This window comes from Vibrio sp. Vb1755, assembly GCF_033338635.1.
Lineage (GTDB): Bacteria > Pseudomonadota > Gammaproteobacteria > Enterobacterales > Vibrionaceae > Vibrio > Vibrio alginolyticus.
In genome coordinates, this window is record NZ_JAWOTA010000001.1 from 229,261 (window position 1) to 286,931 (window position 57,671).

49 protein-coding genes, 5 pseudogenes and 1 riboswitch (2 of these 55 only partly in view) are annotated in these 57,671 nt (G+C 45.0%); of the genes and pseudogenes, 27 read left to right on the top strand and 27 right to left on the bottom strand.

The window, feature by feature from the left end; all coding sequences use genetic code 11:
• The 6 genes from R7E00_RS01080 to doeA form a co-directional block, all read right to left on the bottom strand.
• A protein-coding gene (locus R7E00_RS01080) for a DUF2058 domain-containing protein (RefSeq protein ID WP_033906326.1) crosses the window boundary here: on the bottom strand, positions 1 to 311 show its 5' portion. The gene continues 211 nt to the left of window position 1, outside the view; 311 of the gene's 522 nt are visible here — the first part of the coding sequence; the start codon lies at positions 309 to 311; the stop codon falls past the left edge of the window.
• Between the two features lie 172 nt (positions 312 to 483).
• The gene (locus tag R7E00_RS01085; protein WP_017633577.1) at positions 484 to 1,887 is read right to left on the bottom strand and encodes an aspartate aminotransferase family protein; all 1,404 of its coding nucleotides are present in this window, start codon (positions 1,885 to 1,887) and stop codon (positions 484 to 486) included.
• Between the two features lie 41 nt (positions 1,888 to 1,928).
• Positions 1,929 to 3,449, bottom strand: a complete 1,521-nt coding sequence (locus R7E00_RS01090; protein WP_213915982.1) for an NAD-dependent succinate-semialdehyde dehydrogenase — start codon at positions 3,447 to 3,449, stop codon at positions 1,929 to 1,931.
• A 155-nt stretch (positions 3,450 to 3,604) separates the two neighbouring features.
• Positions 3,605 to 4,084, bottom strand: a complete 480-nt coding sequence (locus tag R7E00_RS01095) for an Lrp/AsnC family transcriptional regulator (protein ID WP_186585489.1) — start codon at positions 4,082 to 4,084, stop codon at positions 3,605 to 3,607.
• Positions 4,085 to 4,207: 123 nt separating this feature from the next.
• Positions 4,208 to 5,215 (bottom strand): N(2)-acetyl-L-2,4-diaminobutanoate deacetylase DoeB, encoded by a 1,008-nt coding sequence (gene doeB, locus R7E00_RS01100; RefSeq protein ID WP_186585487.1) that lies wholly within the window; start codon positions 5,213 to 5,215, stop codon positions 4,208 to 4,210.
• 54 nt (positions 5,216 to 5,269) lie between these two features.
• Complete coding sequence (doeA, locus tag R7E00_RS01105) at positions 5,270 to 6,457, bottom strand: ectoine hydrolase DoeA (protein ID WP_005373780.1); 1,188 nt, start codon at positions 6,455 to 6,457, stop codon at positions 5,270 to 5,272.
• A 271-nt stretch (positions 6,458 to 6,728) separates the two neighbouring features.
• Between doeA and R7E00_RS01110 the strand changes: the two genes are divergently transcribed.
• The gene (locus tag R7E00_RS01110) at positions 6,729 to 8,162 is read left to right on the top strand and encodes a PLP-dependent aminotransferase family protein (RefSeq protein WP_005387040.1); all 1,434 of its coding nucleotides are present in this window, start codon (positions 6,729 to 6,731) and stop codon (positions 8,160 to 8,162) included.
• Between the two features lie 20 nt (positions 8,163 to 8,182).
• On the opposite strand, the gene R7E00_RS01115 is transcribed toward R7E00_RS01110, so the two are convergent.
• Positions 8,183 to 9,205 carry a helix-turn-helix domain-containing protein gene (locus tag R7E00_RS01115; RefSeq protein ID WP_262606158.1) on the bottom strand — a complete coding sequence of 341 codons (1,023 nt, stop codon included), beginning with the start codon at positions 9,203 to 9,205 and terminating at the stop codon, positions 8,183 to 8,185.
• 131 nt (positions 9,206 to 9,336) lie between these two features.
• Between R7E00_RS01115 and R7E00_RS01120 the strand changes: the two genes are divergently transcribed.
• Genes R7E00_RS01120 through R7E00_RS01130 form a run of 3 tightly spaced genes read left to right on the top strand, consistent with a single transcriptional unit; the run spans position 9,337 to position 11,714 of the window.
• Positions 9,337 to 10,098, top strand: coding sequence for an SDR family NAD(P)-dependent oxidoreductase (locus R7E00_RS01120; protein ID WP_053349310.1), 762 nt, complete (start codon positions 9,337 to 9,339; stop codon positions 10,096 to 10,098).
• Between the two features lie 40 nt (positions 10,099 to 10,138).
• Complete coding sequence (locus R7E00_RS01125; RefSeq protein WP_053349309.1) at positions 10,139 to 10,651, top strand: 2,4'-dihydroxyacetophenone dioxygenase family protein; 513 nt, start codon at positions 10,139 to 10,141, stop codon at positions 10,649 to 10,651.
• Positions 10,652 to 10,655: 4 nt separating this feature from the next.
• On the top strand, positions 10,656 to 11,714 hold the full coding sequence (locus R7E00_RS01130) for a zinc-binding dehydrogenase (RefSeq protein ID WP_161441365.1): 1,059 nt from the start codon (positions 10,656 to 10,658) through the stop codon (positions 11,712 to 11,714).
• 83 nt (positions 11,715 to 11,797) lie between these two features.
• Here the strand turns inward: R7E00_RS01130 and R7E00_RS01135 are convergent.
• Positions 11,798 to 12,923 (bottom strand): annotated as a pseudogene (locus R7E00_RS01135) (alkene reductase).
• A gap of 10 nt (positions 12,924 to 12,933) precedes the next feature.
• Entirely contained in the window at positions 12,934 to 13,563 is a 630-nt protein-coding gene (gene grxB / locus R7E00_RS01140; RefSeq protein ID WP_238854828.1) for a glutaredoxin 2, read from the bottom strand.
• Positions 13,564 to 13,761: 198 nt separating this feature from the next.
• On the opposite strand from grxB, the gene R7E00_RS01145 reads away from it, so the two are divergent.
• Positions 13,762 to 14,697 carry a LysR family transcriptional regulator gene (locus R7E00_RS01145; protein WP_042523243.1) on the top strand — a complete coding sequence of 312 codons (936 nt, stop codon included), beginning with the start codon at positions 13,762 to 13,764 and terminating at the stop codon, positions 14,695 to 14,697.
• On the opposite strand, the gene R7E00_RS01150 is transcribed toward R7E00_RS01145, so the two are convergent.
• Entirely contained in the window at positions 14,650 to 15,561 is a 912-nt protein-coding gene (locus tag R7E00_RS01150) for a LysR family transcriptional regulator (RefSeq protein ID WP_025506531.1), read from the bottom strand. The genes R7E00_RS01145 and R7E00_RS01150 overlap by 48 nt on opposite strands.
• Positions 15,562 to 15,781: 220 nt before the next feature.
• Between R7E00_RS01150 and R7E00_RS01155 the strand changes: the two genes are divergently transcribed.
• Entirely contained in the window at positions 15,782 to 18,661 is a 2,880-nt protein-coding gene (locus R7E00_RS01155; RefSeq protein WP_238854829.1) for an amylo-alpha-1,6-glucosidase, read from the top strand.
• 105 nt (positions 18,662 to 18,766) lie between these two features.
• Here R7E00_RS01155 and R7E00_RS01160 read toward each other — a convergent pair whose 3' ends face one another.
• On the bottom strand, positions 18,767 to 20,335 hold the full coding sequence (locus R7E00_RS01160) for a DEAD/DEAH box helicase (protein ID WP_140340344.1): 1,569 nt from the start codon (positions 20,333 to 20,335) through the stop codon (positions 18,767 to 18,769).
• Positions 20,336 to 20,483: 148 nt separating this feature from the next.
• Here R7E00_RS01160 and R7E00_RS01165 point away from each other — a divergent pair.
• Positions 20,484 to 20,561: pseudogene (locus R7E00_RS01165) on the top strand (VOC family protein); the annotation flags it as partial.
• 59 nt (positions 20,562 to 20,620) lie between these two features.
• On the opposite strand, the gene R7E00_RS01170 reads toward R7E00_RS01165, so the two are convergent.
• On the bottom strand, positions 20,621 to 21,331 hold the full coding sequence (locus R7E00_RS01170; RefSeq protein WP_062731061.1) for a biotin/lipoate A/B protein ligase family protein: 711 nt from the start codon (positions 21,329 to 21,331) through the stop codon (positions 20,621 to 20,623).
• 224 nt (positions 21,332 to 21,555) lie between these two features.
• Here R7E00_RS01170 and R7E00_RS01175 point away from each other — a divergent pair, with 224 nt between their 5' ends.
• A complete protein-coding gene (locus R7E00_RS01175; RefSeq protein WP_053304580.1) occupies positions 21,556 to 21,882 on the top strand; it encodes a DUF4156 domain-containing protein in 327 nt (108 codons plus the stop codon).
• Between the two features lie 79 nt (positions 21,883 to 21,961).
• On the opposite strand, the gene R7E00_RS01180 is transcribed toward R7E00_RS01175, so the two are convergent.
• Positions 21,962 to 22,990 carry a hypothetical protein gene (locus R7E00_RS01180; protein WP_158159472.1) on the bottom strand — a complete coding sequence of 343 codons (1,029 nt, stop codon included), beginning with the start codon at positions 22,988 to 22,990 and terminating at the stop codon, positions 21,962 to 21,964.
• Between the two features lie 411 nt (positions 22,991 to 23,401).
• Positions 23,402 to 24,550: a PLP-dependent aminotransferase family protein gene (locus tag R7E00_RS01185; protein WP_158159473.1), complete on the bottom strand. Its 1,149-nt coding sequence runs from the start codon at positions 24,548 to 24,550 to the stop codon at positions 23,402 to 23,404.
• A gap of 125 nt (positions 24,551 to 24,675) precedes the next feature.
• Between R7E00_RS01185 and R7E00_RS01190 the strand changes: the two genes are divergently transcribed.
• Complete coding sequence (locus R7E00_RS01190; protein WP_005387011.1) at positions 24,676 to 25,545, top strand: AraC family transcriptional regulator; 870 nt, start codon at positions 24,676 to 24,678, stop codon at positions 25,543 to 25,545.
• Positions 25,546 to 25,625: 80 nt separating this feature from the next.
• Positions 25,626 to 26,528 (top strand): LysR family transcriptional regulator, encoded by a 903-nt coding sequence (locus tag R7E00_RS01195; protein WP_005373741.1) that lies wholly within the window; start codon positions 25,626 to 25,628, stop codon positions 26,526 to 26,528.
• A 78-nt stretch (positions 26,529 to 26,606) separates the two neighbouring features.
• On the opposite strand, the gene R7E00_RS01200 is transcribed toward R7E00_RS01195, so the two are convergent.
• The gene (locus tag R7E00_RS01200) at positions 26,607 to 27,410 is read right to left on the bottom strand and encodes an SDR family NAD(P)-dependent oxidoreductase (protein ID WP_191115795.1); all 804 of its coding nucleotides are present in this window, start codon (positions 27,408 to 27,410) and stop codon (positions 26,607 to 26,609) included.
• Between the two features lie 228 nt (positions 27,411 to 27,638).
• Between R7E00_RS01200 and R7E00_RS01205 the strand changes: the two genes are divergently transcribed.
• Complete coding sequence (locus R7E00_RS01205) at positions 27,639 to 27,878, top strand: YdcH family protein (RefSeq protein WP_005373737.1); 240 nt, start codon at positions 27,639 to 27,641, stop codon at positions 27,876 to 27,878.
• Between the two features lie 73 nt (positions 27,879 to 27,951).
• On the opposite strand, the gene R7E00_RS01210 is transcribed toward R7E00_RS01205, so the two are convergent.
• Entirely contained in the window at positions 27,952 to 28,623 is a 672-nt protein-coding gene (locus R7E00_RS01210) for a cupin domain-containing protein (protein ID WP_258481914.1), read from the bottom strand.
• 208 nt (positions 28,624 to 28,831) lie between these two features.
• Here R7E00_RS01210 and R7E00_RS01215 point away from each other — a divergent pair, with 208 nt between their 5' ends.
• The 4 genes from R7E00_RS01215 (at position 28,832) to fabG (ending at position 32,707) form a co-directional block, all read left to right on the top strand.
• Positions 28,832 to 29,974 (top strand): hypothetical protein, encoded by a 1,143-nt coding sequence (locus tag R7E00_RS01215; RefSeq protein ID WP_171345897.1) that lies wholly within the window; start codon positions 28,832 to 28,834, stop codon positions 29,972 to 29,974.
• Positions 29,964 to 30,890: a metal ABC transporter solute-binding protein, Zn/Mn family gene (locus R7E00_RS01220; RefSeq protein WP_171342629.1), complete on the top strand. Its 927-nt coding sequence runs from the start codon at positions 29,964 to 29,966 to the stop codon at positions 30,888 to 30,890. The genes R7E00_RS01215 and R7E00_RS01220 overlap by 11 nt, the downstream gene beginning before the upstream one ends.
• A 3-nt stretch (positions 30,891 to 30,893) precedes the next feature.
• On the top strand, positions 30,894 to 31,688 hold the full coding sequence (locus R7E00_RS01225) for a metal ABC transporter permease (RefSeq protein ID WP_005373725.1): 795 nt from the start codon (positions 30,894 to 30,896) through the stop codon (positions 31,686 to 31,688).
• Positions 31,689 to 31,987: 299 nt separating this feature from the next.
• Positions 31,988 to 32,707 (top strand): 3-oxoacyl-ACP reductase FabG, encoded by a 720-nt coding sequence (fabG, locus tag R7E00_RS01230; protein ID WP_017633598.1) that lies wholly within the window; start codon positions 31,988 to 31,990, stop codon positions 32,705 to 32,707.
• Between the two features lie 261 nt (positions 32,708 to 32,968).
• Here fabG and R7E00_RS01235 read toward each other — a convergent pair whose 3' ends face one another.
• Positions 32,969 to 34,573 (bottom strand): S8 family peptidase, encoded by a 1,605-nt coding sequence (locus R7E00_RS01235; protein ID WP_171342628.1) that lies wholly within the window; start codon positions 34,571 to 34,573, stop codon positions 32,969 to 32,971.
• 394 nt (positions 34,574 to 34,967) lie between these two features.
• Here R7E00_RS01235 and R7E00_RS01240 point away from each other — a divergent pair.
• The 5 genes and pseudogenes from R7E00_RS01240 to R7E00_RS01260 all read left to right on the top strand — a co-directional run.
• Positions 34,968 to 35,291: pseudogene (locus tag R7E00_RS01240) on the top strand (IS1-like element transposase); the annotation flags it as partial.
• A gap of 211 nt (positions 35,292 to 35,502) precedes the next feature.
• A pseudogene (locus R7E00_RS01245) lies at positions 35,503 to 36,439 on the top strand (LysR family transcriptional regulator).
• Positions 36,440 to 36,590: 151 nt separating this feature from the next.
• Positions 36,591 to 38,534, top strand: a complete 1,944-nt coding sequence (locus R7E00_RS01250) for a TonB-dependent receptor domain-containing protein (RefSeq protein WP_213907763.1) — start codon at positions 36,591 to 36,593, stop codon at positions 38,532 to 38,534.
• A gap of 32 nt (positions 38,535 to 38,566) precedes the next feature.
• Entirely contained in the window at positions 38,567 to 39,445 is an 879-nt protein-coding gene (locus tag R7E00_RS01255) for an alpha/beta hydrolase (protein ID WP_017819845.1), read from the top strand.
• A 730-nt stretch (positions 39,446 to 40,175) separates the two neighbouring features.
• The gene (locus tag R7E00_RS01260) at positions 40,176 to 41,549 is read left to right on the top strand and encodes a carbohydrate porin (RefSeq protein WP_017633790.1); all 1,374 of its coding nucleotides are present in this window, start codon (positions 40,176 to 40,178) and stop codon (positions 41,547 to 41,549) included.
• Between the two features lie 63 nt (positions 41,550 to 41,612).
• Here R7E00_RS01260 and R7E00_RS01265 read toward each other — a convergent pair whose 3' ends face one another.
• A complete protein-coding gene (locus R7E00_RS01265; protein WP_017633789.1) occupies positions 41,613 to 42,599 on the bottom strand; it encodes a LacI family DNA-binding transcriptional regulator in 987 nt (328 codons plus the stop codon).
• Positions 42,600 to 42,834: 235 nt separating this feature from the next.
• On the opposite strand from R7E00_RS01265, the gene R7E00_RS01270 reads away from it, so the two are divergent.
• The 3 genes from R7E00_RS01270 (at position 42,835) to R7E00_RS01280 (ending at position 46,849) form a co-directional block, all read left to right on the top strand.
• Entirely contained in the window at positions 42,835 to 44,274 is a 1,440-nt protein-coding gene (locus tag R7E00_RS01270; protein ID WP_213906689.1) for a sucrose-specific PTS transporter subunit IIBC, read from the top strand.
• Positions 44,275 to 44,439: 165 nt separating this feature from the next.
• Positions 44,440 to 45,363, top strand: coding sequence for an aminoimidazole riboside kinase (locus R7E00_RS01275; protein WP_053349293.1), 924 nt, complete (start codon positions 44,440 to 44,442; stop codon positions 45,361 to 45,363).
• A 31-nt stretch (positions 45,364 to 45,394) separates the two neighbouring features.
• Entirely contained in the window at positions 45,395 to 46,849 is a 1,455-nt protein-coding gene (locus tag R7E00_RS01280) for a sucrose-6-phosphate hydrolase (RefSeq protein ID WP_042523221.1), read from the top strand.
• Positions 46,850 to 46,913: 64 nt separating this feature from the next.
• On the opposite strand, the pseudogene R7E00_RS01285 reads toward R7E00_RS01280, so the two are convergent.
• A pseudogene (locus R7E00_RS01285) lies at positions 46,914 to 47,033 on the bottom strand (dihydrofolate reductase); the annotation flags it as partial.
• A 253-nt stretch (positions 47,034 to 47,286) separates the two neighbouring features.
• Here R7E00_RS01285 and yghU point away from each other — a divergent pair.
• The 3 genes from yghU to R7E00_RS01300 all read left to right on the top strand — a co-directional run bounded on the left by yghU (position 47,287) and on the right by R7E00_RS01300 (position 51,116).
• The gene (yghU, locus tag R7E00_RS01290) at positions 47,287 to 48,144 is read left to right on the top strand and encodes a glutathione-dependent disulfide-bond oxidoreductase (RefSeq protein WP_262606157.1); all 858 of its coding nucleotides are present in this window, start codon (positions 47,287 to 47,289) and stop codon (positions 48,142 to 48,144) included.
• Between the two features lie 1,183 nt (positions 48,145 to 49,327).
• Positions 49,328 to 50,497 (top strand): D-alanyl-D-alanine carboxypeptidase family protein, encoded by a 1,170-nt coding sequence (locus tag R7E00_RS01295; RefSeq protein ID WP_171342685.1) that lies wholly within the window; start codon positions 49,328 to 49,330, stop codon positions 50,495 to 50,497.
• A 211-nt stretch (positions 50,498 to 50,708) separates the two neighbouring features.
• Complete coding sequence (locus R7E00_RS01300) at positions 50,709 to 51,116, top strand: SPOR domain-containing protein (RefSeq protein ID WP_005373701.1); 408 nt, start codon at positions 50,709 to 50,711, stop codon at positions 51,114 to 51,116.
• A 50-nt stretch (positions 51,117 to 51,166) separates the two neighbouring features.
• Here the strand turns inward: R7E00_RS01300 and R7E00_RS01305 are convergent, their stop codons facing one another.
• From R7E00_RS01305 to R7E00_RS01325, 5 genes are all read right to left on the bottom strand, one after another.
• Entirely contained in the window at positions 51,167 to 51,640 is a 474-nt protein-coding gene (locus R7E00_RS01305; RefSeq protein WP_005373699.1) for a peroxiredoxin, read from the bottom strand.
• Positions 51,641 to 51,765: 125 nt separating this feature from the next.
• Positions 51,766 to 52,782: an adenosine deaminase gene (locus tag R7E00_RS01310; RefSeq protein WP_017819853.1), complete on the bottom strand. Its 1,017-nt coding sequence runs from the start codon at positions 52,780 to 52,782 to the stop codon at positions 51,766 to 51,768.
• Between the two features lie 89 nt (positions 52,783 to 52,871).
• Positions 52,872 to 52,971: riboswitch (purine riboswitch) on the bottom strand.
• Between the two features lie 237 nt (positions 52,972 to 53,208).
• Positions 53,209 to 53,349 carry a PA3496 family putative envelope integrity protein gene (locus R7E00_RS01315; protein ID WP_017633782.1) on the bottom strand — a complete coding sequence of 47 codons (141 nt, stop codon included), beginning with the start codon at positions 53,347 to 53,349 and terminating at the stop codon, positions 53,209 to 53,211.
• A 50-nt stretch (positions 53,350 to 53,399) separates the two neighbouring features.
• Entirely contained in the window at positions 53,400 to 53,609 is a 210-nt protein-coding gene (locus R7E00_RS01320) for a hypothetical protein (protein WP_005373692.1), read from the bottom strand.
• A gap of 240 nt (positions 53,610 to 53,849) precedes the next feature.
• Positions 53,850 to 54,059 carry a cold-shock protein gene (locus R7E00_RS01325; protein WP_171344217.1) on the bottom strand — a complete coding sequence of 70 codons (210 nt, stop codon included), beginning with the start codon at positions 54,057 to 54,059 and terminating at the stop codon, positions 53,850 to 53,852.
• Positions 54,060 to 54,460: 401 nt separating this feature from the next.
• Between R7E00_RS01325 and R7E00_RS01330 the strand changes: the two genes are divergently transcribed.
• Positions 54,461 to 55,309 carry a pirin family protein gene (locus R7E00_RS01330; RefSeq protein ID WP_138940070.1) on the top strand — a complete coding sequence of 283 codons (849 nt, stop codon included), beginning with the start codon at positions 54,461 to 54,463 and terminating at the stop codon, positions 55,307 to 55,309.
• Between the two features lie 142 nt (positions 55,310 to 55,451).
• On the opposite strand, the gene R7E00_RS01335 is transcribed toward R7E00_RS01330, so the two are convergent.
• From R7E00_RS01335 to R7E00_RS01345, 3 genes are all read right to left on the bottom strand, one after another.
• Positions 55,452 to 56,300 (bottom strand): patatin family protein, encoded by an 849-nt coding sequence (locus R7E00_RS01335; RefSeq protein ID WP_171344216.1) that lies wholly within the window; start codon positions 56,298 to 56,300, stop codon positions 55,452 to 55,454.
• Between the two features lie 257 nt (positions 56,301 to 56,557).
• Positions 56,558 to 56,896 carry a hypothetical protein gene (locus R7E00_RS01340; protein ID WP_171344215.1) on the bottom strand — a complete coding sequence of 113 codons (339 nt, stop codon included), beginning with the start codon at positions 56,894 to 56,896 and terminating at the stop codon, positions 56,558 to 56,560.
• Positions 56,897 to 57,587: 691 nt separating this feature from the next.
• Positions 57,588 to 57,671: the end of a YccF domain-containing protein gene (locus R7E00_RS01345; protein WP_005373685.1), read on the bottom strand. The gene runs 348 nt beyond the window's last position; the window shows 84 of its 432 coding nt (coding positions 349-432); the start codon falls outside the window, past its right edge; it ends in the stop codon at positions 57,588 to 57,590.

Consider the following 57,671-nt stretch of genomic DNA (forward strand, 5'->3'; position numbering starts at 1 on the left):
ACATAAAGTGATTTCACTAGCGTACCGTGAGTGAAGTTGTATTTGATGTCGCCATCTTTTAAGTCGATCTTGTTCATCTCAATCAATTGATTGATCTGCGCTTTGATCTCTTTGTTTAATCGCTCAGCATTTTGCTGCTCGCTCAATTGTTTATCACGCTCTAACTGTTGGCGTTTATTCTCTTCAACCGCCGCTTTTACTTCGCGTGCTTGAACGCGTGATTTTTTTGAGCCTTTCTTCGCTTTCTTTAGTTTCTTTTCATTAACTAAGCCAGCTTTCAGCATTTGTTCTTGAAGGGTAAGTTTTGCCATGTTTCATCCAGTTAGTGCGCAATTTTGGGCATTTTACCCACTATTGCCACTTGTAGTAAATAATAGTGCTTTCTATGGGTCTAAAATGTTTGGTTGGCTTGTTGTCTCTTTAATGGAAAGTGCAAAGCGGGCCTTCTCCAAAGCCCGCGAGCATTACTGAAATCTAGGTGGGTTATGGCTGCCACTGTTTAGATGTGACGAGGTTATCCATCACTTTGTTTACCGCTTGATGCGCTTTGTCGACAATGGTGTCTATATCGTTACGATTCGCGATAAGCGGTGGAGCAAAACCGAGGATGTCACCATGTGGCATAGCGCGAGCGATTAAGCCTTGCTCTAAACAGGCCGCCGCGATTTGCGGGCCTACTTTCAAGTTTGGATCAAAGTGTGCACGGCGGAGCTTGTCTGAAGAAAACTCCAACGCATGCAACAAGCCAACGCCACGAGTATCACCGACCAATGGATGATCGCTAAACGTCTCCGCCATGCGTTGCTGCAAGTAAGCGCCGACTTCGGCCGCGTTTTTTACCAAGCCTTCACGTTCAATGATATCGAGGTTGCAGTTCGCGGCTGCCGCTCCCATTGGGTGACCAGAGTAGGTATAACCGTGTCCGATAGCGCCCCATTGGTCGGTGCCGTTTTCTAGCACACTCCAAACTCGTTCACCGACGATCACGCCAGACAGCGGTTGATACGCTGAGGTTAACCCTTTCGCTACCGTGATGAGATCTGGTTTCATGTCGTAGTGCAGTGAGCCAAAATCGGAGCCGAGGCGACCAAAGCCACACACCACTTCATCCGCAATCAAGAGTACATCGTATTTGTCGAGCACTTTGCGAATCGCCTGCCAGTACCCTGCTGGTGGTGGCACAATACCGCCAGTACCGAGCACTGGTTCTGCAATCATTGCTGCTACCGTTTCTGGGCCTTCTTCCAAGATCATCGCTTCGAGTTGATCTGCGCAATATTGAGAGAATTCGAGCTCAGACATACTCTCGTCTTCACGGCGATAATAATATGGCGCGATGGTGTGTTTGATACGCTCAAGTGGTAAATCAAAATGGGCGTGGAACAGCGGCAAACCTGTCATTGAACCGGACGCGATACTTGAACCATGGTAGCCGCGGTCACGCGAAATGATTTTTTTCTTCTCTGGTAGACCACGAGCATTGTTGTAATACCATACCAACTTAAGTTGAGTTTCGTTCGCGTCGCTGCCTGACATGCCGTAGTAAACTTTGCTCATGCCTTCAGGCGCCATTTTGATGATGCGATCTGACAGTGTCACGAGCGCTTCGTTCGTATGACCGACGTACGTGTGGTAGTACGCCAGTTCTTTGGCTTGCTCATAAATCGCATCGGCCATTTCGGTCCTGCCATAGCCAATGTTTACACAATACAACCCGGCAAAGCCGTCTATCAGCTCGATGCCTTCTGAATCGGTGATGCGTATTCCGCTTCCGCTCGAGATAATTCTTCCCGGAAGCTCCCCGGCCGCATACTGCTTCAGGTGGGTTGAGGCATGAAATACTCTCTGACGATCGATCTCTAAAAGTTGTTGGGTTTTGTTACTCATGATCCTTCTCCTCGAATAATTGGATATCCATATTTCGTGTCTCAACTGCCACTGACGGTTGGTAAAGCGCCTAAGCAGCAGTATTTGATTTCGCTGTATTCTTCAAATCCGTGACGGCTTCCTTCTCGTCCAAGACCAGACTGTTTCACGCCGCCGAATGGGATAGGGTGCCCTGTCATTTTGACGGAGTTCACGCTCACCATGCCAAACTCCAAACCGCGCATGCAGTGCCAAATTTGGTGAATATCGTGACCATAAACATAGGCAGCTAAGCCGTACTCAGTGTCGTTGCTCATTTCAATCACGGTATCTAAGTCTTGGTAAGGCAATACGCCTGCCACAGGACAAAAATTCTCTTCGCGATACACCGCCATTTCAGGGGTTACATCGGCTAGCAATGTCGGCGCGAAGAAGTTTTCGCCTGGTACGGGCTGGTGGTATCCCGCTACCAATCGCGCGCCTTTGTCGAGCGCGTCACGCACCAAATCATGCGCTTTATCCACCGCAGTGCGATTAATAAGTGGTCCCATGGTGGTTTTTTCGTCTAAGCCATTGCCCAAAACGATGTGGCTCATTTCTTTGGCAAACGCTTCCAAAAACGCTTCGTACTTATCGTCAGGGACGAAAATACGGTTTGCGGCCAAGCAGTCTTGTCCTGCGGTTTGAAACTTCGCATCCACGGCGGCTTTGGCTGCTTGCTCGACATCCATATCTGGCAGCACGATGAAAGGGGCGTTACCACCGAGTTCCATACTGCACTTCTTCACGGTTTGTGCCGCGTCGCGTAGCAATAGTTTGCCTACTCGAGTTGAGCCTGTGAACGAGAGCGCTTTGACTTTATCGGAGTGACACAAGGTTTGTGACACCATCACCGCATCGCCAGTGATCACGTTAAACACACCAGGTGGAAAGCCAGCTCGATCTGCTAACTCTGCCAACGCTAACGCAGAAAAAGGCGTTTCACTGGCTGGCTTAATGAGCACCGGACAGCCTATTGCTAGTGCGGCTGCGGCTTTGCGTGTGATCATGGCATTAGGAAAGTTCCATGGCGTAATCAGTGCTGCGACACCAATTGGCTCGCGCACCGTTGATAGCTGCGCATTCGGAATATGACTTGGGATGGTTTCGCCATAACAGCGGCGTGCTTCTTCGGCAAACCAACGAACAAAGGATGCGCCGTAGTCAATCTCACCTACAGCATCACCTAGTGTTTTTCCTTGCTCCATCACCATCAAATGAGCAAGGTCTTGCTTTGATTCTAGAATCAGGTCGTGCCAACGCATGAGAATTTCAGCGCGCTCTTCTGCTTGCATTTTTCGCCATTGACGAAAGGCTTGGTCGGCTTCATCAATCGCTTGATAGAGTTGTTGCTGAGATAGCTTAGTGATGTAACCGATGACCGTGCCATCTGCTGGATTATCCACCGGATGAAATTGATCACCACTTACCCATTTGCCATTCACGTACGCTAAACCTCTCACCAAACGTACGTCTTTCATTATCGCCATCATGTCGTGCGAGGCTTTTAATTCTTCAGCGTGTAAGCTGTGCAGTGCTGTCATGAGTCCTTCTCCCAGCATCGTTGTCCATAATGAAACTGTAATGGAGAAGTGACCGAAGTAATTTCTGATACCGAGGTTTAAAACGTCAGAACTTTCTTTTTAGTGCCGTTAAATATGGTGTTTTTTCTGTTCACGCCTGATACGCATTTTCCCTTTTATAACAAAGCGTTTTGGTTTACTTCGAATGTGCCCGCATCACGTTTGATTGTTTTTGTCACAATGTAAGTAAAGTAGCGCTCAATGCCCACATCTGAGTCTAACCAGTTGTCGATAAGCCGCTGATAATGGTCGATATCTTCTGACTGAATTTTAAGGATGTAATCGATACCACCGCCCGTGGCATAGCAATCAGTGACTTCTGGTGAATGTTGAACCAGTTGCTCGAAGCGTTTGAACGCTTGGGCGTTGTGTTCTTTGAGCGTAACTTCAACCATAACTGACGTTCGTTTGAACAAAATATCGGTATTTACTTTTGCTCCGTAACCTTCAATGATGCCTGCTTCTTCCAGTTTTTTGACGCGCTCCCAGCAAGGGCTCACGGATAGGTTGATGGCCTCGGCAAGGTGAGATTTGGTGATACGACCATTATCATGAAGTATTTGTAGAATTTTTACGTCGTAGCGATCGAGGCGCATTATGAGTCTCCCTGTTGAATACTAATCATTTCATAAAGGCTGATGACTGGTCGCTGTTATAAGGTGCTTTCCAGTTTGCTTCTGGTATGCCATTTGTTTTGATTTCTTTAGTTGGCTTTTCAATCAGCCTATCTCGCCGCAGTCTTCGGCTATAACTGCGATAGTGTCACCGATATTCACCATAGCAGGAAAACGACGTGCCGCGAAAATACCATTGCGCTGTGACTTGTACTCAACGGGGGCGGTACCTGTGCGCTCGGTCGAGAAGATTCTCACTAATACATCTCCCTTTTTGACGGTATCGCCAAGATCAAATAAGTATTCTGTGATGCCGTGGTGTTGGCTTTGCACATAACAACTTGCATCAGGCATATCTAATAATTTAGTTGGTTGGGTTGGTTGTTCGTAGTCACCGGGCAAGTTGCCTGAGAAGCGTAAGAAGTTGCGAATGCCACGGTCGGAATAAGCGATGGTTTCTGGAGTGCTGGTTCCGCCTCCTCTTAGTTCGGTGGTAACAAAGATTTTTCCCTGAGACTCCACGGCAGTGTCATACATGCTGGTGGCGTCCATTTCGAGCAAGATCATGGTGTAAGGTGCGCCAAACAGTTTTGCACCTAATATGCAGGATTCTTCTTGATCGAGATTGTCGAGACGATGGGCAGCGGCGAATGGCACGATATCTAACGTTTTGCCACCTGAGTGAATGTCTAACGCAAAATCGCACTTAGGAACTAGGTAACGAGTAAAATAATCCGCAATTTTCTCGGTCACTGTGCCTATGGGGTTGCCGGGAAAGCTGCGATTTAAATTCCCTTTATCGATAAACGACGTACGTGAGGCATTTTGTACCGCAGGTAAGTTCATCATGGGTACAATAATGACACGACCTTGGATTTGATCTGCCTGAAGCGAGTTCGTCAATTTTAGCAGGCTGGTGATGCCTTCGTATTCGTCTCCGTGATTACCGCCAGTAAGCAGTGCGGTTGGTCCGTGACCATTTTTGATCACGGTGATAGGTATCATAATACTTCCCCAAGCGGAGTCGTCATGTGAATAGGGCAGCGTTAAAAAGCCGTGCTGTACACCTTCTCGGTCAAAGTCTATGGTGGCTGTGATCGAGCTTTTTTGCATATCAAGTCCTTTTAGTTCTCAGACCTAGCTCAACAGAGCTTGAGGTTTGAAAAATTAGTGTTTAACAAATAAGTGGCGTGGAAAGTCACACAGCGTTTTTGCTCCATCATGGGTAATGACGATACTTTCCGTTGTTTCTAATCCCCAATCTTTGAACCACAACCCCGGCATAAAATGGAATGTCATGCCTTCTCTCAAGATGGTTTTATCGGTGTCTCGCAAACTCATGGTTCGTTCCCCCCAATCTGGCGGGTAGCTCAAACCTATTGGATAGCCACAACGGGCGCCTTCGCGTGAGAATCCCGCTTTATCGAGAACCTGGTTTAGTGCATTGGCGATGTCGGCGCAGGTATTTCCGGGCTTTGCCACTTTCAAGCCTGCTTCAAGCCCTAAAGTTAGGGCTTCGTCGGCTCGTTTAAACTTGTCGTCAGGCTCGCCAAGAAAAATAGTGCGAGAGAGTGGACAATGGTATCGGCGGTGCGCCCCTGCAATTTCAAAAAACGTCCCTTCGCCTTTCTTGAACGGTCTGTCATCCCAGGTCAGGTGAGGTGCGGAAGCATCAGAACCTGATGGCAAAAGCGGCACAATCGCGGTGTAATCGCCAAAGTGGTCTTCATGCCCGAGCACGGCTTGGCGGTTAATCTCGGCAACAAGGTGGTGTTTCGGTAATCCTGGTTCAATCATGTCGAACGCGACACGGTGCATATTTTCAACAATGCGAGCGGCACGGTACATGTACGCCAGTTCTTGATCGGATTTAACGGCGCGGCACCAGTTGACTAGTCCAGTTGCATCGAGAAGTTGAGCATTCGGTAGGTGCGTGGTGAGTGATTCGTAAGCGGTGGCGCTAAAGTAATAGTTATCTTTTTCTACACCGATACGACCACGATCCCAAAGGCGCGGAGCCAGTACGGCTTCGACCAGGAAATCCATCGGGTGTAGCGGCGGATTCATTACATAATGGTCTGGATAGTAGGTGATGTTTTCTGCCGACATATACGCAGTCCTGTATGCTCCGTTGGCATCTTGGCAGCGTCCAAACCAAACGGGTTCATCAGATGGACCAACAACGACACATTGTGGCACGTAAAAAGACCACCCATCATAGCCTGTCAGCCACGCCATGTTAGAAGGGTCATGAATGATAAGGACATCCAATTCTCTTTCTTCCATCGATTGCCGAACTTTCGTTAACCGATCCTGGAACTCATCCAGTGTAAAATGCAAAGCAACGCCTCTCATATTTTCTCCTTGTTAGAAATCCGACGCCTTATGGGCCTTCGGAGACGCTGAGGTATTTCTACCTTCTACCAGCTAGCCAGATCTGCGTTAAAAATGATTGCAACTTACCTCTGGGGTTGTATTTGGATTAAACGATGCTGTTTAACATGTTTGTTTAACCCATACATTTCATGTCAATCATTACAATTGTGGTTTATTTTTGTGCATTTCACCTCATTTTGTGAGTTAAAGTTCGCCAATTGTTAAATGGAAGTTACAATGAGCGTTAAAAATGAATCAATTAAAATATTGTGTCATGACAATTTCTTTGAACCCGATCATTCGGCCAGGCACCGCTAAATACATCTCCATTGGTAACTATCTTGTCGAATGTGTCCGCAGTGGTTATCTAAAACCGGGGACTCGATTACCCACACATCGTGAGTTTGCAGAGCAAATTGGCGTCAGCGTACAAACGGTGAGCCATGCATATGGTTATGCAGAGAAAAAAGGGGCGATCGAGTCTTGGGTTGGGAATGGTACTTTTGTCAAATCAGGTTTTGTGGATGAAAGTACGGACACGGAGTTCATGCTGACACAAGAGATGAAAGAAACGCCGGATGAAATTGATATGTCGATTGCACATCCAGTGGTGACCGATCGCCACATTACGCTTTTTAATCAGGCGTTAATGGAGATTGCTGGGCAAACAAACAATCGTGGTTTGATCAGTAAAGCAAAGCCGGTAACAGGTCAGCCTCATCATATTGAGTCAGGAGCGCGATTTCTAAGTAGCCAAGGGCTGGATGTGGGTGCCGATCAAATATTACTCACAAATGGTGCATGCCATGGTTTAACGTTGGCTTTAAGCACAGTTGTTGAACACGGTGATGTAGTTGCTTGTGGTCACTTGGTTGATCATGGCTTGATCTCTCGCTCGAGAATGCTTGGATTTAAGTTGCAACCACTTGAAATGGATGAGTTTGGTATAACGCCGGATGCATTTGAATGGGCATGTAAACACAAACCAATCAAGGTATTGTGTTGCACACCTAGCATGGCTAACCCGACTAGTGCGCATATGGATGTTGAACGCCGAGAGGCGATAGCGAATATTGCGCAGCAATACGACATCTATGTCATTGAAGATGACGTGTATGGAGCACTAGAACCTAACCGTGTCCCACCCCTTGCCACATTGTTACCCGAACAAGCTTTCTATGTCACCAGTTTAACCAAAGTTGTAGCGCCAGGCATGCGCACTGGCTATCTGACGGTCCCACGTCATTTTTTGCAGCACGCGATTGGTCGTTTAGCGGCAACGAGTTGGTCTGCGACTCCATTACCATTTGAAGTTGCTCATTTGTGGATCGAAAACGGTACGTTAAATCGACTTATTCGCTTTCAAGTCAATGAGTTTGCTAAGCGACAGCGAATAGCAAAAGCCGCTTTAGAAGGGCATGTTTATAGCTCGCACCCGAATGGACAGCACATTTGGTTGAGACTACCCGAGCAGTGGAATAGCGATGACCTGGTTGCTTCGGCTAAGCGTTCAGGGGTGCAGATCACTGGATATAAACCGTTTGTTCTCGATACTAATCAGCCAATGCCTTACGTGCGAATCAGCTTGGGAGCAGAAACAAACCGAGGCTACATCAAACACGGGTTATCTGTGATTGCTGAAATTCTCGATACCAACCCTCCCACCTCACACTTTTTGGTTTGAACGATAGGTTATTTATGCTTTTAACTGATGGGCTTAAACGTTTGTAACTGAGTTTTTTCTTGTCGCCATTGCCTTGGTGATTTTCCCGTCCAGCGACGAAAGTGGCGGCTGAAGACCGCAGTTTCTGCATAGCCCAGTTGCAACGCGATATCAGTAATACTCTGAATATTCTCATGCAATCGCTGTTCGGCGAAATCCTGACGCACTTGTTGTAAAAGCTGTCGATAATTTGTGCCCTGTTGTTTCAGCTTGTTTTGCAGCATTCTCGGATGCAGGTCCAATGCTCTTGCAACGCGCTCAACGCTGCATTCTCCGGTTGAGAGCAGACGGCCAATCATGTTTGCTGCTTGGTCACTGAGATTGTTGGGGTAACGGGTTTGCAGCTCTTTGAGGTGCTGTTGAAAATGGCGCTCTAGTGCGTCTTCATCTTGGTGGTTCTTAGCGTTAAGCAGAGTCGCTTTAAGTAGGATACCGTCAAACTTATCACCGAAACGCAGTTTGTTCTGCTGGGCAAACTTGCTTTTTTCTACTTCCAATGTTGCGTGTTGAGTCAAATGTAGCGCGAAGTGACTTTCTTCAATATCAAGCAGACTGGCAATAAACATCGCCAGATGCGACACACTGAGCTGCATCAACTGCGCGATACCTCGTTCGCTGTGCACATCAATATTGAGCGACAACCGTACCCAATCATCTTGTGGCGTCATGTTGAGAGTGACCCCTGACGAATGCAGATAGAGAAAATCATTCACCCGCGCCAAGGCTTCACCGACCGTTTGCGCCCGGGAAACCAGCATTGGTAAGTCTCCCAAGCTCTGTAGGTTTTGACGCTCGGCGAGCAACACGCCAAACAGCGGTTGCTGACAACGAGCAGCCGCTTCCTCCAGCAATTCAGCCAGCCTAGGGTAGGCGAGATACGTATCGGGATTGCGAAACTGCGCCGCAGACAGCCCGACGGCAGCCATAATCTCAACCGGATTCTGCCCCAGTTCGGAAACCAAGCTATCAAATTTATCGGCAGCGCCACTTCGTACGATATACATGTCTCGATTTTTAAATGTTAACAGGTTGTAAATCGCAATGTATCAAATTTACTTCGCAAAAGGTCAAGTGAGTGTCAGTGAGTTGATCTAGGTTACATTTTGATAACAACAACGCATGGATGAGAAGCAGTATGGAACTTATCAATAAAACGGCCATTGTGACTGGGGCGGCTGGTGGAATTGGCCAAGCCATCATTGCAAAGCTGAGAGAGCAAGGAGCCAAAGTGCTTGCTGTCGATATTTCAGAACAATCACTGCAAATGTACACAAGTTTTGACTCAAAGCAGTTGGGAACCTTTGTCGCGGACGTCACCGATTACCAACAAGTTGAAGCTATGGTGAAGTGCGCGGTCGAACAGTTTGGCTCGCTTGACATCATGGTCAACAACGCGGGCATCGGTGCACCGAAACCTCTGCTTGACCACGACCCAATTGCCGATTTTGAGCCGATCTCTAAGGTCAACCAAAATGGCGTTTACTACGGCATTCTTGCCTCTGGAAGACAATTCCAAGCGCAAGGCACGCCGGGCGTGATCCTCAATACTTCTTCTGTTTACGCACGAATGGCGTCTGAGATGACCTTTACCTACAACGTCAGTAAAGCCGCAGTCGATATGATGACCAAATGCGCCGCATTAGAACTCGCACCATTGGGTATTCGTGTTTGCGCTGTCGCTCCGGGACGCGTTGATACTCCGATGTTAAGGCAATACGAAGAGATTGGCCTGTGGGACCACATCCGCAAAGAACAGATGCGTCAAAACTTCACACAACCAGAAGAGATTGCTGATGTGGTGGCGTTTCTGGTCAGCGAGAAAGCCAACTGTATCAACGGCTGTACCGTCAGTGCATCTGACGGCTTCGAGAATTTTAAGTACCCACTCATGGGATAGGCGAGCACGCCACATTACAGCAATAGCGAGGATGTAAGTTATGTCATTACCAGAAGTTATTCAGCATCAAGATTTCCTATTAACTCTTAATACCAATGAGGAGTCGCTCATCAAAGACGCGCTACCGGGTGTGGATGTTTACCCATTGTTTCTTGATCCAGAAAACGGTACGTGGGTGATTCGCGCCAAGTTCAAACCGGGCGTGACTCTACCTAAGCACTTCCACACTGGTGTGGTGCACTTCTACACACTGAGTGGCGCGTGGCACTACATCGAGTATCCAGACCAAGTCCAAACCGCTGGTAGCTACTTATATGAGCCAGGTGGTTCGATTCATACCTTCCACTGCCCTGAAAGCTCAGGCGGTGCCGACGGTTTTATGGTGATCACTGGTGCAAACATTAACTTTGACGAAGAAGGTAACTTCATCAACATCATGGATGCAGGTTGGATTGAGCAAGTTGTTATTGCAACAGCGAAAGCACAAGGCTTCACCGCGCGCTACATCAAACCGGGTGCGATTGCTGGTCTCAGCGATGAGCTAGCGGAGTAACCCCATGCAACAGATGAACAGTATCATAATGCAGGATGGTAGTGTCCGCCTGAAGCAAGTCGGAATCCCCAAACCCGCAGCGGGACAAGTGTTGGTTCGTAGTCTAGCTTGCGGTATTTGTGGCTCCGACCTTCACATTACTCGACACGCGGATGAGGTATTTGATGTATTCCACCAGCTCGGGTTGATGCCTGATGAAGCCGGTGAGCACGCTCAAGTGATGTTAGGGCACGAGTTCTGTGCGGAAATTGTCGAATACGGTGCTGACACTCAGCAGACGTTGGCTGTTGGTCGCCGAGTCACCTCAGTGCCGATGTTGCTCAGTCAAAATGGCGCGGGCGTTGGTGTCACTCCAGGTACTTATGGTGCTTACTCTGAGTACTTCCTGCTTGATGAAGCGTTATTGCTACCTGTCCCAGACGGAATGCCGTCTGAGGCGGCGGCATTGACCGAACCACTGGCAGTCGGTTTGCACGCGGTCAATCGCAGTGAAATCGAAACGGAAGAAACCGCGCTGGTTGTCGGTTGCGGCCCTATAGGGCTGGCGGTGATTGCTGCACTGAAACAACGTGGCGTGAGCAATATTCTTGCGGTCGATCTTCAGGAAGAGAAACTGCAACTTGCTAGTGAGTTTGGCGCAAATCGATTGATCAACCCGACCAGGGAAGACGAGATCGCCGTTGGTGAACAGTACGCGATGAACTCACGTCTGGTCATTTACGAGTGTGTTGGCAAGCATACTTTGATTGACGATTTTCTGCGCCGCGCCCCTGCCCGAGCGCGAATCGTCATCTCGGGTATCCATACTACACCCGCAATCATTAACTACGCGTACGCGACGGTAAAAGAGCTCGATTTGAGATTCTCTTACTACTACCAACCGCACGAGTTTGAGCAATGCCTACAAGCGATTGCCGAACACACGTTGCCTTGGCAGAAAATGCTCACCGCCAAAGTGGGAATCGATGGTGTGGAAGATGCGTTTAGACAGTTAATGACGCCAAATGACCACATCAAAGTCGTTATTGAACCTTGGCGCTGCGGCGCGTTAGAAGTGATTTAACTCTTAGCCAGATTAAGCTAGCTAAAACCAATTTTAGTTTGGTGACAGCCCCAACCGTAGCAGCTAGGTTGGGGCTTTTTTTGTTAGGCCTGTTCTGCGCATTCCTGTTGCAGAGCAGGGTAATCGGTGTAGCCTCGTTCGTTTCCGGCCAAACAACGTTGAGCCATCGAGTTCTGCCAACGGATGGTGATGTTGCAATCGAGAGACCAAGTCTGGGTTTGCTACGAATGGTCGTCCGAATGCGACAAGATCCGCGTAGCCTTTCTCTAACACTTCGTTTGCTCGTTGAGGATCGTAGCGACCTGCGACAATGATAGCGTTGCGAAAGCGCTTTCTAAGTTCGATTCGAAACGTCTCGGGAATCGTTGGTGCATCGGCCCAATCGGCCTCGGACAAGTGCAAGTAGGCAATGTCGCGCTCCTGTAGCTGTTTTGATGCCTCTAGGATCGTTGGCACGATATCTGGGCAGTCCATATCTTTAAACGTAATGAATGGTGCCAATCTCACCCCAACTCGATGCGAACCAACAGCGGCGATAACTGCATCCACTACTTCGATAAGAAAACGGATACGATTTTCTCGTGAACCACCGTAGTTGTCTGTTCGATGGTTTGAGTTGGTTCTTAAGAACTGATCGATCAGATACCCATTCCCGCCATGGATTTCTACACCATCAAAACCCGATTCAATAGCGCGTTTGGCTGCGTTCGCGAAATCACCGACAACTCGGTTGATATCCGCTTGTGTCATGGCGCGAGGCTCAACACAATCGACCATATTGCCGTTGCCTTGTTCATCTGCAATCCAAACTTGCGTCTCTACCGGAGCGAGCGCAGATGGCGCGATAGGCTGTTCACCATTTTGGAATGTTGGGTGAGACACTCTGCCCACATGCCATAGCTGACAAAACATCGCTGCGCCTTGTGATTTGACCGCTTGGGTCACACCCTGCCAGCCCGCCACTTGAGCATCGGTGTAAACGCCAGGGGTGAACGAATAGCCTTGAGAATCGTCCGAAATTTGTGTGGCTTCGGAAATGATCAGCCCGGCAGAAGCGCGTTGTTGATAATACGTTGCCATCATCTCATTCGGGATGTTGCCCGGCTGAGTGGTGCGTGCGCGAGTCATTGGTGCCATGACAATGCGGTTTTGTAGTGACAACGCTTTCAGTTGAGCTGGTTCAAACAGCTTATTTGGTCTTTGTTGCATGTTGCGCTCCTTAGATAAGTACTGGCACGTTGGTCGCTTTACGAGCGGTTGCCATCCAGTGAAGTACGGCTGGATCCCATTGCACTTCGGGCGCACTGAAAAAGCCGCGTAGAATGGAAAACATAATGGCTTGATCAACCAGTGACGTTTGCTTTTCTGAACTTAGGTTGAGCAAGGGTTTAGTTTGTTCTATCAAAGCGGCGACTTCTTTCGCAATCGCAGGTGTATCGTTAATCAAAGCTTCAAAATTTAACGCTTCGGTTTCTTTTTTTGCACGCCATGCTTGTTTAGCGGTTTCTGTTGCAAATTCCGGTAACGTCATGTTTGACCAACGCGGATACCCGACTTTTTGTAGCGGTAAAAACGCTTGTTTTTGCCAGTCTAAAACCGGTGCTGAGGGTTGGCTGCTTTCATTGGAAGATGCCAATTCAAGGAAGTAGTTGATGATGTCTAAGCTTTCCGCCATCGCTTCACCATCGTCTTTGATCAAAAGAGGAACTTGTTTTGCGCCGATGATGTTTGTGGTGGTGATCTCGTCGTCATAAGCAATGTTGATGACGTCGAGCTGAATATTCAGCATGCCTGCAACAAAACGGACGCGGGCGCTGAAAAGGCAATGTTCATAAATGTACAGTTTCATTTTTGTTTCCTATCTCTTGGCTGGGCAGGGCGTGTTGTTGTGCGTTGTACAGCGTTACGGCGTTTAACTTTGCCCTGTCACATAACGTTCTGGGTCTAAACAATGTCGATAGGGTCAGTATATGGATTCGACTTAATTTGATAATTGGGTAATATCTGAATTGATTATTCAGTTTTTCAAAATAATAAGGGCGCGAAGATGGATAAGTTTTCGGATATGACGTTGTTTGTCAGCATCGTTAAACATCAAGGTCTGGCAGCGGCGGGAAGGGAGCTAGGTTTATCTCCAGCGACGGTAACGGCAAGGCTGCAAGCGATAGAAGAACGCTATGGTGTAAAGCTGCTCAACCGAAGCACACGCCACGTATCACTCACGGACGCAGGGGCAATGTACCATCAAGCTTGTCTGAACATCATTGATAGCGTGAAAGAGACGGAAAACTTGCTGCAAACGGGTATTTCGGAAGTGCGCGGAACGTTGAAAATTTCAGCTCCACGAGATATTGGCAAACAAATTATTTCGCCGATGGTGTCGGCTTTTTCTGAGCAATATCCGGATGTGACGCCCTATCTTTATCTTAATGACAATTTATCGAACTTGGCTGAATCGGGGCTCGATTTAGTGATTCGTTACGGTGAGTTAGCGGACAGCAATCTCATTTCGCGCAAGCTGGCGTCGAGTCAACGTGTGCTGTGCGCGTCACCTGATTATTTGTCGAAGCAAGGTGTCCCAAACTGCCCACAAGATCTCGCGGATCATCGCTGCTTAGCCATGGTGCGCAGCAATGAAGAATTAAAAACGTGGCACTTTAAAGATGAAGAGTCTCACCAAACGATCACGGTCACGCCAAAGCGCTGTTCTGATGACGGTGAAGTGATTCGACAATGGGCGTTGGAGGGGGCGGGGATTGCGTTGAAATCGATTTTAGATATTCAGCAAGACCTCAAACAACAACGTTTAGTAACGGTTTTGGATGGGTATATGAAAAACTTCAGCGCCTTCTCGCAAGGCGCTGAAGCGGATCTGCATGTCATTTATCAAAGCCGTCAATATCAACCGAAAAGAGTTCGCCTGTTTTTGGACTTTCTAGTTGAGCAATTTAGCGCGCTGAGTGATGCCCGCAATCAGATCTAGATGCGATTCCGAGGTTTCTCGGCGGTGGCGATAAATCCCGACGGTGCCAGGGTTTGGTTCGTTTTCCATGGTTAAGCATCGTAAGCCAAAGGATTCCAAATACGATTGCAGATGGCGGGTATAAGACATCACCGCGACGCTTTCTTTCAGTACATCAATACTGGCGAGCAGAGAATCCACTTCGTAAGTCGGTCTGTCATCCAGTTGCTGCCTTTCGCGTTCATTTTGTTTCGGGATTGGGTTATCGATGACGTGAGCGAATTTCTTAGCGTCATAAGTGACCGAAAGAGCAGGGTATTCGTGCAGCATCTCTTCGGTGACGGTTTTCCCTAGCAGTGGGTGGTTTGGGGAAACAAAATAGGCATCAACCGTTTGAAATAGTGGAATAAACGTAACATCGCATTTAGACGACAAGCCGACAATCTCGTGGCCGATGAAGAATTCAATCTGTTCGTTTATTAATGAATCCATCAAGCCTAAGTGATTGCCAAATTCGACGTGCGTAGATGCCGAAGGCTGCTTGGTCAGATGTTCATTGAGTGCTTGTTTGACGAATAGCGGCCACCACGCATCGCCAGTACCCATTTTAATTTTTCCGACTTGGTACTGTTTCCGTTCATCAATGCTTTGCATCATTTGGTTGTATTCATGCTGCATCGCGTTGCTATGGCGATAGAGGATGCGTCCGTATTCGGTCAACACCATGCCATTAGGATGGCGTTCAAACAGCGTTACGCCGAGATTCTCTTCCAGCTTCTTTAAATTGCTTGTTACCGTTGGCTGGCTTAACCCTGCCATTCTTGCCGCAGCGCTGATGCTTTGGCAGCGTGCAACCAGTAAAAATTGCTGCAGAGATTTGTCCATTTTCTTTCCCCTCTAAGAACGAGGGGTATTTTGCACAATTTCATTTATAAATCACAAATCTGTAATCTCATTTGATTGAAATTATGCGCATTTCATAGATCTACATCACTGTTGGGGTCTGACGTATAGATGTTATCTATAGCTCGCTCCTGACTTCCTATTTTCCCCTCAAAAAGGTGTTCTTTAGACTGTCGCCAAAACAACAATCTAAGGGATGAACATGAAACCGAGTTTTATTGCGCTTGCTGTCGCGTCTTGTATTGGTCTTGCTGGATGTGGGTCAGATTCCTCTGATGCGCCTGTGCCGGTCGACAAACCAATTATTTCAGCCGACTTATATTTACGTGGTTTAAATGGGGATTGGGGCACGGCAGAGCATGCCAAGCTAAACTATTTGGATAATAACGAGTACGAAACCGTACTGCGCGTCGCCCGAGGTAGCAATCAGTTCAAGATTGCTGATCCGGGTTGGCAGATCCAATACACCTATTTTGAGGAGCCCGCGGCGTTCGATAAAGCTCAAGAGTACCTGCCAAAACCAGACACGAATGAAGCGTGTATGAACGATGATTGCAACTCTGAGATCACGTTTGAAGACAAAGGGTATTACAAGTTTTCTGTGAGCTTTGCCGATGAAAGTCGCGCGACAATGACTGTGACGAAAGCAACGCAAGAAGAAGCGGAAAAATACTACTCTGATGCGATTCTCGACCCTGCAATGGTGCATGAAGGGCATCAGAGCAGAGAAGTGAAACTGTTCGCCAATTACGATGACTCGGGTGATACCGTGATTTTCTCGGTGAAAGATCCTAAAGCTGAACTGCGTGAATTTGGTATTTCAACGACGACAGAATTGCGTGATGCGCTCGACCAAGGCTTAGTGATTAATGAACAAACAGGGCCGCGAGTGGTGTCGGATGATGTCGCGTTTGATGCGTTGTTTGCGTTGACGATGAAAGAGCTAGACCAGCTTGCTGTTTCTGAAATCAAAGACGGCAATTACAACTACAACAACCCAATCAAAGCGGAAGTTTTTGAGACGGGCGCGAAGTGGCATTACGTGTGGACGCGTGATTTGGCGTACGCAGCAGACCTTTCGCTTGCATTGATGAATCCAACTCGCGTGCAGAATGGTTTGAATTTCAAATTGTCTGCTTTCCGCGACACGACCGATCAGCAATACGATGGCGAGCAGATTGTGCAAGATACGGGCACTGGCGGCAGCTGGCCAATTAGTACCGACCGCACGACTTGGGCGCTTGGTGCAGAACGCTTACTTTCGGCATTGGATGGAGAAGAGTACAACCAATTTGCCGAGCGCGCTTACAAAGCGATCAGTAATACACTTGAAGCCGATCGCCTGGCGGCTTTTGATGCGAAATCTGGTTTATACACTGGTGAGCAATCATTCCTTGATTGGCGTGAGCAAACGTATTCAACGTGGACGCCAAACGATGTCAATGCGATTGGTAGCAGCAAAGCGTTATCGACAAACGTGGTTCACTACCGCGCGATTCAGCTCGCGGCTAAGTTGGCAGAGAAGTACGATTCAACCAACGCGGTCAAATACACCGAGTGGGCTGCACAGCTAAAAACCGCTATCAACGAGCAGTTTTGGAATGCCGAACGCGGTATGTACGTAAGTTATTTGTTTGATAATGGCAAAGACATCGCGGTCGACAAATATGACATGTTGGGCGAAGCACTGGCGATCATCAGTGGTGTGGCAAGTGATGCGCAGGCGAAACAAATCATGGCCAATTACCCACACAGTGAGTTTGGCGTGCCGGTTTATTTCCCTCAACAACCAGACGTGCCTGTGTACCATAACCGCGCAATTTGGCCATTTGTTACCGCGTACAGCTTGCGCGCCGCGCATCAAACACAAAACGTGGCAGCAGCGAACAATGCCATTCAATCGTTGGTTCGTGGTACAGCGACCAATTTATCCAACATGGAAAACTTAGAGTGGCTTTCTGGTAAGTCATTCATCATCCATAGTGATCATGGCGAAGATCCGAGCTTGGATGGCCCAGTGATTAACTCTCAGCGTCAGCTTTGGTCTGTGGGTGGCTACTTGAACATGGTGGTAGAGACCCTATTTGGCATCCATACCGAAACAGGTAAGTTGGAAGTGAAGCCATTTATCACAAGTTGGGTGCGCAATAACTTGTTGGCTCAGTCTGAACAAATCACGTTGGAAAACTTTGCCTTCAAAGGAAAGAACTACTCGGTAACGATTGACTTGCCTGAAGTAAGCAAAGATGAAACAGGTTACTACCCAGTTGAAAATGTCACGATGGACGAAGAGGGGCATTTCCACGTGACACTGGGCGCGCTTGTGAATGTAGATAGCAGCATTACTTTAGTTTCTGGGGTGAAACCGTATGTGAGTGAAGATAGCCGCGTTTATTCTCCGCAAGAGCCAACATTGGTGGTAAAAAGCGTTGATAATTCGGTTTCGATTGACGTGATGAGCAAGTACAACGTGAACTTGTATCGCAATGGCGAGCTGATTCAAAAGAACGTGATTGCTCAATCTTATTCCGATACGCCAACAGGTTTTGCGTGTTATTTGGCTGAAAGCATTAACGATAAAGGTTTCCGCTCTAATCCGAGCCAACCAGTTTGTGTCGGTGAAGAGATCCGCATCAAACTTGATGGCGAATATCAGCCACTCAAAGACAATGTCTCAGTGGTTACGGTGAGCAAAGAGAGTGCCATCGTAAAAGGTGCAGAGTCGTTTACAGCTCCTGTAACGGGCACTTACCAGTTCGATGCTTGGTACAACAATAACCTGGGGCAACTTAATACTGGCATCACGAACACCGTGAAATTGTTAGAGGTATTGGATGATGCAGGTAAAGTGGTTGGTCAAGGTTACTTGCAGATGGGCCATATTGGTGAAAACCAAGGTATGCGTTACTCAACGCCAATTGAAGTGACGTTGGAGCAGGGGAAAACCTATCAGATCGCGCTGAAGGACCACTTCAATATGAGTTACCTCAAATCGAATGAAACCTACATTTACGCTGGTGGTATTGAGGGTGAAAAAAACGAAGCGCAAATCGCAGATATTCGAATCACACCTTTAATGTAGGCTGTTTTAACAAAGCTGCGTTCTAAAAACTGTGTTCTAAGAAAAACAAAGCCGCTGAGATTATCAGCGGCTTTGTTGTATTTGCTATCGGGGGCCGTTTACAGGTTAGTTTGCCGCCTGCGGACGAGGTTTACGGCGCTGACCTGACGGTTTGTTTCCTGCAGGTTTAGCATTGTTTGGCTTGCGGTTACCTGACGGTTTACCAGCGTTGCCACTCTTATTACCGTTTGGTTTATTTCCATTCGGTTTATTGCCATTTGGCTTGTTGCCGTTAGGTTTGCGGTCATCTGGTTTGCTGTTTGCACGACCTTGGCCTTCACGGTTGCCTTTAGGCTTGCCCGCACCGCCTTGGTTGGTGCTGTTTTTGTTGCCGTTGTTACCACCGTTGAAGCGACGTTTAGGTTTGTTTGCACCATTGCCTGCTTTCTTTTCGGCTGCTGGGGCGTTTTCACTTGCAGCATTTGGCGCTTTTGGTTTTTTTGGCTTCTTAGGTTTTTTCGGTTTGATTGGGCGAGTATCCAGTTTAGATTCTGGCACCACATTGGTTGGCGCAAAACCTTCCAACTCTTTACGTGGTAGCACTTCTTTAATCAAACGTTCAATCGCAAACAGCTCAGACGCTTCCAGCGCACAAACCAGTGAAATCGCTTTACCTACTTCGCCAGCACGGCCAGTACGACCAATACGGTGAACGTAGTCTTCTGCCACTTTAGGTAGCTCAAAGTTCACCACTTGCGGTAATTGCGGAATATCGATACCGCGCGCAGCAATGTCCGTCGCGACCAACACACGAATTTCACCCGATTTAAAATCCGCCAATGCTTTGGTACGCGCGCCTTGGCTCTTGTTGCCGTGGATGGCTGCAGCAGGTAGGTTTTGTTCTATAAGGAACTTCGCCAGGCGGTTTGCGCCGTGTTTCGTTTTCGTAAACACCAGCACTTGCTTCCAATCGCCGTCTTTGATCAATTTAACCAACATCGGTGCTTTCTTCTTCACGTCTGCTGGGTAGATGCTTTGCTCAACCGTTCTCGCCGTCGAGTTCGCCGGGTTCACTGAAATCTCAACCGGGTTGTTCACCAAGCCTTTCGCAAGGTCGCGGATTTCATCCGAGAAAGTCGCCGAGAAAAGTAGGTTCTGACGCTGTTTTGGTAGCAGAGCTAGGATCTTACGAATGTCACGGATAAAGCCCATATCCAACATGCGGTCTGCTTCATCCAGCACAAGAACTTCTAGTTGGTCGAACTTCACCGCATTTTGGTTGTACAAATCCATCAGGCGCCCTGGTGTCGCAACCAACACATCCGCACCTTTGCGAAGACGCAGCATTTGCGGGTTGATCTTCACACCACCAAAAACAACCGCACTGCTTAGTGGAAGATGACGGCCGTACATAAACACGTTTTCTTGCACCTGAGCCGCAAGTTCACGCGTTGGCGTCAGGATAAGTGCACGAACTTGGTTAGCACGAACGCGAGGGCCGTTCGATAAACGCTCAAGAATCGGTAGCGTAAAGCCTGCGGTTTTACCTGTACCAGTCTGCGCTGCTGCCATTACGTCTTTCCCTTCCAAAATAGCAGGAATTGCTTTTGCCTGAATTGGTGAAGGGGTGTCGTAGCCTTTCTCTTGAATAGCTTTAAGGATTGGAGCAGATAGACCTAACGAGGTAAAACCCATATGTATGATTCTCAATTGTAGAGTTAGATAACAACGCGCCGAAAATAAATCGGTGCGAAAAGTGCGACATTCTGAGGCTTTTACGCGCAGGCTTCAACTAATTCCGTCATGGATAAATATTTGAACTGGATCTCATTTCTTTTTGGCAGGCAAAACTGATAACTGGTTTGGTCGATCGATTGAATGGTTTTACGTTGGCGATGCCCATTCTTACATCGCTATCACGGTATGCAGTTTTAGTTTATCAAATGCTGTTCGGAGTGTGGGGGAGGCTTGCTCCTTTCATTACTCCGCTTTTGCATGCTTTAAAAACGCACTCGTCAATTGCTGAAAGAGCGAATCTACCGACGGGCGGTCGGATATATGATGGAAGAGCGGTGTGTGGACATCACCACGAATATCATCGCTGTGACCGCAAAGCTGATTACACATTCGTACTGGTTCGACAATCTTCTCGACGTCGGCATCAATCAGAATGCATGCTTGTGATAACACCACTTGTCCGCCGCCTTTTTTAAGTAAAACACGCTGTGCGGTTCCCACGATTTTTTGCCCGTCAATGTTGAGGTTGTACTCGCCATCGCAGTAGGAATAAGGCGTTGCATGAACATCCACTTTCACGCCGAGCTGTTTAAAGAAAACCGTTAATATCGCACATAAATCGAGATACGCTTTTTTGATGTTGTAAGGCTCGCCTTCTGGCCAGTGGTAAATGTGGGATAGATTGATAATACCTGGCACTTGAGGGACTGGTGCACCACCGGTTTTACGGGAAAAGAGTTTCCAGCCCGACATGTTTAACGCATGTTCTAACTCATTAGACACTGGCCATTTCTTACCAGCGGGAAGCACGAGCGTTGGGTTTTTTATTTGCCAAAGCAATAGCACTTGCGAGAGTTGGTTGGACTGAACTTGTTTAATGAGCTCATCTTCTTTGTCAAATGCATCAGCGACTTCCGTAGCTGTGTAGCGAATTAGCTTATTTTTAGCAACCAAACTCTATCCCTCGCGGCTATTTAATCGTTACTGTTGTATCTCAGATACAGCTTTATTGCTAGGTCTGAGTGATTAGGCTTTTGCTCGCTAGCTGTATGATCATCTTTTGGATCTTTTCCGTTGTCCATTAATTCTGCTTGAACACGCGATAAAAAGTTTTTGCTAGTCATCACATCAGCCATTCATAAAATCTGCCATCTATGAAAAATTTTGGCGATATAAGTATGAAAAAGCGAGTGATGACTCTCGCGTTAGCGGCATCATTAACGGGATGTGTGACGTTCCCAACTCAAGAATCTGAGCAAGTACAGGTGCTTTGGGACAATGTGAATGCGATTGAAAACTGTGAACTAATGGGTACCGTGATCGGTTCAGAAGGACACTTTTACGACTATTGGCTTCACGCAGATAAAGACATGGTTTGGGGTACGTTAAACCAAATGTGCATCAAGGCGGCAGATTTAGGCGCAGATACCTTGTACTTATATCAACCGTTGAGCTTTTCTACGTCAGTGACGATGTTTGCAAATGCTTACAAGTGCAAACAGTAGCGATTTTCTTGCTCATAATTGAAAGACAGGCGCTGCTCGCCTGTCTTTGATGCGTTCTACAAATACTGGCGACTTTGCGTTAATTGACGTTTGCTGTCGCCACCGCTGATGTATCAGAGAACGACAATGTAAAGTCTCGCTCGGTATTAAGCACTTTGGCTGGAAACTCTAAGCTCAACTGCGTATGTGGCGCGACTTCTGAAGCAATGCTAGTAACGAATTTTCGGGTTTCTCCAGGAGAGATCGATATGTCACTTCCACCTTGTGATGAGAGCTCAGCGATACCCATTGTTTCAAGTGTGTTACCGGCAGTATCCGCCAGGTGTAGTAAAGATTCTGACTTGTAGATTAATTCTCCACTTTCTGTGCGATATGCATTAAACGAGTTGAAATTTGGTTGCAATGATCCTTGTGAACCAATGTTAGTAACGGAAAATGTCACATTAGCGCCATCAAAGTTCTCGACTCTTACAAGTACGTTACTGTCTTGGTAACGAGCGGCTGCTGCCGCAGTTGCTTGCTGTTTCTGCCTCTGTTTCTCTTTTTCAATGTCGCTTAACTGTTTCTGCTCATTAGCGATTCGATTCTTTGCCATGGAGTACGACTGATCGACCATTGCTATTAAAGCGGGGATTGAATACAAAGTGAGGCCTTCCAAATGGTCAAAGTCGATTTTGGCATGTTGAGTACGTTTATGATTAGAAAATTGGCAGTAACCATCAATCAAACTGATGAAAGCCACTTCAAAAGTGCCCTGTAATCGGCTTACTTCCTGTGCTGCTTTCTCTAGATTTGAGCGGACTTTCCGAATCTCTTCCAAACTCTTTTGTGAAAGACGACCGTTTGGCGATACGTCGTTAGAAACCGAAACCAGTTCTTCGGTCACAAATGGATTGTTTTCGGCTGGAATCACCGTAGTTATACGGTTGGATTTGGTGATGTCTTCGCCCAATAAAACCATCATTTTTTGCGATGCGGCGGTTGTGTTGCCCGCTAATACGTCACTACAGTTTGGCGACGTATTGGCATACACGGCGAATGCGGTAAAAAGTGAAAGTGTAACGGACCAGCCGATGGTGACGAGTCCTGTCGTGGTTCGAGTATTCATCCTGATAACCCCTCTGTCATTTGGTGCGATTCACTGACGTAATTGCCAATCAAAAGATTGGCTCGCGACATTCAGAATGGTTCTGGTCAACCCTTCGTAGTGGGTATGCCCACAGATGCTTTTTTAGTCGTTTATCAACCGCTAAGCCACGATTGATAAAGTGTCTGAAATTGAGAGCATTAACGCTGCGAAGTTGATGTCTTTGACTGAAAGATAGACGTAACTTTTCCAACCATCAAATACGTGATTGAGTTCTCATTTTTATATGAGTGAGAGGTTCAAGAGAAAACAGGCACTTACTGTAGAGAGTTGATTTGAAGGAAAAATATAAATTTTTTTTGGGGAACTTTTTTGATGCTGCCTTTGAGACTTTTTTGAATCTCAAAGGCAGGTTCTTACACTCGTGTTCAATTACAACGTGTTGAGGACATCCGCGAGTCGAGAGACAGCTGTCGTCAGTTCTTCTGGTGTAGCATTGGTAAAGTTAAGACGCAGAGCGGCTTTTACCTTTGAACCTTCTGGATAAAAGACCGGGCTCGGCACTACAGCAACCCAGTTTGCGAGAAGGTTTTTCGCCAGTTCGAAGGTGTCGCATTCTGGAATCTCGACCCAAACGAACATGCCACCATCGACGGGTTTGAGTACGCAACTTTCTGGCAGCTGTTTTTGCAGTTCAGCAAACATGACATCGTAACGTGATTTGTAAAGCGCACAGATGGTTGAAATGTGCGTTTCGAAGTTGTCATGTTGGAGCAGGCCATGCAGCAAAGCTTGCATAGGAATACTAGAGTGCAGATCGGCACCTTGTTTAATTTTGATGAGTGGCTCAAGGTAGCTGCTTTTGCCCGTAACTACACCAATACGCAAGCCTGGTGAAGCTATTTTGGAGAAAGAGCGCAATACGATGGAGTGCTGTGGGCAGAAGTCCGAAACCAGTGGAAGCGCTTCACCAGAAAAACGCAGCTCGCGGTATGGTGCGTCTTCAATGAATGCCACGTCGTATTGTATACAAAGCTCGGCAACTTTTTGGCGAGTCTCTAGCGCCCAGCACACGCCCGTTGGGTTGTGAAAATCGGGCACGGCATAGAACATTTTCGGTTGCTGTGTAGCAAAGCATTGTTCAAGTTCTTCAAGGTTTGGACCACACTCGGTTTGTGAAACAGTCACGATGTTGGCTTGCACTAGACCGAATACTTGCATAGCACCAAGGTAGCTCGGTGCTTCCATTACCACTTTATCGCCCGGATTCACGTACGCACGCGCAATCAAATCTAGCCCTTGCTGAGAGCCCGTTGTGATCATCGCCAAATGAGATTCTGGCAGCTGGTAATAATCGGTCAAAAAATTAAGTAGCGGTGCGTAGCCTGCTGTTGCGCCATATTGAAACACCTCTGGCATATTCGCGAGGTTTTCTAGCGTCGGTTTCATTAAGTCGATCGGGAAGGTTTTTTCGTCCGGTAAGCCACCTGCAAGAGAAATGACGTTCTTATCGCTTGCTGCTGCGAGGATCTCTCGGATGTAGGATGACTTAGTTTGTTGTAATGAATGTGCGATTTCCATGTGCTGTGCTTCTCGTAATTGTCTTTTTTTATGTCACAAATAGTATAGGTAAATTGCCAAGCTTGGTGTGTCCATTTATGCTGTTAAATATGTCCATTTATGCTATTTAAGCGAAAGTTTACTCCGTGAGCCATCAACAAGTTTCCAGAATCAATGACGTGCTGTTTTACATTCACCAGGACATTAGCAGAGATTTATCGGCTAAAGAGCTAGCAGATGTAGCAGCCTATTCTGAACAGCACTTCCATCGTATTTTTAAAGATGTGGTAGGGGAGTCTGTCCATCAATATATCCGTCGCACAAGAATGGAATACGCCGCCAATCAACTGATGTTTGATACCAGCTCATCGGTGTTAGACATTGCTAACAAGTGCGGCTTTAGCTCGGTATCTTCTTTTAGCCGAGCGTTTAAAGCAACGTTCGCTATGTCTCCTGGTGCGTGGCGAAAGCATGATTTACAAGTCGCAGAAAAGCCGTATCTAAAAGATCCGGAAGTGGCTGCGGGTTATCATCGGGTTGCGAAACGCGAGTTGCCAGAACCTAAAATTATGGAGGTTCCACAACGCTTTGCGGCTTATGTGCGGCATGAGGGTTATAGCCGTTCCATTCGCAATGCGTGGCTGATTTTGAAGGCGTGGGCAAGCTCTGAGAATCGGGACTTTTCGGTTCAATACGGTTTGCATCACTCCAACCCCGCTTGGGTCGAGCTCGATAAGTGTCGCTATGTGGCTTGTATGGCGATTGATAAGCCGCTTAAAGTACGCGGTGTCGTGAATCAAATGACGATTCCGGGTGGTTTGCATGCTGTTTTTCGCTTAACAGGGGTATATGGAGAGCTTCTTCCTCAATTGAGTATGGTGTTAGAGAAGTGGTTGCCGAATTCAGGCTTTAAGCAGCGTTCTACTCCCGCTTATGTTCACTATCATAAAAACCATTTCCTCAGCCATGATGAGGCGTTTGAGCTGGACTTCTATCTGCCCATCAGCTTTTTCTAACTGGAGTATTTATTTACTATCCGTAAGGAAGAAAATGCTAAGCTCTATATGGTGATTTTTTACAAATAATTGAAAATTAAATGAACATCGATCATGTAAAGCTATTTGTCCGTTTGGCTTCGACACACAACATCAGCATGGCTGGTCAGGAGCTTGGACTTTCTCCTGCTGTCGCTAGCGCACACATCAATAAACTTGAGGACAGCTTAGGAGTTCGTTTAGTTCATCGCACCACACGCAAAGTTTCCTTAACTGAAGAGGGGCAGGCATTTTTACCTCACGCGGAGGAGGTCCTTGCAACAGTGGAGGCAGCAAGGGGAGCTGTTGGCTCAGGGCAGAGCGCGCCAACGGGAGTATTACGTATAACCGCCTCTGCAACTTTTGGTCGCTTGCATATTGTGCCCGCATTAAAAGGTTTTATGGCGCGTTACCCAGGGTTAACCGTGGACTGCCGATTTTCTGATTCCATTATGGATCTGGTTGAGGGAGGTTTTGATGTCGCCATTCGTGTCGCTGAGTTGAAAGATTCTTCATTGGTCGCAAGAAAGCTTGCGCCAGATCGTCGTATTATCGTTGCATCACCAGATTATATTGAACAATTTGGGAGACCCAACAAGCCCCAAGACTTGACGAATCATGAGTGTATTAACTTAGTTGGAATGAATAATTGGTCATTCAATACAAAAGATGGAATGTTCAATGTAAGAACTTCTGGTCGTTTTAAAACCGATAATGGTGATGCGATGAGAGACGCGACGGTAAACGGGTTAGGTATTTCTATCAACTCGGTTTGGAGTGTTTATCAAGAATTACAAAGTGGTCAGCTAGTGGAAGTACTCGAAGATCACCCTTTAGCGATGGATGCTGGGATTTGGGCTGTGTACCCAAGCTCTCGTTTAATTGCGCCTAAGGTGCGTGCCTTTATTGATTACTTTGCTGAATACTATGGCACGCCACCTTATTGGGAGTTTGCGGAAAAGTGATAACAAGTTTCACTTATCGAATACATTGTTTTTAAGGTCCGAATAAAAAACGAACCTCAAGATAATTCTTAATTGTTATTAATAGAGTTTGCTTAGGATTAATTCAATACTATCAATTATCTGCTGTGTTTTGCTTTGATCTAATGCATCAGGGTGTGGGGGCGCGAATGCTTCAATGTCATTATCGAAGTACATACCATGCGCTTGAGCAAACTCTTCTGATAGCGCAGCGCGAGTTAGAATATCTGCTCCTAAGCGGATATCACCACCAGCAACCCCATAAGCATCTTTAACCATCTTACTACCTAGGAATGATTTTGGGTTTACTGATACCAACATAGGGCCAGTGTTCTTAAGCTTTAGTCCGATTGCTCGTGACCACATCGTTAATGCCAATTTGCTTTGGGCATATGCTTCGCCATCTGACAATGGTTTGTTACCGAGTAAAGCGCTAGTGTTTACTGTTGTTTGTGCAGCTGAAGACAAATTAACCACACGACCCGTATCTCCGAGCAACGGCAATAGCTCTCTAGTGAGTAAGTAGGGAGCAATGGTGTTGACTGCGAAGCGTACATCAAGACCCTCTTTAGTTCTTGGATTTGGTGTTGCGTACACACCAGCATTGTTAATGATGACGTCTAAATGATTGAACCGTTCTGTTATCTCCATCACTATCTGTTTTACCGCATTGGGAGAGGATAAATCAGCAACAAGGCTTTCAACTTTACCACTTTTCATCTCCCTCAAACTTTGCTCAACTTGTTGAACTTTCTCTATATTCCGGCCATGGATTATTACGTGTTGTTCACGGTTAATTAACATTTTCGCGGTTTCTAAACCAATACCGTCAGTAGATCCAGTAACTAGAATTGTCTTTCGCATGATCGCTCTCATTGTTGAGGGTTAATATAGAACGATCATAGTGGCATCTTTTGCATTCGACTATTGAGACTAAAAAGAAAACACTTTCTAGGAAAAATTGAAAATAACTTTGTTGTTCTTTTTGTGGACGGTGCGACGAATTAACGTCTCATTAGATGCTACGGTTATACATGTGGTGCTCAAAAATTAGGCACTATTTTGTACTCAAATAATAGCCAAGAGGTCTCTATGTTAGGTGAAAATCACTCATTAACTCATGAATTCCCAGAACATTTGGATACCATTACTCAGCTTACCGAAAACGATGCATCATTTGCTGAAACCGTTAAAAACTACAATGCTTTAGATAAGGAAATCCGCGTACTAGAACTTCAAGGAAGCCCGATTGATGATCACGAAATGAACGTGTTAAAACATAACCGGGCTGAGCTCAAAGACTGGCTCCACTCGCGAATAATGGGTTCTTAGTGACGAAATGATCATCGGCTCGTAAATTGCGGGCCGATTTTAGTTCCAATGGACGATGCCAAGTGTGCAAACACTAGGATTGCTGAGCAGGAGCTTGGAGTGGCAGGTGGCCTGTTTTTACCCAAATGACCGTTTCTTGCTCTACAAAAGGAAAGTGCTCACTCATATGTGGACTGCGTATCCAAGAGTAGGGAGGATAGGTTCCTAGCTCGTCTTTAAATTCCCCCGATAACACAAAAATTTCTTCACCACCAAAGTGACGGTGTGGTTGAAATTTCTCACCTTTTGGCCATTTAACCAACGCGACATGTTCGTGCTCAAAATTATGCAGCGGCATGACTTGCAACCCACCGACACCACTCTGCCAGCTCGCTTGGTTTGTATTAATGCGAACTGTTTCAAGATCCTCAGATTCGAACTGATTTAGTTTAACTAAAATCACACAGCCTTCTTTGCTAAATGGTGCGTGTTGACTTCCTGGAGGGTTACGAAGGTAAGTGCCGGCAGGGTAGTCACCGTATTCGTCAGAGAATACCCCCTCGAGCACCAATATTTCTTCTCCTTGAGGGTGAGGATGAGTTGAAAACTGCGAATTTGGCTCGTACTTAACGACGCTGGTGGTATGCCCTGATTCTTCGGCTTCTCGTTCCAAAGGTTTGCGCCACACACCTTTGGAAGGGCTGGCGATCCATTCCTGTTGAGCAGTATCTATCACGATTCTTTTTGAAAAATCCATATTCAACATATTGAAATTCCGTTACTTATTTAATTACTAATTCTCATTAGTATACGTATAAAAAACATCAATTGATTCATTTGTTGATAGCCCAATTCATGGATTGAGTACGAACATGAAATCGGAGCCTAATTTAAATTTCCGCTTGTGTAATGAGAATTGTTATATTATAACATCGAAAAATTAAATGTTATAACATAACAAAAAGGAAAAAGTAGTGAATAAGAAATTGGTGTCTCTCGTGATCGGTAGCATTTTTGCATCCCCTGTTTTTGCCGACACACTATCGAACCCACAGATTGGTGTTGTTGTTGATGGCTACTACCAAGATGGCCAACGTCATAATTCTGAGCGCGAAGAAGGCTTTGGTCTAGGCCATACGGAATTAAACTTCTCATCAAATATCGACGACAAGTTTTACGGCGCATTGACCGCGGTTCTTGAAAGTCATGGTGATGATACAGAATTAGAGCTTGAAGAGGCATTCATCGAAACTTTGGCATTGCCATATGGTGTAAATGTGCGCGCTGGCCGATTCCTATCTGACTTTGGTTACCTGAATAACCAACACATGCACACCGATAGCTTTGTTGAGCGTCCAATTGCTTATCGTACTTTCCTTGGCTCGCACTACTACGATGATGGTGTACGTGCAAACATCGTGTTGCCAACCGACCTTTACGTAAAACTTGGTGTAGAAGCGCTCAGTGGTAGCAAAATGTCTTCTGTTGAAGATGGTTCTGAAGTTGGCGTGTACACCACGACGCTGAAGCTTGGTAGTGACTTCTCCGAATCTTCAAGTTGGCAGTTTGGTTTAAGTTACCTGCGTAACGAAAACGGCAAGGTTAAAGAATTCGAAGATCACGACCACGGTCATGAAGAAGAGCATGAGCACGATCACCATCATGGCGCAGCAGTGACAGGTGCGAACCTTTACGGTGCTGATTTTGTTTGGAAATGGGCACCAGACGGTAATTACAAATACAGCAACTTCACGCTATCGGCTGAATACATGCTGTTAGACGGTGTGGTAGACAGCAAATATAAAAACGATGCAGAGTCACCAGACAACTTAAGCGCTTACTATGTTTCGGGTGTTTATCGCTTCAACCCAAGCTGGTCAGCAGGTCTACGTTACGGCGAAGCAGAAAGCTACGATGGTCATGCACACGGCGACCACATGCATTTCACTGAGCTGAATGATAAAGAAATGGATGCGATGATCGCATGGGATTCTTCTCATTTCGGTACTATCCGTGCGCAATACACTCGCATTGATAACCAAGACAGCGAGACAGACAACGTGTTCACTCTGCAATACGTGATGACATTTGGAGCGCACGGTGCTCATGCGTTCTAAGCTGACATTGAATAAATGCAGTTTGGTGATGATGGCAGCAGGAGCTGCCATCATCTCTTCGCCTGCTTTGGCTCTAAACATTTTCGTTTGTGAGCCAGAATGGAAAGCCTTTCTTGAAAGCCACGCGCCAGATGCCAGTATTTATTCAGCGACAACGGCTAAGCAAGACCCACATTACGTACAAGCTCGTCCTTCTTTGATTGCGAAGATGCGCCAAGCGGACATGGCAATGTGCTCGGGTGCAGAACTAGAAGTGGGGTGGTTACCTATGCTGCAAGTTCGTAGCAGCAATGCGGCGGTGCAAAATGGTGCGCCGAGCATGATCTACGCGACGGACTTCGTGCGCATGTTAGATACTCATGCTCACGTTGACCGTAGCATGGGAGATATACACGCTCACGGTAACCCACATGTTCAATTTGCGGCAAATGACATGATTCCATTATCTCGTAAAGTCACGGATCGCCTAAAAGCGATTGATCCCGACAACGCACAAAGTTACCAAGTGAATGGTATGAAGTTTCGTGCTCATTGGCGTAAAAAGCTTAAAGAATGGAATGAGAAAGGGGCTGCTTTAAAGGGTAAGCAAGTTGTCGGTTATCACGCGACGTATCGTTATTTGTACGATTGGCTCGGAATGAAGCAGATTGCCGATCTCGAACCTAAACCGGGCATTTCACCGACCACATCTCACCTGCAATCACTTACCAAGTTAGATGCTGACAGTTTTGATGCGATTGTTTACTCCTCTCATCAGGATCAGCGTCCAGCGAACTGGTTGCAAGATCATACTGACAAACCTGTGATTCAACTGCCATTGACCGTTTCTGAGGGTGAAAACTTGGATGAGATGTACGATCAGGTCATTGATGATTTACTGGATGTGTTAGTGCCGCCCGTTCCTGTGAAGATCTGAGCCATGGCTGATTATGCATGGCTTTTACCTGCGGTTTTGTGTGGTTTAATTGCGTTAGTTGGCAACATCGTTCTGGGGCAACAAGTTCTTAATCGTCAGATCATCTTTATAGATTTGGCGGTGGCGCAAGTCGCGGCATTGGGGGCAGCACTTAGCCACTACTGGTTGAGCCAATACGCGCTGTTCTCAGGCTCATTCTTTGGCGAAATGATTGGCCCTTGGGTGATGTCTTTGATGCTTTGCGGTTTGATCGCCCTTATGGAGAAACGATACCAGCAGCATTTAGAGCCCATGATTGGCAGCTTGTTTGTCGTGTCTGCATCGCTGGCAATCCTGCTGGTGAGCAAAGACCCACACGGCGGAGACTTTATTCAAGGCATTCTTAATGGGCAACTGTTATGGGCGACTTGGGCAGACGTCTGGCCTTTGGCACTCATTACCGCTGCGATGTTGCTATTGGTTTGGTTAAAACCTGCGTTTATGCGCGGTAGTGGTTTTTATCTGATCTTTGCTATTCTGATGCCCATTACGGTCAAGTTAACCGGCATTTATTTAGAATTTGCTTTGTTGGTGATTCCAGCTTTATGTGCGGCAGCATTGAAGGGAACTCGATTCTTTGTCGCCAGTATCAGCATTGGTATTGTTGGGATCTTATCGGGTATTGCCGCATCGGCTCGCTATGACTTACCGAGTGGTGCGAGTATTGTGATCACCCTGTTTATTGCTGGCATGTTGTTTAATCTCTTGCTTCAGCCTTTTCTGGTGAAAATAACAAAACCAGCTTTTGTAAGAGATTAAGAGACAAGTAATATTGGTCTGATGAAGTAGTATTTGATTAATCAGACCAATACTTTTCTATCCAAGCCCTCCAATCGTGTAACTTTGCGCCTTCCAACACACTTTCTTACGTTGATCTTGCCATAGTCATCAAGTTGCCTTGATTAGTTCACATCCGACTCCCAGACTGTTTCTATAGTTTTTATAAGATATAAAAGACCCTGCGTATGAGAAGCGCAGCTGTAACGCGACTAGGCATAAAAACAAAAACGCTAGGGATACAAGCGAATTTGTAATCTCAACATTTAAGGAAGACCAAGATGAAACCGGAAAAAGTAGCAGTAGTCACTGGTGCGGCTCGTGGTATTGGCCAAGCGATTTGTGAACAATTACTGGAGGATGGATTCCACGTAATCGGGCTAGACATATCGCCCGTGGAATGGAGTCAGTCGGCGCAGCTAAGCAGTTATCAAGTCAACTTGTGTGATGCCGAAGCCGTAAGTGAAGTAGTAGAAAGTGTTGTAGAGCAGCACGGAAGAATCGATGCTCTGGTTAACAACGCGGGCATCACTCGAGATGCATTGTTGCCAGATATGTTAGAGCAAGACTGGGACAGCGTGATCGACGTGAACCTAAAAGCGGTGTTCTTACTCACCCAACGTGTTGCTCCTGTCATGCTAGAGCAGGGCACAGGCAGTATTGTTAGCATTTCTTCTATAGTGGGAACGGATGGTAATATCGGCCAGAGCAACTACGGCGCAAGTAAAGGCGGCGTCATCTCAATGAGCAAAGGCTGGGCGAAAGAACTTTCAAGAAAGGGTGCACAGATACGCGTCAACTGTGTCGCGCCAGGCTTTATCGCCACCGACATGACCAAGAACCTGCCAGAGAAAGTCATTCAAATGATGGAAGGCAAAACCCCATTAGGGCGCATGGGCTCAGTTCAAGATATTGCCAATGGCGTCTCTTTCCTAACCTCAGATAAGAGCGCCTACATCACAGGCCAAGTGCTCAAGATTGACGGTGGGCTGGTGTTATAGCTCGCTAATCAAAACGTCAAATAACAAACGCCCTTTACTTATATGAAGGGCGTTTTTGTTTGAGGAACCCGACTTATGTGAGTACTACTAACTACTAATAGAAAGCTTCGATGCCGCTTCGAGTTGAGTTTTTGAAGCAAAAGGCCAATACGTTTGAATAGCGTCTCCTCTTAAACACTGCATTCCCTAAAGCACAGTATTCCCAAAAGAAAAGCCCACCGAAAAGCGGGCTTTGTTCTCTTCTAATAACGAGAAAAATAACTAGTAGCTCGCTTGAATGCTGACACCGCTATAGTTTGAGTAACCTTGAATCATGACGTGATAACGTCCACTTTGCGTCGCACTGACCGTACATGTTTCATTGTTACCGTATTTGAAAGGTCGGCAGTCCCATGCATTCAGTGCTGGTTTTGCTCCAAAACGGAGATACAAATCCGCATCGCCACTGCCACCATACATTTGTACGGTTAAGCGCTGCCCAGCTTCTACATCAACATAGTAATACGCTACTTGACCAGTTGAACTACTTAAACCACTTACTGGCACGCCCGAGGTTAATTTGCCTTCTGGGTCCGGTGTTGGGTCTGGGCCACCGCAGTCTTGGCCACAATCTGCATCCGTTAAGCTATAAAGTAGCTTGTTCACGCTGCCTCTTGTGTCCGTCACTTTTCCGCTAGTTGCGCGGCTAACGATCAAGGCCTCTACTTGGCTTGGAGACAGTGAACTGTTTTCTTGAAGATACAATGCTGCTACACCCGCCACATGTGGCGTCGCCATCGAAGTGCCACTAATGGTTTTGTAGCCACCGTCATACCATGCAGATTTGATTTGTGAACCTGGCGCAAATACATCCACACAACTGCCCCAGTTTGAAAAACTCGAACGTGCATCCGTGCTAGTGGTCGATCCGACAGTTACTCCGGAAGCAACGCGTGCTGGAGAATAGTTACACGCATCGGCGTTGGAGTTACCTGCTGCTAGCATAAAGCTGACACCTGACTGAACCGCACTTTGCACCGCACTATCCAGAGCGACGGATTGACCGCCGCCTAAACTCATGTTGGCGACTGAAGGTCCGGAAGCGTTCGCAGCCACCCAGTCCACACCGGCAATAACACCAGAAGTAGAACCCGATCCGGTACAGCTCAATACTCTCACGCCGACAAGGTTGACGTTTTTCGCAACACCATACAAGCTGCCGCCAATGGTGCCCGCTACGTGTGTGCCGTGTCCATTACAGTCACTTGCATCTGCATCGTTATCGACAAAGTCATACCCTGAAACTGAGCGACCACCGAACTCAACATGCGCGTTATTCACACCAGTATCGATGACATAAGCCGTTACCCCAGTCCCATCAAAGTTGGCACTGTAGTTGTTATCGAGTGGCAAGTTTCGTTGGTCGATTCGGTCTAGTCCCCAAATGGCATTGGTTTGATTTGCGTCTGCCGAGACTATTGGGTCAAGCGATAGGATTCTGTCTTGCTCAATGTAGTCCACACGAGGATCAGAACGCAGATCTTTTAGTTGCTCAGGACTCAAGTTAGCGACAAATCCACTTATCGAGTGGTCAAAAACCGACTCCACTTTTACCGAATACAAACCAGACATGCGGTCTACGGATTGTTGCGTGAATTGCTCGAATTCCGTTGAGTTGCTCGCCATCATTTGCGGTTGTTGAAATACCACTATGTAGCGATCTGCAATGGCGATCTCGTCCGGTGCGAGCATTAATGTGGCTGGTAATATGTCCGGAGCTTGTTGTAACTCTGCACTGTCCGCAATCTCATTGGGTTGCGAAAAAGCGAGAGAAGAATGAAAACAGAGTGCGGAGGTGATACAACAACTTAGTAGTTTCTTTAACATAAAATGTTCCTCGAAATCATAGTCTTGTTGATTTTTACCTAGTACCAAACTGTCAACACGAAAACACAGACAATCAGCGTAGTGCGTGCTGAAGTGACGTTACACAAGTCAAACTAGACAATGAGCAATCATATGCATAACTGATAATAATTCGCATACTCAGAAACATGATCAATAACCAAGCTTTATTGAAATTGAAATGCAAAGATTCATTTAGACTTAGAGCAAAATCCCTAAAATAGAATAATTCTACACACCTGAAATATTGCCTGTTATATGACTTCATCTTACCGATAATTTACGCAATAAAAACCTAACTATCCTTTTATTGGTCATAACTCAAATCGGTTGATAGATGTTAATATAGCCACCTGATTTCTGATGTTTTTAACTCATGGTTACTATCCAAGTTCAATATCGTTTCTGTAATAAAACAGAGCCCGTTCGTGAACATGGAAAAGGGCATTCTGGCTCTCCTCGCTCCAGATGTATCGAGTGTCGAAAGAGCTTTAACTCGATTACGTTTACGAAGCCCGCAAGCCAGATGTAAAAGAAAAAACTGTTGATATGTCAATGAATAGCTCTGGCGTTAGGGAAACAGTACAAGTGTTGAATGTCGTATACAACACAGTATTGAGTACTTTAAAAAATCTCGCCAAGGTAAGTAACCTCAATGCCTTTCGATAAAGCAAATATAAGACTAATTTGTAAACTTGAAAGGCTAGCTGTATTGGTTGAGGTATATGAGGAAAACACTTCCCCATTTAAGAACTGAAACACACTTTTGCCCCTTTTCGTGTTAGCACGGAAACTGTCCTGCTACCAGACTTGTGTTTCAATAGTGCCTTGTAGTATCGAAAACACTTACCACAAACTCTAGAGATTTATGTACTATACCACCTACTGGAAGCTTGATGGGTGGTATTGACGTGAACTTATCTCAAATTGATCTGAATTTGCTCTTTGTTTTAAAGCACTTGCTCGAAGAGAAGCATGTATCTAACACCGCTATGGCTTTAAATATGAGCCATAGCGGTAAGTCGAGCACTGCAAAAAATGAGAGTTTTCTTTAATGACGAATTACTGGTGCGCAAGAAATACGGCTATGAACTGACTCCAAAAGCAGAGTCAGTAAGGCAAGACATCAATAATGTGATTACCAGTTTAGAAAAACTTGCCCATAGAGACTCGTTTGATCCGAGCACTGTATCAAGCACCGTTAAGGTTTACGGCCTTCTTCCTCAGATTAATACCTTAATGCCTAAGGTTATCGCTAAGATTCGGCAAGAGGCTCCAAACCTTAAGGTCAGTTTGGACTCAGCACCAAAACGTCATTTTGATGCGTTGGTGGCTGGAGATGTTCATTTCGCACTTTCCTCTCATCAACCGCCAAGCTCTGAGCAAAATATCTATCGAATGGTTGTTGCTAAGCGTACTTTCCGTTTGCTTATGAGCCGCTATCATCCACTGGCCGATTTAGAGCTAACTCCAGAGCGTTTGGCCGAATTTGACTTTGGACAAGTCTCTTTGCAGGGTGAGAAGCGATTGTCGTTTGAGCATAAATACCAAGAGCTAGGGTTAGCGAACAAAAAAAAGCGTTTATCAGCGCCAGTGCAACTGAATAACTTTAGTTCTGCTCCAAGTATCGCTGCGGAGACTGAGATTATATTTCATCTACCGACACCTTTTGCAGAGGCAGCTTGTCAAGACCCTCGCTTGATCGTTCGAGAAGTACCTGCCGAGCTACAGTTGGACTTTCAAGAAGTCTTCCTATATTGGCACAAACGCTTTAACGATGATCCTATGTGTGAATGGGTACGAGAGATCTTTAAACAGCTCTATGTTGGAACCGATACTTTAGCTTAAATGCTTATATCGGGTAATTCGTGGTTAACTATTCGTATATTGGATAGTGATATTCTCTTTTCTCGATAGTGATTAACTTGTCAGTGATTATGATAATCAGGTTTAATTGATAATAATTATTAAATGCAATTACATTTTAAGCCTATTCAATATGAAGCCTCTTTTCACATACTCTCTATTTTCTACATCAGTTGTTTCTGCTTGTATTACTGTACCTATGGTCGTTGTTGCAAATGACCAGTTACCTGAGACTGGTATCAATACAACAGCAATGGAAACCGTAGTGGTTACAGCCTCTGGTTACGAACAGAATGTCACAGAAGCGCCAGCAACAATAAGTGTTCTGACCCGAGAGCAACTTGAAAATCGCTCATATAAAGATTTGACTGATGCTTTAAGTGATATACCTGGGGTAACCGTTACAGGAGGTGGTGATGGCCAAGATATCTCAATTCGAGGTATGCCTGCTCAATATACGGCCATTCTTGTTGATGGCAGGAAGCAGTCTGGTCGAGAAACTCAAACTAATGGTAGTACGTTTACTGAACAAGACTGGCTTCCCCCGTTGAGTGCAATTGAACGTATTGAAGTTGTACGTGGCCCTATGTCAACCCTTTATGGGTCTGATGCTTTGGGGGGTGTGATTAATATTATTACGCGTAAAAATTATCAAGAGTGGCACGGAAGCTTGCGTGCAGAAACGACGCTTCAAGAAAATTCAAAATCTGGAAATAGCTATCAAGGGCAGCTTTACCTTGCTGGCCCTGTCATTGATGGTCTGTTGAGTACTTCTTTGACTGGACTGTATCAGGAAAGAAAAGAAGATGAAATTGAAGGTGGTTATGCAGGTAAGACACTCGACAACTATCGAGCTTCTTTGTACCTCACACCTACCTCGGATGACACTTTTACTCTGGAGTTCACCAATCATAACCAAGAGCGAGAGACCACTCTAGGTAAATCAGTGGAGCGAGAGTCTCAAGTTGCAGTACGAGAATATGAACGCCAATCTATTGGTTTTAGCCACGACGGAAACTACTCTTGGGGTACAAGTTCTTCATTTATCAGTAATGAAACAGTAAAAAATATCGGTGCAGATAAAGAAGTCGAGAATAGTCAAATTAATACGCAATGGGGTCTGCCTCTTAATGCTCACTACTTAACACTGGGCGCATCTTTCGAGCAAAAGGATCTGACTGATAATAAACTGTCATTGACCTCTAAAAACAAGCAATGGGCAGTATTTGCTGAGGACGAGTGGTATCTCACGGATACATTCGCTCTCACCCTTGGTTTACGTTACGACGACAATGAGATCTTTGACGGGCAATTTAGCCCAAGAGCTTACGGGGTCTGGTCTATTGACCCTAGTTGGACGCTAAAAGGTGGTGTGTCTACGGGTTATCGAGCACCTAGTTTGACACAAATGGACGAAGAGTGGGTTCAAGAGAGCTGTAGAGGGCGTTGTTCTATTTACGGTAATCCAGACTTAACAGCAGAAACCTCCATCAATACAGAGATGGGACTGTATTACGTTAATGAGCGAGACCTTTCTGCAAACATTACTTTGTTTTACAGCGACTTCAAAGACAAGATCGAAAGTGAGTTTGTCGATCCGATGTGTACTGATAGCAGAAGTTGCGACCGCACTTACGTCAACATTGATGATGCGAACAGCTATGGTGCAGAAAGTTCCGTATCTAAGGGTATTACAGAGTCAATTACACTAAGTGCAACCTACTCGTATACTCGTAGTGAAAAGAACACTAATGACGATGATGATGGCTTGCCTCTTGTACAAGCACCTGAACATATCTTCTCACTTAATGGTGATTGGGCAGTGCGTGATGATGTTGCTTCATGGGCCCGCATGAACTATCAAGGCAAAGAGAAAAACAACATCACTAGTGATAGCACAAGAACGTTGGCACCTTCTATTACTTACGTGGATCTCGGTGTGAACTGGCGTGTAACTAAGAATGTGAAGTTAATGGCAGCGGTTTATAACTTGTTCGATGAGCAAATCACAGAGGAAGAGTTTGGCTACATTGAAGATGGCCGACGCTACTGGTTAGCTGCTGAAGCGACTTTCTAATCTACTTACTTTTTTAAGCGAATAACAAAACAATGAATACGAAAATTAAGTCTGCGATGACCTCTCTGCTACTTATGCCCTTTGTCTGTTTGGCTGGGGAGTTCAATGTAGAGAAGGATATCTTGTTCAAAACTGTAGGTGAAAGAGAGATTAAACTCGATCTTTATACTCCTTCGGTTGAATCAAATACTCAGTACCCGTTATTAGTCTGGGTACATGGTGGTGCATGGAAACGTGGGAGCAAAGACGCCATCCCAGAAAAGAACCCATTATTACTTCAGTCTGTGTTGAATGAAGGTTATGCGCTAGCTTCAGTTGATTATCGTTTAAGTGGAGAAGCGATCTTTCCTCAACCAGTACAAGACATTAATGATGCACTGAACTATTTGTACGACAATGCTGAAAAGCTCGGTATTAAAGCGGACAATGTTGTGATAATGGGACGCTCTGCTGGCGGGCACCTCGCTGGCTTTATTGGTGCGACTAACTCGGCATACAACCAAGTAGATTTCTATGAGCCACCAAAGTACAAGGTCTCAGCCGTAGTAAGCTTTTTTGGCCCTACCGATTTACTTGAGTTAAGTAATAAAGGTGGCAAGAAAACCAGCAAAAAATCGTCTGTATCTCGTTTCTTAGGAGATATTCCAAACAATATTCCAAAGCTTGCCAAGAAAGCATCAACGACGAGTTATGTGAATGAAAATACTCCACCATATATACAGTTACACGGCACCTTGGATAAGCGAGTGCCTCTATCTCAAAGTGAGATACTTAAGGCTAAGCTTGATGAGCATGGAGTTACCAACCAACTTTTCATTGAAGAAGGTGTAGGACACAGTGCACCTGTCTTTGATACCGAGAAGTACGTTACTCATGTTTTGGACTTCTTAAATAAACACTTTCCGAACTAACGCTCTAGTCAATATAAGGCTTAAAAGTTCAAGGGGAAATACTGAGCCAACTGTGATTACAGTTGGCTTTTTCATGTATCTCTATTGGGCATTTTATCATTCTGATTAATGGGAGCGGCTGGCTCATTTTCAGGCAGTGGTTGAATAAATCTATGACTACTTTAGGGTATGTATTCTAACGTACTTCTGTCCAAAAAAGTGTTTCGTTAGCTTGAATTAGAATAACAAAGCGCTCTTCACGAAAGTTAAGGGCGTTAACAGCCTTTCAAGTTGTTTGAAATGAGGTATCGAGATCCGCTTCGCTCCTAGTTACGTTCAACCTTAGCTGCTACTTTTCATCAACAAATAGAGATGAGTTACCATCAAGTAGCATAGGGAAGCGAGTGAGCACTATTCTCTCAAATGAACACTAAACCCCTTCTTTGTAGCCTGTCACCTTCAAACTACTTCCTCTAGCGCTAACAATTAATTCAAATGTGCGCTGGTTAATGATTTTTCTGTAAGTAACACAATTGAACGTGATAGAAGTAACAAAATCACCTCTTTGCGGTAACGTTCCCGAAAAGTTTATATATTATCGCCCTCATTGATATAAGTAGTAGAGACGCTCTGAGTACGAGCGCTCTGAAATTCAGGCTTTAGATGGACATTTAAAGTCACCATAAGTTTGCGATTTTTCTTGGGAACGTTTGCAATATGCCTAAGTATAAATTTACGTGAGACTATGGAAATGAAACTACACACTTTGACGATGGCAGTAGCGCTTGGACTGGTTACTGCACCTGTATTCGCAGCAACAGATGTTGACGCTCTTGAAAAGCGAATTAATGAATTAGAACAGAGACTTGAGCAGACAGAAAAAGCATCCACAGAAGCAAATGAGAAAGCCTCAAGCTTTGAGTTTCATGGCTACGCTCGTTCCGGGCTGCTCATTAATGATGATCTGAATGGTGCAGTGGGTACTGGTCCTTACATGACGGCAGCTGGTGCTATTGGCGCGCCAATTGGACGATTAGGGGTTGAGGATGATCATTATGTGGAAGCAAACCTTATTCACAAACGCTTTGCAGATGATGGTTCCAGCTCATTGTTCCGAATCATGTTGGCAGATAGTACGGAAACCAATAACGAATGGACAGCGAGTGAGAGTCAATTAAACGTTCGTCAGGTATATGCTGAGCTAAACAAGTTGAGCATGTTCTCTGAATCAAGTGCGTTTGCTGACGCGACGTTTTGGGCTGGTAAACGATTTGACCGTGATAACTTTGACATTCACTTCTTTGACTCGGATATTGTTTTCTTATCTGGCACTGGTGCTGGTGTGTATGACGTCCAAATGAGCGAATCATGGAAAGCAAACTTCTCGATCTATGGTCGTGATTTTGGTGAGATTGATAGCTCGTCAACGGATGTTGAAAACTATATCGCGACAATGAACAACCGCTTCGGTAATTGGCAATTGATGCTGAGCGGCATGACGTCAGCTGATAACAATGATCGCGTAGAAGGCGCAGCGGACAAAGGTTTACATGCGATGTTTGCCTACCATGGCGATACCTTCTTTGGCATGAGTGAAGGCTTTTCTAAAACTGGTATTTTGATGGGTGATGGATTGGGTGCGGAACTTAAAGGCATCGGTTCAAACGGAGATTTGTTAGAAGACGCAAAAGCCGTACGCTTGTTTAGCTATGGTGTAACACGCATCGGCGACAACTGGCGTGTAGCACCTGCGTTGCTAGCAGAACACAGCCAAGATCGCTTTGCTAAAAATGATGAATTTACGTGGGCATCGTTCAACATCCGCTTAGCGCAAGAGTTTACGCAGAACTTTGAGATGGTTTATGAAGGCTCATACCAATACATGGACCTAGACAATGCGATTGATAAAGCAAGTGGCAGTTTTTACAAAGCGACAATTGCACCAACGCTTAAGATGTCTACCGCTGCAGGTTTCTTTGACCGTCCGGAGCTACGTTTTGCAGTTAGCTACGTTGATTGGAGCGAAGACTTGAATGGCTACTCGATTAGCCAGGATGCGGGTGCTGCAACGATGGGTGATGGTGGTGAAGTTCTGTTTGCACTGCAAATGGAAACTTGGTTCTAAAGGGACCTAACCTACAAAGAGTAATAAGAAAAGCGCCAACTGATTTCAGTTGGCGCTTTTTCATTAACAGGACTGACGCTCAATAGTTTTGAAGGTTAGTACCATCTTACTCATTTCAAAACTTCTGTTGGCAATTCTATCTAGTAACAGTTTCGCACCATTTTCCCCTGCTTTATCAAATGCATAGTTAAATGTTGATAAGGTTGGGGTGCACACTGATGCGAGCTCATCATCACCAACGCCTAGCACTAAAACGTCTTTACCCGGTGTTAACCCGAGCTCTTGAATCGCTCTCATCGCACCGATAGCAATACGGTCTGTCGCACAGAACAAGCCATCTAGCTTAGGGTTCTTTGTTAAGTGTTGTTTTGCCAATGAATAGCCAGAATCGATGGTAAAGTCACCACGAGCATGGAAGGCGAGCTCAAAACCATGATGCTGTAGCGCTTGAACAAATCCTTCAGAGCGTTGCTTATCTACCGCGATATCGTCACCTTGCACACCAATAAAACCCATAGTTTGGCAACCTTTTGCAACCAGTCTATTTCCCGCTTCAAACCCTACTCGTGCGTCATCATGAATGATGCTTGGAATGTTAAACATGGAACCATCTTGACCGACGAGCACAACTGGAACGGCTGAGTTTTGAATTGCTTTTACCAGCTTGGAATCGAGGTGGGTGGCGTAAAGAATGATCCCTTCAACCCGTTTTTGGTTAAAGATCTGAATGTATTCCAGTTCTTTTTCGTGGGCTTGGTGAGTGCTAGCAAGTAAGACATGTTTCCCGGCTTTTTCAAGGACATCGGTTAATCCATCGACACCTTGGGATGTGGCATGAGAGGAAACCCGAGGAACAATGACACCAACCAGATTGGTCTTTTGAGATTTTAGATCTTTAGCGACTTGGTTCGGCACATAGCCACACTCCGCTACTGCTTGGCGGACCTTCAGTTTTGTCGCTTCTTTTACGCCATATTCATCGTTTATAACCCGTGACACTGTTGATTTTGATACGCCAGCCAGACGGGCGACATCATGCAGACTCGCCATTGTTCCTATCCATTCTGTTTTTCGTTTTTGGGATTGTTTGCAAAGAGAAGATGAAAAGCTCTTTGATAAGTAGCGATTCTAACCTCCTATACTGCTCTTAGGGAGAGAATTTGACGATCATTCTCACATTCTCTCTGCTTTATCTTTGATCATTTGGTTTTATTGAGCAAAAATCTGTTTTGCAAACGTTCCCGAAAATTTCGCAAGCTCAGATAATAATCCAATGGGGTATGAAATGAATTATCCGGCAGTAGCAAAAGAGTTGTTAACTCTATTAGGTGGTAAAAGCAACATCACCGCACTTGCGCATTGTGCGACACGCTTACGCCTTGCCGTTGCAGATGAGCAAAAAATAGATGAACAAGCGATTGATAGCCTTGAAGGAGTAAAAGGGCAGTTCAAAGTTGCGGGTCAGTACCAAATCATTTTTGGATCAGGCATCGTAAACCAAGTTTATGCAGAAATGGCGAAGTTGACGGGGATGAGTGAAATGTCCACCAACGACGTTGCGTCTGCTGGCGCAGAGAAACAAAACATTGTTCAGCGCGCGGTGAAAGGGCTGTCTGATATTTTCGTCCCAATCATTCCCGCAATCGTCGCTGGTGGTTTGTTGATGGGTATCTATAACCTATTGACTGCTCAAGGCTTGTTCATTGATGGCAAATCTTTGATTGATGCCAACCCAGGACTGACAGACTTGGCGAACATGATCAACACGTTTGCGAACGCGCCGTTTGTTTACCTGCCTATTCTGCTGGCATTTTCAGCCAGTAAGAAGTTTGGCGGTAACCCATATTTAGGGGCGGCGCTAGGTATGTTGATGGTTCACCCTGACTTGCTGAATGGTTGGGGATTCGGCGGCGCATCTGTGTCTGGCAACATTCCGGTTTGGAATATTCTTGGCTTTGAAATCCAAAAAGTGGGTTACCAAGGTTCGGTGTTACCGGTTTTGGTATCGGCATTCATTCTTGCGAAGGTTGAGCTAGGCTTACGTAAAGTCATCCCTTCTGTTTTAGACAACCTTTTAACGCCATTACTGGCGATTTTCATAGCGGGTTTGCTGACGTTTACTGTCGTCGGTCCGTTCACGCGTGATATCGGTTTCCTATTGGGTGATGGTCTGAACTGGCTATACAACACAGCTGGCTTTGTTGGTGGTGCGGTATTTGGTCTTATTTATGCTCCGTTTGTTATTACTGGTATGCATCACAGCTTCATTGCGATTGAAACTCAACTTCTTGCGGATATTGCGACGACGGGCGGCACCTTTATCTTTCCTATTGCGGCGATGTCTAACGTTTCTCAAGGAGCGGCAGCGTTGGCGGTGGGCGTGATGAGCAAAGATAAGAAGATGAAAGGTATTGCGATTCCATCGGGTGTTACGGGTTTGCTGGGTATTACAGAGCCAGCCATGTTTGGTGTTAATCTAAAACTACGTTACCCATTTATTGCGGCAGTTTGCGCTGCGGCGTTATCGAGCGCGTTCATTACAATGTTTAATGTGAAAGCTCAGGCATTGGGTGCAGCAGGTCTTCCAGGCATCATTTCTATTACGCCAGAGAAGATTGGGTACTACATCGCGGGTATGGTGATCGCGTTCTTGACCGCATTTGTTCTCACCATTGTTCTTGGTATGCGTGACCGCGCTAAAGCCGGTAGAAAAGCAGCGGCTTAATCTGAACTCCTTAAGGGTGGAGTCCCCCAAAATCCACTTCTTTTCCTAAATGTTTGGGGTGCTAGCCAAGCACTAATGGCTTGGCTAGCCTTTTTCAATTTTTACTTGGTAGTGAAGGTGTTCAACACGTTGGACTATCAGGGCTTTAATTTCAAGGTAAGCAAGATGAATCAAGTGTGGGTAACTGGTGATGCTGTTGTCGATCTAATACCGGAATCTGAGACTTCTTTACTCAAATGTCCCGGTGGTGCACCAGCGAATGTCGCCGTAGCAATTGCTCGTCTATCTGGTAAGAGTGCGTTTTTTGGACGTGTAGGTGATGACCCATTTGGTCGCTTCATGCAATCAACGCTCGATCAAGAGGGCGTGAGCACGGAGTTTCTCGTTAAAGACCCAGAGCAAAGAACATCAACAGTGGTGGTGGATTTAGATGATCAAGGTGAACGCAGCTTTACGTTTATGGTAAAACCGAGCGCTGATCAGTTTATGTCTGTTGAAGACATCCCAAACTTTAAGCAAGGTGACTGGCTACACGTTTGCTCAATTTCACTGGCAAATGAGCCAAGTAGAAGCAGCACATTTGAGGCGATCAAAAGAGCAAAAGCCGCTGGTGGTTTCATTAGCTTTGACCCTAACTTGCGTGATGAAGTGTGGCAAGATCAATCAGAAATCCAAGCTGTCGTGATGAAGGCTGTAGCGATGGCCGATGTGGTTAAGTTCTCTGAAGAAGAGCTTTTGTTCTTAACTGACTCAACGTCGATGGCGCAAGGTTTACAACAAATAGCCTCTTTGAATATTGCTTTGGTCTTGGTGACACAAGGTGCGAAAGGTGTTTGGCGCGTCTTTGAAAGTCAGAGTGAACTGATCACAGGTCAAGTCGTTAGTCCGATTGACACCACAGGTGCGGGTGATGCTTTTGTCGGAGGGCTACTGGCATGCCTGTCTCGGCATGACGATTGGAAAAATCATCCTGTTGTTAGCTCTGCGATTCAATGGGCAAATGGCTGTGGTGCATTAGCGACGACGCAAAAAGGCGCAATGACCGCGCTTCCGACCCAGACAGAGTTGCTGCAATTTATTGGGCAATGATCTTCAGATCCAATTTCAGTTGAGAAAAATTATGAGCTTAAACAACCGTTGGACTGTAGAGCAAAGATATCGTCGACTTGAGCAAATCCCTCAGTGTGATATCGAAGAAATGACACTTTCACGTCAGCAAGATAAAGGCTTTCCTAGTTTTCATATCGCCCCTAGATTTGGGCTGTTAAATGACCCAAATGGGTTGTGCTATTTCAATGGTGAGCACCACATCTTTTACCAGTGGACGCCTGTGGGACCAGTCCATGGAATGAAGTATTGGTATCACCTTTCTACTAAAGACTTCATCCATTTTACTGATCATGGCGTGGGTCTTCATCCCGACCAAGACTACGATTCACATGGTGTCTATTCGGGCGGCGCTTTGGTGGAAAACAACAAGGCTTTGCTGTTTTTTACTGGCAACAAGCGTGACCAAAACTGGAATCGAATCCCAACACAGTGTTTTGCCACCATGGATTCAGACGGCAGCATTGAAAAGCACGGTGTAGTCATTGAGAACGAACATTACACGGAGCACTTTCGTGACCCAAAAGTTTGGAAGAAAGGCGACGACTATTTGATGGTGGTGGGTGCTCAAACCAAAACCGAGCATGGTTCTATGGCGCTCTATCAAAGCAAAGATTTGAAAACGTGGCAGCATAAAGGTCCTATCAAGACCAAGTTCTCTGACCTTGGGTACATGTGGGAGTGTCCTGATTTATTTGAGATTAATGGTCAATCGGTGATGCTGTTTTCTCCACAGGGCGTGAGCAGTAGTAATCCTTATGATTTCAAAAACATCTATTCTGTCGCGTATATCGTGGGTGATCAGTTGAACCTAGAGTCGATGACTTTAGAAAACCACCAAGATATTTTACAGCCAGATTATGGGTTTGATTTCTACGCCCCACAAACCTATTTAGATGAGAATGGGCGTCGCATTCTTATTGCATGGATAGGGTTGCCAGAAATCGACACGCCATCGGTCACACACCAGTGGGCAGGAATGTTGTCTCTTCCTAGAGAACTAACGTTGAAAGATGGTTTTCTTGTTCAAACTCCACTCCCTGAATTGGAGAGTTTAAGAAAAGAAGAGGTAGTCTTTGCACAGTCCCATACACTGGAAAGCACAAGTTGTTTGATCCAATTAGACCTTGAGGGCGATGGCTTTGAACTTGAGCTGAGTAACCTCAAAGGTGACAACATCGTCTTTAGTGCGACAAAGCACGAGTTTATGCTGGACCGTCGTCACATGTCTCATTTGTACGCAGAAGAATTTGGTAGCATTCGAAAAGCACCAAGATTGGACGCTAAGCAGACGATTGATATATATATCGACAATTCTGTCATCGAGATTTTCATTAATGGTGGCAAACACACGATGACCAGTCGTTTCTTTATTGATGACCTGAATACGGTAACGTTGAGAGGGTTGGAGCAAGCAAGGCTTTTCCCTTTGAAAGGTATTTCTGGTTTGTTTGAATCAGCTAAGTAACGGTTTTGAATACATTAAAACGCCCTTCATTGATTTAGTGAAGGGCGTTTTTCTTTCTAACTATCTAACTTAACTGCCTATCACGCACGTAAGTTGTTTGAACTAAAGTATCCAAAACAACTTCACTCTTGGTGACTTTGAAGTTTAGCGGTTGTTCTAAATCCCCAAATAGAGGTGCGCCGCCGAGTGTAGCTTACTCATCGTTGGCATCTCGAACCTAGTTCACATTATCGCGACGTTTTTACTTATAGCGTGAAAGAAAATCCCATAACCAAAGGTTCTAACTAAAAGAGATTGCAGGACTTTTATTTAGCGAATTCGACCTAATATCTTGAGTATGCCTAATCGCAGTTGGCGAAGAGGTGATGTTAATAATGCTTGCTGGCGCGTAAGACCCGTCAGTTTGAAGATGCATTCAAACACAATAAGGGAAAACAATGGCTAACGAATACATTCCACCAAAAGTTTGGACAAACGATAATGAAAACGGCGGTCAGTGGGCGAGCATCAACCGTCCGGATTCTGGCGCACGTCATGAGCAAGAGCTTCCAATTGGTGAGCACCCATTCCAACTTTACTCAATGGGTACCCCAAATGGTCAGAAAGTGACGATCATGTTTGAAGAGCTTTTGGCGGCTGGCGTAACGGCAGCAGAATACGATGCATACCTGATTAAGATTGGCGATGGTGACCAGTTTGGCTCTGGCTTTGTGGCTGTTAACCCAAACTCAAAAATTCCGGTATTGGTTGACCGTTCGGGTTCTGAGCCAGTGAACGTGTTTGAATCTGGCAACATCTTGTTTTATCTAGCAGAGAAATTTGATCATTTCTTACCAAAAGAAGGCGCTAAGCGTGCTGAGGTAATGAACTGGTTATTCTGGCTGCAAGGTTCTGCGCCATACCTAGGCGGTGGTTTTGGTCACTTCTACGCGTACGCACCAGAGAAGTTCGAGTACCCAATCAACCGCTTTACAATGGAAGCAAAACGTCAGTTAGATGTATTAGACAAGCGTCTTGCGAACAATGAATTCCTAGGTGGCGATGAGTACAGCATCGCTGATATCGCAACATGGCCATGGTACGGCAACCTTGTGTTGGGTCGTGCTTACGATGCGGCTGAATTCTTAGACGTAGAAAGCTACAAAAACGTTGTGCGTTGGGCAAAAGTAATTGATGAGCGTGAAGCGGTAAAACGTGGTCGAATTGTGAACCGTTCATGGGGTGAAGAATGGGAGCAGTTACCTGAGCGCCACAGCGCAGAAGATATTGATAAAGTATTGAAACTTAAACCATAAGCAATCTTGGCTTAGCTACGTCAAATGAGTTTAGTTTTATCTATGCTTATACAGTGACCTTAATCAAATCTATAGCGCACCATATACGGTGCGCTATTTTTATTCTCATTTAGTCTCGAAATGCTAATTTATATCACCTCTTGAAGAGCATTTAGTTCGTAGATGAATTTTTAATGTATTTATATATTATGATGCAAAACAAAGCTCATATTTCCATGTTAAATATGGACTGGTCATACTGCTTTCTAATAATTAAATTATTTAAAAATTATAAACTGATTTTATATCCATTATAAATAAAATTAATGATAATTAATATTTGACATAACCACTAAATTTATGTGGAATATGCGGGTTGATTTGTTTTGAAGAAATAAAATCAATTTCTAGTACTTTTATTTAAGACAAGCTTAGCTTTTAGCGATGTTTAATTATTAATGCTTATATCATGAAAGAGGATATGTATGATGTCGTCGTTTGAGTCGTACTGGGTTGGGATACGTCAAAGAATAGCCGCACAAACCGAAGGTAACCGCAGTTTAAAGTCTCTAGTCATTAAAAAGCAGCGTGTGAACTTAAATAACAGTGGGTTATCCTTTCGCGCTAAGTCCGGATGTCTTATCCCTCACTGTTATACCAAGTTCTCTGATGAGATAAACCTAAAAACATCGAAAAAATCGTCTCTTAGTTTTAAAAAAGGAAAGCTGTATTTTTCTCCAGTTTAATAATAAATGAAATTTACATAAATTATAATATTAGGTTTTTAAATTTATCGATAATTAATTACGATTTTATGATGCGTTTTCAATATGTTTTCTTGGTAAGTAATTAGCTGGACTTATTGTTGATTGTTTTTGTTGTTTCCTATTTAGATATGGATAAAAGCTCAACTACTTTTCCTATACCAACTTACTCCCTGAATTGACTTGCGCGCTTTTTCTCCCCTCTCAAAAAACATAGCGTTACGGAATTATTTTCGCTCCTGTTTCATTCTTCAAGACGAAAGCTCTACCTACCTCTCATTATTTTCGACAAACATTGAGTAAAAGTAACCAATCGTAACAAGGTGGCTGTAACTGAGCGCCGTTTCAATATACTCGTTTTTTAACTAGGTAATCCCGCGCTTTGAATTAATTCGGGTACCGTTTGTAAGCCTTAAATGCTACTAAGATAAGATGTCATGATGAGAAAAAGTACTATATTACACACAGTGTTAATTACAGGGTTCGCTGCTGTATCCTCGTTGGCTTATGCTGCGCCTTCAGTTGTGCCAAATGCGCCAGAACTCAGTTCTCGTGGTTATGTTTTGATGGACTTCCATACGGGGAAAGTACTGGTTGAACGTGATGCCCACAAACGTTTAAACCCTGCGAGTTTAACGAAGTTGATGACTGCTTATGTAGCTGGTCAAGAAATTAATACAGGCAATATTACGTTGAATGATGAGGTTGTCATCAGCAGAAATGCTTGGGCAAAAAACTTCCCAGATTCTTCAAAAATGTTTATTGAAGTCAATACTTCCGTTTCTTTGTCTGACTTATACCGTGGTCTGATTGTTCAATCTGGTAACGATGCCAGTGTTGCTATTGCTGAGCATGTTGCGGGAAGTGAATCAGGGTTTGTGAGTTTGATGAATAGTTGGGCCGCCAAGCTTGAATTGTCTAACACGGCATTCACCAACCCTCACGGCCTAGACAGTGACGGTTTATATTCGACACCTTATGATATTGCCAAGTTGGGCCAAGCGATTATTCGTGACTTACCTGATATCTATCCGCTGTATAGCGAAACCTCGTTTACTTACAATGGCATCACTCAATACAACCGTAATGGCTTGCTTCGTGATCGTAGTATGAATGTCGATGGCATGAAAACTGGTTATACAAGCGGCGCGGGTTATAGTCTAGCGACTTCTGCAACACAAGGTGATATGCGTTTGATTGCTGTAGTGATGGGAGCGAAGAGTGAGAATGTTCGTGAATCAGAAAGCAAGCAGCTGTTGAGTTATGGCTTCCGCTTTTATGATACGGTAATGCCGACTGAGGCGGGTGCGGAACTTGCGAAAGCTCGAGTTTGGATGGGCGAAAAAGACGAGCTTACTGTCGGCGTAGCTAACGATGTGTATCTCACTTTGCCAAAAGGAGATGTAAAAAAGCTGCAAGCGGAAGTCGAATACAACGGTGATTTAGTTGCGCCAATTTCTGAGCAACAAGTGGTTGGTAAAGTGCTTTACAAAGTCGACGGTAAGGTCGTAAATGAAGCCGAGCTCGTTGCATTGGAGTCCGTGGAGGAAGGCAGTTTATTCAAGCGAATTTTAGACTGGTTTAAACAATTGGTCGCTAGCTGGTTCTAAACAGTAGCGAACTTCTGTCTATATCACTCTATCTTGTTAATGTTCTATTAAATCAATTTACTAAGGCGGCCAACGTGGTCGCCTTACGTTTTTGGAATACTCGTTGCGTTAAAACGCAGGCCTTCTTGTAAGGGTGTGTTTTACCTGACCAAGAGCGTTTTGTGTTTTTGGGTGCGAGAGAAAAGAAACTAGAACAAGAATGGAGTGACACGTGCACAAGATTTTATCTTTGACATTGATTTTATCGCTCATGGGCTGCGCTATGCCTTACCAGCAGGAGGTCGATAGCGGCCAATGTGTTGGAGTCATGACCTCTCAGGATGCATATGGTTATTTAAACCCAAACCATTACACGATGCAGGTACTCGCGCTGAAGCAAGAAAAAGATGTGAAAGATTATATTCGCTATATCGATCCTAAGCATCCGGTTTGGGTTAACTGGAAAAACAGCCGAGGCACACGTTGGTATACGGTAACTGTTGGTGATTTTAAAACGAAACAGGATGCCTACAATGCGCTTTCTTCATTACCAAGCCGTGTAAAGCAGTCATCCCCGTTTGTGCTGACTTTTGCGGAAATGCAGCGTAAGCAACAAACGAGTGTTGTGAGAATGCGTTAGCCAACAAAAAACGGAAGCGATGGCTTCCGTTTTTGTATTTAGGAGTAAGCTTAAAGCGCCGCTAAAATCGTTTCTGCTTTGCTTGCTTCAAACTCTTTTGGCTCTTCAACGTTAAGCTTAGTCACTGTGCCGTTTTCAATGATCATCGCGTAACGTTGTGAGCGAATACCACCAAAGCCGCCTGTATCCATTTCAAGACCCAATGCTTTAGTAAAGCTAGCGTCGCCATCACCCAACATCAGAATCTCAGAAGCGTTTTGAGCTTCGCCCCACGCTTGCATCACAAATGCATCGTTTACAGAAACGCACGCAATTAAATCAACACCTTTTGCCTTTAGCTCATCAGCTAATACCACATAGCCTGGTAGATGAGCTTCTGAACAGGTAGGGGTGAATGCGCCAGGTACAGCAAAGAGTACGACTTTCTTGTTCGCAAACAGTTCTGTAACGTCGTGGTTAACCATACCATCGGCAGTCAACTCACTTAGAGTTGCAACTGGTAGAGCTTGGCCTTGTTGAATCATGATTCTATTCCTTTTTGTGTGCTAGTTTAGCTTTCTCAGTCTAGCGTTTATAAATGCGGTTAACCACAGAGTCTTTGTAGGGTTTTAATACCTACGCGTTTGACCTTAGGCGTGGCACTATGCCTTTATTGCAACGCTTCGTGCTGGTTTACGTATTGGCTAACAAGGTGACGATATTTCGCCTTTAACTCGTTATCGATAAAGCTGGCATCAATCGCGTTCATTGTAAATTGGGCAAGTTCACTCTTACTCATTGGATGTGCGTTGTTGACGGCCAAAAAGTTGTCCGTCATGTAGCCACCAAAGTACACAGGATCGTCTGAGTTAATCGTTACGGCGACCCCTTTTCGTAGCAAATCCACAATATTGTGATCTTTCATATCGTCGAATACACATAGCTTAAGATTCGATAACGGACACACTGTCAGTGGCATTTGGCTTTCGATTAAGGATTCAACTAATGCTTCATCATCAACACAGCGAACACCGTGATCCACGCGGCTCACGTAAAGCATTTCAATTGCATCGCTAATATTTTGTGCGGGGCCTTCTTCACCTGCGTGAGCAACGGTAAGTAAGCCTTCTTCTACTGCTTGTTTAAATACGCGCTTGAATTTAGCTGGCGGATGACCTTGTTCTGAAGAATCTAGTCCAACACCAATGATCTTATCACGGTGTTTCAGAATAGCCTGTAGGGTCTCTATGGCGCTCTCTTCTGAAAGGTGACGGAGAAAACACGCAATAATTTGCGAGGTAATGCCAAGTTTTTCGTGACCATCTTTTAGCGCGCGAGCGATTCCATTGATAACAGTGTCAAAGTCTATGCCGCGTTCTGTGTGTGTTTGAGGGTCAAAAAAGATTTCGGTATGAATAACGTTGTCTTCTTTACAGTGCAGTAAGTATTCCCAAGTGAGATCGTAAAAATCTTGCTCCGTACGCAGAACTCCCGCTCCTTGGTAATAGAGGTCGAGAAATGATTGTAAGTCTGTGAACTGATATGCGCTGCGTAGTTCACTCGGAGAAGAGTAAGGGATCTCGATGCCGTTTCGTTTTGCTAATTTGAATAAGAGTTCCGGCTCAAGTGAACCTTCGATATGTAAGTGCAGTTCTACTTTTGGAAGACCTTGAATAAATGCGTTCATATTCCACCTTATGTGTATTGTGGATGCAGTTACTCTAAGAATAGGTATAGATAGAAATAAATCGAACGCTATCACAAAGAGTAAGACCCACGATGATCTCAACTCTTCGTAATCAGCACTTTGCGGGAACTGGTAGAGACCCCCAAACCATATCATTGGGGTTATACGAAGCAAACGAGAGGGATTATACGCAAAAATATCGCTTTGGCTATACGCAAATAACCTAACTGTCATTAGTCACGGGTTTTCCTGTGAGCGAAACGAATATTTGCAAGTCACTTGAGTATAGAGGAGCCAGTTGTTTTTGCGTGTGTGAGAGGCACGTGTAATTAGAAGAGTAGTCTAAAAGAGTGGAGATTCGTTTGAGCAAAGGTAGGTGGCGGTACCTTGCACAACGATAAAGGCAGAGAAAGCACTAGAGAGCATTTATAGATCGAATAACTTATCAAATTCTCTTTGTTCCATAATGTCTTCTATGCGGCGTCGAGTTTTCTGCTTTACCGCCGCCGCGTTTTGTTCAGACTCTTTTTTGTCTTTTTCTGACTGCTTCTTACTTTTTCTAGCCATTGGATACCTTCCAAATTAGTTGCATTATCCATTAATGCATGAAAACTGGATCAGTTAACAGTAAAACTTCCTAACTTTGAACCTGAATCACAGAGAATAGTTCCAGATTGCGTTTTCTCACAATATTCAAAATCGATCATGAAGCTATGAGAAAGAAGTTTCGGTAATACGTGCCTTCGTAAAATATCACCATTTAATTGATGTATTTTAGCGTTCCAAGAGGTTTGAGGTTGTTCTAAATTAAATTCAATTTCTAACATTTATTCTCCTGTTTTTTAGTGATTTTCTCTTTGTTAAGTAATTGATACCAATGCCTTTGACGGCCAGTTCTTTTTGAGGACATGATTTTTCCTATAAATAATAAATTAAGCAGTACTATTCAGTTTATTTTAGATAGCACAAAGCAATGCCTAAAATTAGGCTGAGTGATTGATGAAAGAATATTTTTGAAGGAGAGAGGTTTGGTGCAGCATGGGCATGCTACACCAAGAAAAGCAGTCTTATAGAGGAGTTACTTCAGTCGCTTGAGGACCTTTTTTACCTTGTTCTACATTGAAGCTTACTTTCTGACCTTCAGTCAGTGTTTTGAAACCGTCAGAAACGATAGCGTTAAAGTGTACGAATACATCTTGGCCGCCGTTGTCTTGAGATAGAAAACCGAAGCCTTTAGTTTCGTTAAACCATTTTACTGCACCAGTTACTTTAGACATAAAAATACCTTTGAATTAAACATTAAAATTATGATTTGTTTTGTGGATCTTTTCTAAGCTATTGAATGTTCAATCAAGAGGAAGTTGTACGCAGGTGTCTGAATTGGGGATTCAAGATTTTACTGAGAGGAAACTTAAACTAAATGTTGCATTAACAGCTCTCTTCTAAGAGCCAAGGCACACTATACACCTTGTTTAGAAAATAGCTACATTTATTTTAGATAAATTAAATGTGCTCATTATTAACTCGATAAATTGTATTGTTCGAAAAAGTTGAATAAGTAGAACGAATAGTATGGCTCATAATTTTAGCTCATCAACCTAAAATAGAACCTTATCGATAGCCATAGATTGAACATGCGATTTGCAAGCGGTCACATAGATAAACTAGGAGAACTAGTATGAGTACATTCAGAGACATTCGTCAGCTTATTCCTGCGCAAGCTACTGCTGATGGTGATGGAGTGAAAATTCGCCGAGTAGCGGGTTTCAATAATGCTAGCTTTTCTCCATTTTTGATGATGGATGAACTCAAATCAGAAGACCGCGCTGATTATATCGGCGGTTTCCCTCCGCATCCGCACCGCGGTATCGAGACGCTTACTTATATGTTGAAAGGTCATTTCCAGCATCGTGATCATATGGATAATGTTGGTGAGCTTCGTTCCGGTGGTGCACAGTGGATGGCGGCAGGAAGAGGCGTCATCCATAGCGAAATGCCTATTATGAAGGAAGGCGAATTGCATGGTTTCCAAATTTGGATTAACCAGCCCGCGAAAAATAAGCTGCAGCCAGCTCAATATCATGACTTTCAACCTGAAACGATCACTGAGTTTGATACTCCGAATACGGGGGTTGTACGTTTGATTGCGGGTCATATGACTATAAACAACGAACGAATTCAGGGGCCGCTAACAGAGACAGGTGTTGCTGCCACGGTAGCCGATTGGAGAGCGATGGGTGGTCAAGCTTTGAATTTGAACACGGAGCAAGACAACAACATGATGCTCTATGTCTATAAAGGTCGTATTCAATTAAAAGGTCGTGAGATCAATCAAGGCGAAATGGCCATTTTATCGAAAGGTGAATGGGCTGAATTGCAGGCCGAAAAAGAGAGTGGTGCACTGATCTTTATTGGTGAGCCAATTAATGAACCCGTGGTGCATTATGGCCCTTTTGTCATGAATAGCATGGAAGAGATAGAACAAGCCATCCAAGACTACAACTCTGGGTTGTTTGAAACTTACTAGTTTTGACAGCCTACTCGCTTTTTCAGTTAGCGAGCAAATTAAAACAGTTTTGAGCCTGCATATTGGGCTCGACCAGAAGCAAATACGATAATCCACTGCCATCGAATTTGCGTTAGCCACGTTTAATCCACGTGGCTTTTTTCTACTTCTGACTCCATCGTATGATGGCTTCCTTTCCTGCTTCAATTCCTAACTCATAAGCATGACGCAGTGGTGCTGGCGATCGACTCAGCCGTTTCAACTTGAATGTTTCAGGAGGACACACTTGAATGATTTCGATACCAGGTGGTGGGTTGTTGATCAGCGCTAAGGTCTGATTGTAGCGAACTTCACGTGTCAACATCGGTTCAATTAATCCGGGCGTTTCTTTCAACATCCTCCTAGTTAGGGCGCTGAATCTTCCTCTTGGTTTTTGATAGCTTGCGGGCTGGCTGCGTAAAACCATAATCTTTTTGGCTCCTCGCTTTATTGCTTCTGCAACAGGAAGTGCGTCTGAGACGCCACCATCAACGTATCTAATTCCGTTCAGTGATACGCCATTTCGGTAAAGTACAGGTAGTGCACTGCTGGCTTTCATTGTTTCTGCCAAGTCGTCGACATCAGGAAGGTGGTACTCCGCTTGCCCATTGTATTGACGCGTCACGCCTAAAAAGAAAGGTCGTGAATCAGCTTTGAGCGCAGATTTATCGATGCCAAGTTCTTCGAGGGTGACATTCCACATCCAGTCTAAGTTCATCATATCACCACCACGTAGAAGTTGAGATGGAGAGATAAATTCTTTTCTTAAGCTGTAATCGAGGTAGATTTTTAAGTTACGTCCGGGCATTTTAGCTAAGTAGGCAGCCAAGTTGCTAGCACCCGCAGACACTCCCCAAAAGCTATCAAATGGAGAGAACTCGCTAGCAAGAAAATGATCGAGTATGCCGCATGAAAATACGCCTCGCATGGCTCCACCTTCGACAATCAATGCTCGAGAGCCTACTTTTTCCATCACTTCGCTCCACTCTTTATCAATCGGATAATAGCGTGCAGCTTAACGCATAATGGTTTTATACCCAAGTGGGCCAAAGGTCTAGGTTGCGTTCCTTTGAATAAAAAGGGCATCAACGGATGCCCTTGTCACTTTTAGCCTATGGAATTACGGGTAATTGAGTCGCTAATTTAGTGAAGGAGACCGAGCCAATTAGCCCCCTTACATAGAGCCATACCTGTAGTCCCATACTGATCGTTGTTGGAATAGTTTGATGATCACTTGTTAAATAGGCATACAAACACTATCCAGAGCGTTGTAAGCAAAAGTAATGGGGTGAATACTTTCTGGATAGAAGCGCCATCAGTTAAATTGTAAATTTTGATGGATTCATTATAGAACGCTCGTTTGAATTCTTTGAAGCTAATGTCGCTCTTCGCATGCGACTGTTCATAGTGCTGGTGCGCAGCGTTCGATAGCTGGTATTCCAAGTCTTGGAGCTCGTACTCCTTGTTAAAAAACGCATCCCAAGCCGAAAGGCGGGCTATCGTTTTAGGAGATGGATCCCCATTTAGTTTCTCTAGACGCTTAGCATAAGCTGCTTGATATTTATCCACGGTATATTCCTGTCTGAATAGACGTTGAGTTAGAACATATGTAAAAAGAAAAATAAGTAATAAAAGGTTTTTTACGTTATATACCTGTGATAAATGCTAAAAAGTTCAATGCTCTAGCACTCCGATGTCGCAAATGATATTGATGGAATTGCTCTGCGACAAATAAAATAATTACTCTAGATAACAACGAATTTTTGTTGTTTTTTTAAAAAAACTGATCATGAGATTTAGTGGGGATTTTTACCGAGAAGAATTTCGCTACTGTAACTCTCTATATTTACTCAAAAAGAGAAAATCTTAGAAGCTTTCTTTGATTGATGTGAGATATTTTAGGTCGAAAAGCATTAATTTTGGCTATGATTATAGTTCGTCTTTTTGTTGTTGAACTCTACTTCGAGGGGGAAAGAACCCATATTTCGAGCATAGGATAGCTCGCTTTTTCGTTACGTCGTTCTTGGAGTTTGAGTCAGTGACGACGCTATGAGTCTAGCATCTTGAACTCGATTGGGCGTATTAATTAATTATAAAAGTAAAGCAGTGCTGAGCTAGGATAAACTTCAACGTAAAGGTGACGGTATGAATATACAATCAGCCATTATTGAATATGCGATAGCGATTATAGGCTTACTTTTGACGGGCGTTACCCTCTGAGCATGACTGCCCAGAGGATAGAAAGCGCATTAGCTTTTTGCTAACGATTGATGTTGTATCGAGCCATTGCAGCTTCTTCTGACGATACAACCGTTTTACCAATTGGTGCGAGTGAAATAACCGC

Excerpts from the sequence above, each read along its gene's own strand:
- R7E00_RS01085 (WP_017633577.1), bottom strand. The coding sequence starts at position 1,887 with ATGAGTAACAAAACCCAACAACTTTTAGAGATCGATCGTCAGAGAGTA.
- R7E00_RS01090 (WP_213915982.1), bottom strand. The coding sequence starts at position 3,449 with ATGACAGCACTGCACAGCTTACACGCTGAAGAATTAAAAGCCTCGCAC.
- R7E00_RS01095 (WP_186585489.1), bottom strand. The coding sequence starts at position 4,084 with ATGCGCCTCGATCGCTACGACGTAAAAATTCTACAAATACTTCATGAT.
- doeB (WP_186585487.1), bottom strand. The coding sequence starts at position 5,215 with ATGCAAAAAAGCTCGATCACAGCCACCATAGACTTTGACCGAGAAGGT.
- doeA (WP_005373780.1), bottom strand. The coding sequence starts at position 6,457 with ATGAGAGGCGTTGCTTTGCATTTTACACTGGATGAGTTCCAGGATCGG.
- R7E00_RS01110 (WP_005387040.1), top strand. The coding sequence starts at position 6,729 with ATGAATCAATTAAAATATTGTGTCATGACAATTTCTTTGAACCCGATC.
- R7E00_RS01115 (WP_262606158.1), bottom strand. The coding sequence starts at position 9,205 with ATGTATATCGTACGAAGTGGCGCTGCCGATAAATTTGATAGCTTGGTT.
- R7E00_RS01120 (WP_053349310.1), top strand. The coding sequence starts at position 9,337 with ATGGAACTTATCAATAAAACGGCCATTGTGACTGGGGCGGCTGGTGGA.
- R7E00_RS01125 (WP_053349309.1), top strand. The coding sequence starts at position 10,139 with ATGTCATTACCAGAAGTTATTCAGCATCAAGATTTCCTATTAACTCTT.
- R7E00_RS01130 (WP_161441365.1), top strand. The coding sequence starts at position 10,656 with ATGCAACAGATGAACAGTATCATAATGCAGGATGGTAGTGTCCGCCTG.
- grxB (WP_238854828.1), bottom strand. The coding sequence starts at position 13,563 with ATGAAACTGTACATTTATGAACATTGCCTTTTCAGCGCCCGCGTCCGT.
- R7E00_RS01145 (WP_042523243.1), top strand. The coding sequence starts at position 13,762 with ATGGATAAGTTTTCGGATATGACGTTGTTTGTCAGCATCGTTAAACAT.
- R7E00_RS01150 (WP_025506531.1), bottom strand. The coding sequence starts at position 15,561 with ATGGACAAATCTCTGCAGCAATTTTTACTGGTTGCACGCTGCCAAAGC.
- R7E00_RS01155 (WP_238854829.1), top strand. The coding sequence starts at position 15,782 with ATGAAACCGAGTTTTATTGCGCTTGCTGTCGCGTCTTGTATTGGTCTT.
- R7E00_RS01160 (WP_140340344.1), bottom strand. The coding sequence starts at position 20,335 with ATGGGTTTTACCTCGTTAGGTCTATCTGCTCCAATCCTTAAAGCTATT.
- R7E00_RS01175 (WP_053304580.1), top strand. The coding sequence starts at position 21,556 with ATGAAAAAGCGAGTGATGACTCTCGCGTTAGCGGCATCATTAACGGGA.
- R7E00_RS01180 (WP_158159472.1), bottom strand. The coding sequence starts at position 22,990 with ATGAATACTCGAACCACGACAGGACTCGTCACCATCGGCTGGTCCGTT.
- R7E00_RS01185 (WP_158159473.1), bottom strand. The coding sequence starts at position 24,550 with ATGGAAATCGCACATTCATTACAACAAACTAAGTCATCCTACATCCGA.
- R7E00_RS01195 (WP_005373741.1), top strand. The coding sequence starts at position 25,626 with ATGAACATCGATCATGTAAAGCTATTTGTCCGTTTGGCTTCGACACAC.
- R7E00_RS01200 (WP_191115795.1), bottom strand. The coding sequence starts at position 27,410 with ATGCGAAAGACAATTCTAGTTACTGGATCTACTGACGGTATTGGTTTA.
- R7E00_RS01205 (WP_005373737.1), top strand. The coding sequence starts at position 27,639 with ATGTTAGGTGAAAATCACTCATTAACTCATGAATTCCCAGAACATTTG.
- R7E00_RS01210 (WP_258481914.1), bottom strand. The coding sequence starts at position 28,623 with ATGTTGAATATGGATTTTTCAAAAAGAATCGTGATAGATACTGCTCAA.
- R7E00_RS01220 (WP_171342629.1), top strand. The coding sequence starts at position 29,964 with ATGCGTTCTAAGCTGACATTGAATAAATGCAGTTTGGTGATGATGGCA.
- R7E00_RS01225 (WP_005373725.1), top strand. The coding sequence starts at position 30,894 with ATGGCTGATTATGCATGGCTTTTACCTGCGGTTTTGTGTGGTTTAATT.
- fabG (WP_017633598.1), top strand. The coding sequence starts at position 31,988 with ATGAAACCGGAAAAAGTAGCAGTAGTCACTGGTGCGGCTCGTGGTATT.
- R7E00_RS01235 (WP_171342628.1), bottom strand. The coding sequence starts at position 34,573 with ATGTTAAAGAAACTACTAAGTTGTTGTATCACCTCCGCACTCTGTTTT.
- R7E00_RS01250 (WP_213907763.1), top strand. The coding sequence starts at position 36,591 with ATGAAGCCTCTTTTCACATACTCTCTATTTTCTACATCAGTTGTTTCT.
- R7E00_RS01255 (WP_017819845.1), top strand. The coding sequence starts at position 38,567 with ATGAATACGAAAATTAAGTCTGCGATGACCTCTCTGCTACTTATGCCC.
- R7E00_RS01260 (WP_017633790.1), top strand. The coding sequence starts at position 40,176 with ATGAAACTACACACTTTGACGATGGCAGTAGCGCTTGGACTGGTTACT.
- R7E00_RS01265 (WP_017633789.1), bottom strand. The coding sequence starts at position 42,599 with ATGGCGAGTCTGCATGATGTCGCCCGTCTGGCTGGCGTATCAAAATCA.
- R7E00_RS01270 (WP_213906689.1), top strand. The coding sequence starts at position 42,835 with ATGAATTATCCGGCAGTAGCAAAAGAGTTGTTAACTCTATTAGGTGGT.
- R7E00_RS01275 (WP_053349293.1), top strand. The coding sequence starts at position 44,440 with ATGAATCAAGTGTGGGTAACTGGTGATGCTGTTGTCGATCTAATACCG.
- R7E00_RS01280 (WP_042523221.1), top strand. The coding sequence starts at position 45,395 with ATGAGCTTAAACAACCGTTGGACTGTAGAGCAAAGATATCGTCGACTT.
- yghU (WP_262606157.1), top strand. The coding sequence starts at position 47,287 with ATGGCTAACGAATACATTCCACCAAAAGTTTGGACAAACGATAATGAA.
- R7E00_RS01295 (WP_171342685.1), top strand. The coding sequence starts at position 49,328 with ATGAGAAAAAGTACTATATTACACACAGTGTTAATTACAGGGTTCGCT.
- R7E00_RS01305 (WP_005373699.1), bottom strand. The coding sequence starts at position 51,640 with ATGATTCAACAAGGCCAAGCTCTACCAGTTGCAACTCTAAGTGAGTTG.
- R7E00_RS01310 (WP_017819853.1), bottom strand. The coding sequence starts at position 52,782 with ATGAACGCATTTATTCAAGGTCTTCCAAAAGTAGAACTGCACTTACAT.
- R7E00_RS01315 (WP_017633782.1), bottom strand. The coding sequence starts at position 53,349 with ATGGCTAGAAAAAGTAAGAAGCAGTCAGAAAAAGACAAAAAAGAGTCT.
- R7E00_RS01320 (WP_005373692.1), bottom strand. The coding sequence starts at position 53,609 with ATGTTAGAAATTGAATTTAATTTAGAACAACCTCAAACCTCTTGGAAC.
- R7E00_RS01325 (WP_171344217.1), bottom strand. The coding sequence starts at position 54,059 with ATGTCTAAAGTAACTGGTGCAGTAAAATGGTTTAACGAAACTAAAGGC.
- R7E00_RS01330 (WP_138940070.1), top strand. The coding sequence starts at position 54,461 with ATGAGTACATTCAGAGACATTCGTCAGCTTATTCCTGCGCAAGCTACT.
- R7E00_RS01335 (WP_171344216.1), bottom strand. The coding sequence starts at position 56,300 with ATGGAAAAAGTAGGCTCTCGAGCATTGATTGTCGAAGGTGGAGCCATG.